Genomic DNA, 57671 nt, shown 5'->3' on the forward strand with positions numbered 1-57671 from the left:
TTTTTACACCGTTTCGGCGATAATTTTTATGCCGCCGGGAATCAGGCGATTGTGGTAGATTTCGGCGTAAACCGAATCAGGAACATAGTGTTTCATTGCTTTGATAAAGCCTTCTTTTTGAAAATCGACCCGATCATGCATAATCCCGATCACAGTGCCGCTGTGGCCGATGACGGTACCCAGTCCGCCAAAATCCCGGGACAGACCAATCAGGCAATCCAGATAATTCTTTTTTAAGCGTTTCTGGTTTAGCAGAGCACTCCTGGTACAGGCGGCGCCAATGTCCTTAAGGCTATTGGTGCGCACTCCTTTTTCAAATTGGGCGACAATTTCGGCAAAGGCGGTTAAATCTTGTGGCGAATAGTCGTCCTGGGTTTCATTAAAGGTCATCGTATCAATGCCGCCGTGAAAATCAACAATCAGGATGTCCGCAGCCACGGTACCCTCAAACTCTTTTAACACCGAACCGCTGATATGATTAAACAAATTCAGTTCTTCAAACATCAGATTATCGGAGGGCTCAATGGTCGTGCACAGGGCACCGATCTCTTTGGGGGTCAGACCCAGATTAAAATATGCCGAAAGTCCGGCGGCCATGCCAGCAATATCGGCGGTACTGCTGGCCATCCCCTTTTCCAGCGGAATATCACTGGTCATCGTAAACTGTAAATGTTCTTTTTCCCGCTGGGGAATCGCAAAGCGGCTAAAAACCGCTTCGACCAGTTTTCGGCTTTTGGGTTTTAACGTTTCCAGATTTCCTGAACCTTCTTCAATGACAATCCGGGAATAACGGTCAATCGGGCTGGATACCAGACAGGGGCTGCCATCATACCAGCCCTGGATGTATTCGCCGCAGGTGCCCGGGGTTTTAACTGTAACCCGCCTCATGCCTGCCCCGCTTGGTACTCAAGAACCACATTTAAGAGACTGGTTAAAAACAGCGGATTGCTGTAAAAATGGATATGAGGATAACCGGCCAGAACGTTTTTCTGGCGGTAGCCGCAGGTCCAGGTTTTGCCCTTTTTACTGATTACATAGGCGGTCGGCAAGGCTTCGGTGGTGGTCACCAGACTGTGATGAAATTCGTGTCCCCGGATCTCGATGGTTTTGCCGCACAGATAGGCGGCGATATTGACATAGCCAAACCGCTGCAGCCGTTTGGTCATCTGGGCATCGGCATCGAAAAAGCCCACCGCCGGATTGGTTTCGCCACTGTTTAGGCTCATTGAGTTGGTTAAATACATCAGCCCACCACACTCGGCATAGCAGGGCAGTCCGGCTTCCAGTTTGTTTTTGATATCGGCGATCATTGCGGTGTTGGCTGCCAGCTCGGCGCCGAAGATTTCCGGAAAGCCCCCGCCGATATATAGGCCGTCGAGTGATTCAGGTAGACTTGCATCATTTAATGGACTGAATTCGACCACTTCCACCCCGGCATGCTTAAGCGCCATAAAATTGTCATCATAGTAAAAATTAAAGGCCCGGTCTTTGGGCACACCAATGCGCAACCCCTGATATTTAACGGCGTAGTCTGCAAAAGGATCGGCATAAGCCCTGACCTCCTGATCGTGCTGGCTGATTTTCCATAAGGTATCGAGATCAATATGGGCTTCGGCCAATGCTCCGGCCATATCCACCTTGTCCCGGAAATCAGCAATCTCTTCCACTGGCACCAGCCCCAGATGACGGCTGTCCATAACAATATCGGGATTGTTGGGGAAATACCCCAGACAGGTCACATCGTTATAGGCTTCTATCATTTCTTTTAATAAGAGATAATGGGATTCGGTTGAGATCCGGTTGATGATGACCCCGGCAATTTTGGTATCGGGATCAAAATCGACATAGCCTTTAACCATTGCCGCCGCACTTTTGGCCATGCCCCGACCATCGATGATCAGAATCACCGGCGCATCAATGGTTTTAGCCAGATAGGCGCTGCTGCCGACATCCGATTCCAGACTATGGCCGTCATAAAGACCCATCACCCCTTCAACGATACCCAGATCGTTTTCTGCCAGACGACGGGAGAATAACCCCCGGATCGTTTCTTCGTCTAACATCCAGGTATCCAGATTAATGGACGGCTCGCCGGTTACAAAGCGGTGAAACATCGGATCAATGTAATCCGGCCCGGTTTTGAAGGGCTTTACCCTCAGTCCCCGTTTCTTGAAGGCCGCCATGATGCCCATGGTGACGGTTGTTTTGCCGACGTTACTGCTGGCTCCGGCCAGCATAAAATAATTCATAATTGTGTCTCCTTTTTCCAATGACATATCTCGTTATTCGCATTCACTGATCGACCGCTAAAAACCGTTTAATACGAAATTATTTATCTTCAATTAGCGTCAAGGCTTTAACTATTTCAATAAATTCCTGATGATCATCAATTTCATTAACCGTCTTGTGCTTTTTGATCGCTTCCAGCCGCTTTTGCAGCTGACCTTCGGTAAAATCATTATTCAGACAATTGCGGTGGAAATATATCTCCCCCGGTAGCTTTTCCAGACCGTTTAGATTTGTAATGTTGCCGTGGCCAAAGGGCAGATCAGAAATCAGAATCAGGTCGCTCTTAGCCATAACGGCCAGGTTTTTAACCTGTTTTTCACTGCTGATGGCCGTAAAGGGGCTTTCTTCAATCATCGGAATCCCCAGTACATCACAGATAGTCCAGTCATCGCTGCCCTGGTTGACCACCCCGGCGGTGAGCTGATGACCCATGGCTTCGAGTTCTTCAAGCACCTGGGACGCCCTGTTGCCGCCGCAGATCACATGAATCCGCAAGCTGCGGTAGTCCTCCGATTCTTTAATCACCCGCAGGGGAATAATTTCCGGTTTTCCAAACAGCTTGTTCTCCTTGATAAACATTTTCATCTCATAGACTTTTTTAAGGTTAGGCTCGGTGATCACATCTTTGGGGATGCCATCGACAATCGCCTTGCCGTCTTTCATTAAAATCAGGCGGTTACAGTAACGGGCCGCCAGATTAATATCATGCAGCACGGCCACCACCGTCATCGATTTTTTCTGATTGAGATCGCGAATCAGCTCCATCACTTCAATCTGGTGGTGGATATCGAGGGCCGAGGTCGGTTCATCCAACAGAATGATGTCCGGTTCCTGGGCAATCGCCCGGGCAATAATCACCCGCTGCTTTTCCCCGCCGCTGAGATTATTGTAAAGCCGTTTTCTAAACGGGAGGGTCTTGGTAGCCCACATCGCCTCCGTCACAATGTGGTAGTCATTCTGACTTTCCCTGGTCCGATAACTTAAGTAGGGGTTTCGTCCCATCAGAACAATATCCTCAACGGTAAAATCATAGTCGATATCAAAGGACTGGGGCACGACTGCAATCATCTGGGCCCGTTCCCGTTGGCTATAGCGGGTATTGTCCTTTTCTTCCAGGGTGATGACCCCGGATTTCACCGGCAACAAACCGGATAAACATTTTAACAGGGTTGACTTCCCGGTGCCGTTAGGACCAATCAGGCCGACAAACTCACCCTGGCAGATGGTGGCGTTAAAGCCCTTAAGAATATCTTTTTCACCATAGCCGGAGACCACATCCTTAAAATCCAGCATGACTTTTGGCATTAATCGTTCCATCTCAGGCACCTCCTTGCTTGCGTTTTCTAAGCAGATAGACAAAGAAAGGCCCGCCAAAGGCGGCGGTGATAATCCCAACGGGAATTTCCTGCCCGGCCACCGTTCGGGCCAGGGTATCGCAAAGAATCAGAAAGGCCCCGCCAAAGAGCAATGAGAATGGAATGAGTACCCGGTGTTTGGGCCCGGTTACCAACCGCACAATATGTGGCACCACCAGTCCCACAAAGCCGATGATCCCAGTTACCGAAACCACCGCCGCCGTCAGCAGGGACGAGGTAATCAGAATTTTCTTTTTTAACCGTTCGGTATCGACGCCCAGCTGGGTGGCGGTTTCCTCGCCCAGGAGCATGATATCGAGCTCCCGCACTGAAGTCAGCATGATCACCCCGCCAATCAGCACATAGGGCAGGACTGTTAAAACCTGATCCCAGCCCTTGCCGTTTAAACTGCCCATGATCCAGAACATAATCTGGGTCATCTCTTCCTGATTAAAAATCATCAGTAGATACATAATCGCACTGATGGTTTGACCAATGGCAATCCCGCTGAGCAGCAATGTCGCCACCGGTACCTTGCGCCCAACCCGGGAAATATTATAAACCACCAGAATCGTGGTAAAGGAACCAACAAAGGCTAAAATCGCCGTACCATTCATTCCGAACAAACTGCTGGAAAAATTCATGACAATACCAATCGTCGCCCCCAGCGCCGCCCCGGAGGACACTCCTAAAATATAGGGGTCGGCCATCGGGTTTTTAAAAATGCCCTGGTAGGCGGCGCCACAGATAGCCAGCACGCCACCGGTAATAAAGGCCAAAATAATCCGGGGCAGACGGACATTCCAGATAATCGCAATGGCCCCGTCACTGATATTTTCCATCCCCAGATCGATATGAAAAATCTGATCCAATAGAATTTTATTGGCATCCCAAAAAGAAATCGATGCCACCCCCAATAAGGTACAGATGTAAATGATGATGATGCACATGGCAATGGACAGGATGATGCCATATTTCTTGACGGTATTCTTCATGTATTCTCCCACTAATCTTTTTGTCTGTTCACCCCCTGAGTCTCTCTCCTTAAGAAAACCAGGGGGCGAACAGCCTTCGCCCCATCAGACAAACTTATTTGGTAAATATTTCCGGATAAATGCTTTCGGCTATTAAGGCCATCCCCTCAATAATCCGGGGACCGGGCCGCTGAATCATATCACTTTCCGGGGTCAGATATTCAAAGTAGATCAGTTGATCATTGATGATCGCATTGATCTTGTCAAAACCAGCGGTGGCTTTAACATCCTCCGGTTTGCTATAAAGCGAAATATAAACATCCGGATTATCAGCAATGATTTCTTCGGTGCTGAGCTGCGGCCATTGTTCTGCTCCATCAGCGGCAATATTGACGGCGTTCAAATCGGTCAGCATCGAATCCAAAGTGGACCCGGGACCAGCGGTATAGAATTTTCCGATATCAAAGAAAACTGACTTTTGAGTTTTGGCAGTCTTTGCCTTTTCGATTAACGCTTCTCGGTCAACTTGCATTTTTTTAACTATTTCAGTCGCTTTGTCGTTGGCATTGGTGACCTCGCCAGCCTGAACAATATTGGCCAGGACGCCGTCAATATTGGCAGCATTAAAGGTAATTACCTTGGCGCCAGTGGCTTCCAACTGTTGTTTGATATCATCGGAGACAAAATCCGAGGCCACCACAATATCCGGTGCCAACTCAATAATTTTTTCCAGGGTTGGTGCGTTAAAACTACCAATATCGGTCACGGCTAAAGCGGCTTCGGGGTAATCACAGTATTTGGTCCGTCCGACGACCTTGTCCCCCTGATCCAGGGCAAACAGGATTTCGGTTGTTGCCGGAGACAATGAGACGATCTTCTGGGGTTCTTTTTCGATGGTCACTGAATTACCGGCATTATCGGTTACCGTGACCGGGTAAGTGGTCGAGCCGCTTTTTGTTTCGACGCCTGATTCATCCGCTGTCGTTTTGCCTGGCTGACAGCCGGTAAAGGATACCATTAAAGCAATCACAGCAAGAATCACCAACCAATTTCGCATGCTTTTCTTTTTCATTTTCGTCCTTCTTTTTCTTTATTTTTTTGCATTTTTTTGCAAAAATAAATCCAGCTTCCTGTGGAGGCTGGATACTAAACAAACGGTTTAATCCTGTTCTTCCCACCGAAGAATATCAATGATTATGAGTGTCCTGACTTATGCGTGTCCTTGGTTCTCCCACTCCATCCATAAGACAGTGGTACAAAAACCGCGTTGGCAATTACAGTAGCGGGGGCTGTAGAGGTCTTCCACCTCTTTCCTCATCACTTCTTTATTTATATTAGTGGCAGTGTATCATAGAATCGGCAACTTTTCAATTGATTATTTTTGCGGTGGTTTTTCATCATTTATGGCCAGACTCTCAAGCACCGCCCGGGCAAAATCAAGCGGTTCCTTTTCCCGCCAGTCTTCATTGGCCAGCACCTCATAGGAAATGGTCGTAATCGTTGGCACGGTCAGAATTTCGGCCATTACCTGATCTAAGGGAATGCTGCCTTCGCCGGGAATCCAGTGGCGGTCAGCCTTAAAATCATTGTCGGACAGGTGCAGGGCCTTAAGCCGGTCTCTATACTTTTTTAGAATCCGGCCACAGTTCTGTTCTTCCAGAAAATCGTGGGAGCTGTCATAGCACATCCCAAAGCGGGGGGCATTAATCTGATCGAGCAGATAACAAAGCAGATGCTGGCGGGAAACATTTTCCACCGCCAGATCGACATCGTATTTTTCGGCGGCATCAGCCAGCTCGGAGAAGAAGGCCAGGCCTTTATCGAGATCCGGCTCAAATTCATCGAGATCATTGGTGTGCATCACCATCGCCGGGATTTCAAAAGCCTGGCAATCTTTGAGATAATCTTTGAACATCTGCAGCTTGGGTTTTATCTCCATCCGGGAGGCGGTCCAGATGTCGCTGTAGCCGATAAAGGGGGCATGGATATTGGTGATCCCCAAACCGTTTTTTCGAACCAACTCCGGGAATTCTTCTTTTTTCAAGGCCCAGGGCTCAAACTCATCCTCCCAGGAAATCATCGCTTCTTCAAAACCGGCATCGGCAATGATTTTGATGCGGTCTTCAAATTTCATAAAATAGCCAAACCAGGAAAACATACTATACTTCATAATGGCCTCTCATTCTCAAATAAATTTAGGTTTTTTGCTGATATTTACCCATGCCCTTCAAATTGCCACTCTGGTCATCTTTTAAAAACTGCGCTATAATATCTCTAATACTAAAATTGGAGCGTATTCATGAAAAAATATTACAAAGGCATTCTGATCGGCATTGGCTTTATCGCCTTATCCGCCATTCTTTACTATTCGCATTTTTTGATTTTCAAGGATTCCCATCATATCTTTTTGTATCTACTGGGCGACATTGCCTTTTTACCGATTGAAGTCTTGCTGGTTTCGGTAATTTTTCATAAGGTCATTGAAGATAAGGACAAAAAAGAACGACTCAAAAAAGTCAACATGGTGCTCAGTGTTTTCTTCTCTGAGGCTGGTGTCGAACTGATGCAGTTCTTTTCCCGGGAAGATCAACACCTCCCAGATTTTCGCGAATTTCTGCTGATCAAACCGCAGTGGGATAACCGGGATTATAAAAACGCCCTGAAGAATCTGAAGGGGGTTCGCCATCATCTGAGTTTTTCCGGGCCCTGCCTTACGAATCTCAGCGAATTTTTAACGTCGCACCGGGAGCTTTTTTTAAAACTGCTGGAAAACCCGTTTCTGGTTGAGCATGAAACCTTTACCGACCTGGTTATGTCGCTTTCCCATGCTGAGCAGGAACTGTCCAGCCGCAAAAACCTGCTAACGCTCAATGACAATGATTACCGCCACCTGATGACCGATATTGAACGGGCCTACCAACTGCTGCTGGTGGAATGGCTGCTGTATATGAACCACCAGCGCAAGTCCTATCCGTTTTTGTACTCTTTTTCGATCCGAACCAATCCTTTTGATCCCCAGGCCGAAGTCGAAATTCAATAACCAACGTTCTTCTCAACCTTTAGGGTTATCGCTCAACTACCGTACCGACCAATTGTTAATCTGTTGTTCGCCGCGCCATGCGAAATCCGCTTTGCTCCTTTCGCATTGGTCGCGGGCAGTCGCCAACTACAAGCAAGCTTGTGATTGGCTCGTTGCCTGCGCGCAGAATCGGACAGGCGATGCCATGTCCGCTCCGATGCGTACAACATGATGTAACAATTGTCGGTACTGGGTTATCTTGAGACAACAAATAGCTTTTTGATCTTACTCGCTGATCGTCTCCACCGACTCGATGGTGTATTTCTGTTTGCTGAAAACCAGCTCCATCAGCATCGACAAGTATTTGATGATCACCGCCAGAATCACAAAGACGCCGAAAAAGCCAAAGACAATCACCAGCATCATCGAGGTATAGCCGGACACCACGTCTTCGGTAACATAGCTGACCAGGGTATAGATGCCAATGCCAAAGGTGGCTACCATCATAAAGACCGCTGCCAGCAGGGTCATCTTATAGGCCACATTGGTAAACAGAATCAGCGAATCGGCGGCCATTTCTTTGCGTTGATAGCGGGTTTCCTTATCGTAGCCCTTGGTGCAGGAGCGGTCATTGTCGTACTCGATGGTGTCGATCTTCAGGCCGCAGTTGGCGTAAACCGCCTTACGGTAGGGAATCGTCTTGCTCATCGAATGGACCCGGTTAATCGCCCGGCGCGACAACACCCGAAAGTTTTCGGTTCGCAGGGGATGGGGGCTGCGGGAATACCGGTTAAAGACCGCATAAAAAAGTCGCGAGGTCTTGCGGCCGCATTTTTTCGGGGCGGCATTGACGATATCAAAACCGGTCAGGCTGTGGTAATAGACATCCATCATCAGCTCGGCATCATAATCCATCACCATGTTATCAAATTCAAAGACGAAATCACCGATGGACAGATCAATCCCGGCATTCATGGCCAGCTCAACCCCCTGATAAAAGCTCATATTGACGACGTTGATGACGGTACCTTTGATGCTTTTGCCAATCTCCCGGATCACTGCCAGGCTGTTGTCATCCGAAGCGTCATTGACGCAGATGATCTGGTAGTTTTCAAAATTGGCACTTAAAACCGCATTGATTTTTTCCAGAAAATCCCGGATTCGCTCTTCATCATTATAAATATAGATCACCGCCGAAACAAAGTTCTTTTCTTTGTCCCGAACGGTCACCTTCTGTTCTTGCTGTCTAGTCATTTTTTAGTACCTCATCCAAATCGTAAACCGTGTTTATTTTTCCCGATAATACCGAGACAAAGGTTGGCTTTTCGCTGACCTTGCGGATCACCGTCGGCCGGGAGTCGTCCACCTCGGAAGCCTTTAAGATCGGCTTCATTGAATAGAGTGAGCCCTCGTAGCTAAAACCGTACTCGGCCTTTAGATATTTCTCAGCCATATTGGACATGTAGGGCCAGGCGGATTGGGGCTTTGCGATACAATCGTTGCAATTGCCCAGCTGTTCGGGACTGCAATATCCCCAGCTCTTTGTTTGACAGTTAAACTGCGGCAGGCTGTCAAAGGACGAAACATGGGGGGTAAAGGTGACTGAAGTCAGGGAATGATAGCCGCTTTTGCCAAAGGGCATTACCGAAAAAAAAGGCCCGTCCATCACCGTAATGCCGACCTCCCGGAGTTTGTCCTGGGGTTTACAGAGAATAATTTCACAGAGCTCGTACTTTATTTTAAAGGGCTCATAACCGGCCAGACTAAGAATCTGATTGGTGGAACCATAGGTGGCGTTAAGCAGGAAGCCCGTTTCGAAAGCGGTACCGCTTTCCAGCGTCAGGACGTAGCTGTCTGGCCCCTTATCAATCTGCTGCAGTCGGACGCCATAGTTGATTTCAACATTTTTCATTCCGACCAGCGCATCGACAAAATACTGCCCCAGAATCCCGGCGTCATAGGTATATTCCTTGGTCAGGTAGGCCCCGTCACAAAGGCCCTTTTTAAAATACTTGTCGGGCATTAATTCTTCACAGGGAATCTCGGCGGCCTGACAGAATTGGACAAACTGTTCCCGGTTGGTCCAGCTGAAGCTGTCGCTGGTGGCGTAAACCTGATCAAAGGCATTGTGAATGCAGAAATCATAATCCTTGATAAAACGGTTGAAATAATGGGCTGATTTGATCGCCGTGGCATAAGACCGGGGGTAATGATAGCCCATATGGACCCGGGCCTGGTTGATGTAGGTGGCCCGCTGAAAGGGGGCTTTTTCCCATTCCAGCACCAGCACCCGCTCGCCCCGCTCGCCACAAGTCTTAGCGGCATAAAGGCCGTAAAGCCCGGCTCCGATAATGATCTTGTCCCATTTGCTTTTGTTTGCGGTCATCTTATTGCTCCAATGCCTTGGGCACAAAAGCATTGATGGCAGCCACTACCGTATCAATCTCAGCGTCGGTCATCCCATAAAAAAGCGGCAGCGATAAAACCTCGTCGGCCAGTTTTTCGGTAATCGGCAGACTGCCCGGGCCGATCTTTAAATACGCATAGGCTTCCGACAGATGGGGTGGGATCGGGTAGTGAATAATACTGCCAATGCCCTGTGTTTCCAGATAATCTTTCAGCTCATCCCGATAGGGCGTGGTCACGACAAACTGATGCCAGACTGTGGTAGCCTGGACCCGCAGCTTTGGCAGCGCAATTACAGGGTTGTTCATTTTGTTAAGATAGGTCATGCAAACCCGGTTGCGGTCGGCATTAAGCGCGTCCAGATAACGAAGCTTAACGTTTAGCAGCCCGGCCTGAAGTTCATCGAGCCGGGAATTGGTGCCGACCACCTTATTATAATAGCGCTTCTCACTGCCGTAAAACCGATACATCCGAAAGGCCTGATCCAGTTCCGGGCTGTTGGTGGTAATCGCCCCACCATCACCAAATGCGCCAAGATTTTTGGATGGATAAAAACTGAAACAGCCGATATCCCCAAAAGAACCGGTCATCTGACCCTGATAGGTGGCGCCATGGCTCTGGGCGCAATCTTCTACCAGATAAAGGTTATGCTTTTTGGCAATCGCCACGATCTTATCCATTTCGCAGCAGGTGCCGTAAAGGTGCACCACCAGAATGGCTTTGGTCTTGTCGGTAATTCTTTCTTCGATTTTGTCCGCATCGATGCTATGAAAGGCGTCCGGCTCGACAAAAACCGGGGTGGCATCGTTAATGGTAATGCCCATGACGCTGGCAATATAGGTATTGGCCTGAACAATGACCTCATCACCGGCGCCAATGCCCAAGACCCGAAACGACAGCCACAGGGCATCTAAACAGTTGCCCAGGCCAACGCAGTAACTGGTGCCGATATAGCTGGCAAAATCTTTTTCAAAGCGGTCCACCTCATCCCCGAGAATGTAGCTGCCGCTTCTTAAGATTTCCAGGGCTTTGTTTTCATATTCTTGCTGATGTTCTTCAAAATGACGTAGTAAATTGTTTGCTGGTACCTTCATCTTAACTCCTTGCTGTCAGCCTTTTGTTCGATCTTCTTTGATAAACTCTGACTTTAAAAATTTGATCTGCTTAAGATAGGATACCACAGTTTTAACAACCTTTACCTTAGTATCGTAATCATCTTTCCAGATTACCGGAATATCATAAACGGCGATGCCCTGGCGCTCAGCCCGCAACAGCAGCTCCACGCAATAAAACCAGCCATTGTCCTGGCTGGAAGCGGCAATTAACTGATCAAAGGTGTCTTTGCGGTAAAAATCAAAACCACAGAGGGCATCGGTAAACTTATTTTTAAACACCACATGCAAGAGGCTATTAAGCCCCCGGGAGGTCAATTCTCTTGATAGCTTGCGGCCCGTCACGGCCGAATTTTTCATCAGCCGCGACCCCTTAATAATTTTTACATCGGGCTGGTTTTCAAAAATATCCTTTACCTGTCTGAGATGTTCGATATCGGTGGACAGGTCAATGTCCATATAGCCGATCACTTCGCAGCTGTTATCTGCCGCACCGGTTCGCAGGGCTACACCGACCCCTTTTTCTGGGGTTTTTAGATATTCGACTTCTTTATACTTTTCACACAAGCGGCGGCTGATGGCTTCGGTGGCATCGGTGGAGCCATTATCGATGATGGTCAGCTGATAATCAAACAGTTTGTTTTTTTTGAGGAATATCAGGGTTTTTAAGATCCCCTTTTCGAGGCGCCGTTCTTCATCGAGAACGGGAAATAATATATTTACTTTCATGCGTCATCCTTTTGCTTTTTATTCTTTCAGCTTGGGAATATTAAGGTCATAAGGCGGATAGACCACCCCTTTTTCGGTGATGATGGCAGTGACGTTCTGGTGGGGGGTGACATCAAAGGCCGGGTTTTCCATATTGACCCCGTCGGGTGCCACCTGAACCCCGCCAATATGGCTGATTTCCCGGCAATCCCGTTGTTCGATGACAATTTCATCGCCGGACTGCATCTCAAAATCAATGGTCGAGGTCGGTGCGGCCACATACATTGGGATGCCATGGGCCTTGGCCAGTACCGACACCGAATAGGTACCGATTTTATTGGCGACATCGCCATTGGCTGCAATCCGATCGGCGCCGACAATGACGCCGTCAATTTTGCCCAGCTTCATCATCCAGCCAGCCATGTTGTCGGTAATCAGGGTCACCGGGATGCCATCAGCCTGCAGCTCATAGACCGTCAGCCGGGCACCCTGTAAAAAGGGCCGGGTCTCATCGGCATAGACAGAAATATTCTTGCCCGCTTCATGGGCGGCCCGGATCACGCCCAGGGCGGTGCCGTAATCGGCGGTGGCCAGAGCGCCGGCGTTGCAATGGGTCAAGAGGGTATCACCTTCGTGGATCAGTTCGGCACCATGCTTGCCCATGTCCCGGCACATCTGAATGTCCTCGGCACAGATCGCATCGGCTTCCTGTTTTAAGATCGCCACCAGCTCGGCCGGTTCTTTATCGGCATTGGCCGCCATCACATCTTCCATCCGCTTAATCGCCCAGAATAAATTCACGGCGGTGGGACGGGTAGACGCCAGTAATTCGCAAACTTCTTTCATTTTAACATAAAAAACATCTTTTGGCTCGTTTTGATATTCCAACGCACCAAAATAAACACCGTAGCCAGCGGTTACCCCGATGGCCGGTGCGCCCCGGACAATCATATCGACAATCGCTTTGGCAATTTCCCGATAATCGGTATAGGAATAAACAATGAACTCCGTGGGAAGCTTGGTCTGATCAATCAGCCTTAGCTTCCCCTCTTCAAAATAAACAGGTTTCAAGCCTACACCTCTAATTTATCGATGAGCTTAAAGATCAGCGCTTTTACTTTTTCGGCATTTTCGTTTAAAACCCGGATCACATCCTCGTTGGTGACTGGCTTAATGTCCGGATGGCCTTCGAGCCCGGCATCGTAATCGGTGGTCAGGGCAATGTTCACCACCGGGATTTCCTGTTCCAGACAGAGATAGCCTTCAGGATACTGGGTCATATTAACCACATCGGCACCCAGCATCGCAAACATCCGGCTTTCAGCCACGGTTGAGAAACGAGGCCCGTTAATAACGATCACTGTCCCGCCAAAATGCGCCGTAATTCCGCATTCTTTAGCCGCTTCCATCGCCAGCACCCGCAGGTTTTTATCGTAGGGATGGGCCGAACTGAGATGATTGACCTTCGGTTTTTCAAAAAAGGTATCTTTTCGGCCAGAGGTCATATTGATAAACTGATCGGTGATCACAAAATCGCCGGGTTTGATATCAAACTTAAGACTGCCCACACAGCAGGGCGAGATAATCGCTTTAACCCCCAGGGTTTTTAAGGCGTAGATATTGGCCCGGTAATTAATCTCTGACGGGTTAAGGGTATGTTCTTTGCCGTGCCGGGGCAAAAAGGCCACGGTTTTTTCGCCTACTTTGACCAGGCTGATATCGTCCGATGGCTTGCCATAAGGGGTGTCCACTTCAATTTTTTTCACATCACTACTGAGCTCATAAAGACCGGAACCGCCAATAACACCAATGTCTGCTGAATAATACATCATTTCTCTCCTTCAAATTGTTTTTTTATCGTTGCAAAAGCGCCGTGATATAAATTAGATTGTGCCCAGGACGGCCAAAGCCCATCCCAAACACAATCTCGATCATTACTACTATTCTATTCGGGAATCACCAGGCTTGCCAGGGTTGACTTGGTGACAATGGTTTCTTCCTCGTCATCAAGGCTGGCTTTAAAACCCAACCACTGATATTTGCTGTCGTCCTCTTCTTCTGCGACTGTCTCTTCACTCACTTCCGAAACCGCTTCTTCAACTGCATCACAGCTGACTGCTGATTCGGTCACTGCTTCTTCAGCTGCCGCTTCTTCGGCCTGGGGTGCAGCCAGATCCGGACACACTTCCCCGGCTGGCTCAGTCGCTTCATTTTCCGCCGGTATTTCTTCGCCGTCGAGAATCAGTTCAGTCATTTTTGGAATCGGCCGTTTAACAATTTCGTCGTCATCAAGGTTGGCCTTAAAGCCCAGCCACTGATATTTGCTGTCGTCTTCTTCCTCAATCACCACTTCGGTAGCTTCCGGTTCCGGTTCGGCCGTTAGGGTAACCACTTCTACCAGCACCTCTTCTGCCTTAACTTCCGGGGCCGTGTCTTCTTCGTAGATTTTTTGTGCTTCCACTTCTTGTGCTGTCATTTCCGGAATCACATCTTCTTCGCCCTGAATGGTGACGGTATAACCCTTTTTCATGACTTCATCTTCAGGGTTCTTATCGGCTTTATAGCCGACCCAGCTTTTCTGGGGCCGATACGCTGGAATTTCATCGTCAATGATTTTGGCTCTGGCGGCAACCGCCGCTCTGCCACCATGGATGGTCTCCTCCGGTTTGATGACTTCCGAAACCTGGAACTCATCCACCGGCGCCCGGTGTTTGTCCCGTTCCCAGCTCTTCTTTTTATCGGGAAAGTATTTTTTGAGGATTTCTTTGGGAATTTCTTCATTGCAGAGGATTGCCGACACCGAGGTCAGCACCTCCGGCAAGCGGTAGGTATCGCCCCACTTGATTGTCATGCCGACCTCATATTTAAGCAGATCGGCCACATTAAAGCCAAGCGACTCCAATGAAAAGCGCATCATGCCGGGATGACGGCATGGTTCATTGGTTTTTCTGGCACAGGCCAGCCCCTGGGTTTCACAGATCGGGCAATTGCCGGGAATCAGACCGATCACCCCATCGACTTCGTTTTCAATTTCCAGTAGGGTTTTCCAAGTCATCACCTTGATCGCCTGGAGTTTGTCGGTACAGTAGTCTTTAACCGCCTGAGGATCACGGATATTTCTTAAATCTTCCCGGGAGACCTCAAACTGTCTGCCGATGATGTGCATGTATTTAAACTGTTTTAGAAAGATTGCTTCATCAAATGCGTAAGTTGGGCAGGACCAGTATTTGGAAAAATTTGGACATGCCTTGCAAAAGCCCAGCGTCTTGTCCCGGTCGAAATACTCATCCATTAAGTACTCCACTCTTTTTGCTCCCAGGCTAAGTTTATTTTTTAATTCCATTCGTTTACATCCCTTCTCAATCAATCCGCAGATCAATCGACCAATTATCTATCGTTTCATTTAATAAATTTTTAAGATAAGTTCCCGAACCAAAGATAAAATTCACCTATTTTAGGTTCTTGCCCTATTCTACATCGATTTCGCCATTTCATCAATTAAACTTTTTGTCCTATTCGGGTATTTTTCCCCGATTCGTAAAAATGACAAAATATTACCTGTTTATTTTGAATTTTTAAGTTTATAATTAAAGGAGTAATTTTTTGAAGGGAGATTAATGAATGGAATATTCTCACGAAATTAAAAGAATGTGTACCGTTGGTAATAACGCCAACCACGGTTGTGCCCCAATCCCAGAGGAGGGAAAATGGGTTCAGGCAAAGGATGTTACCGACATCTCTGGTTTAACTCATGGTATTGGCTGGTGTGCCCCACAACAGGGCGCCTGTAAATTAACCCTTAATGTAAAGGATGGCATCATCGAGGAATGTCTGATTGAAACCATCGGTTGTTCGGGAATGACTCATTCAGCTTCGATGGCCTCTGAAATTATGCCAGGTAAAACAATCTTAGAAGCTCTTAATACAGATTTAGTTTGTGACGCAATTAACACCGCCATGCGGGAATTGTTTTTGCAAATCGTATATGGCCGTACCCAAACGGCTTTCTCTGAGGGCGGCCTGCCGGTTGGCGCCGGACTTGAAGATTTGGGCAAAGGTTTACGAAGCCAGGTCGGGACCACCTATGGTACCCTTGCCAAAGGCCCCCGTTACCTTGAAATTGCCGAAGGTTATATCCAGAAATTGGCCTTAAACAAAAACGATGAAATCGTTGGTTACTCCTTCGTTCATCTTGGAAAAATGATGGAAAGTATCAATAACGGCGTTGAGCCAGCCGTCGCTTTGGAAAAAGCCTCTGGCAAGTACGGACAATTCGACGATGCAGTCAAATACATCGATCCAAGAAAAGAATAGGAGGAAATCACATGGCATTATTTGAAAGTTATGAAAGAAGAATCGCTAAAATTGAAGAAGTTTTAGCTGCCAATGGCATTGCCTCTTTAGAAGAAGCAAAAGCAATTTGTGATGAAAAAGGCATTGATGTGGCTGGCATTGTTAAAGGCATTCAGCCCATCTGTTTTGAAAACGCCTGCTGGGCTTACACCCTGGGTGCGGCTCTGGCCATTAAACGGGGCATTACCAATGCGGCAGACGCCTCTGAAGTCATCGGCGAAGGCTTACAGGCTTTCTGTATTCCCGGTTCGGTGGCTGAACAACGGAAGGTTGGTTTAGGTCATGGGAACCTGGGCGCGATGCTCTTAAGAGAAGAAACCGAATGTTTTGCCTTTTTAGCTGGCCATGAATCCTTTGCGGCGGCTGAAGGTGCCATCGGGATCGCCCGCTCGGCCAACAAGGTTCGTCAAAAACCGCTGCGGGTTATCTTAAACGGACTGGGCAAAGACGCTGCTCTAATTATTTCCCGGGTCAACGGCTTTACCTATGTCAAAACCGACTATGACTACGCCACCGGTGAACTAAACATTGTTTCCCGAACCCCATACTCCGACGGCGAACGGGCTGCCGTTAACTGCTATGGCTGTAATGATGTCCAGGAAGGCGTGGCCATCATGCATTATGAAGGGGTTCACGTTTCCATCACCGGTAACTCCACCAACCCGACCCGTTTCCAACACCCGGTTGCCGGCACCTATAAAAAAGAAGCCCTGGAACAAGGCAAAAAATATTTCTCCGTGGCCTCTGGCGGCGGTACCGGCCGAACCCTGCACCCAGACAATATGGCCGCTGGTCCAGCTTCCTACGGGATGACCGACACCATGGGCCGGATGCATTCAGACGCTCAGTTTGCCGGTTCTTCATCGGTTCCTGCCCATGTTGAAATGATGGGTCTGATCGGAATGGGGAATAACCCAATGGTTGGCGCGACGGTTTCGGTTGCGGTGGCGATTGAGGAAGCGAGCAAGTAGGCTAAGCAGCCATCTTTCCCATTAAAACCCCATTTCAGTTAAGATAGATTTACACCGTTTTTGCTTACAATACTCAAACAATACTCGTGTAATACTCACTAACAATACTCTTTTTTTATAAAACGAACCCAAGCTTAAAACTTGGGTTCGTTTTTCATTTTTTATCGTGAGTGGTCACCCCGATTAAGAGTCGGGTTAAAATAGAGGTATAACTGTACCTTAAATTTATATCGCCATTTCGTCGCCATTTTTATATTTTTAAATATAGTGATCCCGATCGAAATATCTAACCAAATTTCCTTTTTTCTTACTATTTCTAGTTTATAACAATTTTAATTATGGTTCATACCATATTTTTTCGACTCAAACACACCTTTCCAATAATTTTCACGATCAATGATAGTTTCAACTTTTGTCTTTGTGTCGAATATTTCAAGGATACTATATTTGAAATTATCAGCAATATAATTATCACCTTTATCTTTTAATATATTTATGAACTCTTTGTTTCCACCTGTAAGATTTTTAGGATCAGCATAACCTGACCATCGTTGCCAAATTCCATCAGAATTTCCTGATGCTGATCCTATATATAGTTTTCCATTGCTTGTGTCAGTAACTACATAAATTCCCTTAACGTTCGAAAGTGCTTGTTGCCAGCTAGGTTCTTCACTTTTTACAATCAATTGCATGTCTTTATGGTTCAAACTAACATTTTGATATCCAGGGAAATGACCTAATTTGGAGCCTGGAGCTAATTCATAAATCTCTGGATTCAACTGTTCTTGAAGTGATTCATATTTCCTGTTATATAAGTTTCGGCCAATAGGCTTATCAATTTTAATAATTAATCGTTTAATATATTCCTGAAAGTCATCCAATAAGAATAATTTATAACCTATGCCGTCTAAAATTTCTGGCACAATTCTTTCAACTTTATATATTCCACCAAAAACAAAATATTCAGGTCCATATGGATAATACTGTGCAAGAGCAATTAAATAATCTGCATGATTTAGGTTGTGGTTTGGATGAGTTGATCTCCATCCATTTAAAGTAGACCAAAGAGGGTCATCTTCAAGCAATAAGTCCCAGGCCGTTATACTTGAATCACCGGTTTTCATATTGAATTTAACTTTGGTTCTTTCTGGATATGGAACCTTTATAAAATCTTCAAACTTAATCATCTTCGTACCCCTTTTTGTTTTTACAATTCGATTTATTATAATCCAAAAAATAAAAAAACACTACCCCGAAGGGCAATGTCATTAGGTTAACGGCATTAGATGCGTCACAGTTTATTATGAGACATGGGGAGTCATCGGGGTCGTTTTGGATTACTTGTTCTTTTTTCAAATGATAAACCTGCCACCTAAAAGTCGTTTCTTTTAAATCCGGCTCTTCTTCTGAATAGAATTGGTAAAGTTGATTACTTGCAAACGGTTTATCCCCGAATTCTTTAATCAATTTCGCAGTTCTTAATTTATCACTCACTTTATCTCATCTCCGATTTTTCTTTTCCAACAAACGGAGCCTTTTTTGTTTAGGCCCCGTTTGTTGGGTTTGCTTTATTACTGATTTTGCAAGAAAATTATAATGACGATACCTCTGGAGCTATTGCATTTGCAGAAGACATGAGGACGCTTCGTCATATCCACGATGCATGAATGAGCCATTTTTTCATTCTGTCAAATTTATGATAAACCGACGCTTATTCCATCAAAGTAAGCTGGTCCTCTATCAAACCTTTTGAAATACCCATTGCATTTAAAAATTTTCAAAACAGCCGTGTCGAATGGTTCTTTCCGCAAATTTCCCCTACCAGCAAGGCTTCTGCTATATCCGTTTATTTATAGTGAAAACGACATTGCACAACTTCAATTTGACCGCCTTTTATCCGGTATACAATTCGATTGGTGTCATCAATTCGGCGACTCCAAAAACCTTGGAATTCATACCTTAATGGTTCTGGTTTCCCAATTCCTTCATAACCATTCCGGTCAATATCCTGCAACAGTACATTGATTCGCTTTAATGTCTTTTTATCCTGGCTTTGCCAATATAGGTAATCTTCCCAGGCCTCATCCGTCCAGACCTTATTCATCGTCAGCCTCAATTAGCTCATGAATGGTTCCCTTGCCAGCCTCAAGACTTTTGATGGATTTTCTTAATCTTTCCACGTTTGCTTCACTATAGAAAAAATCATCATTGATCGTCAAATCAAAGGGAATTCCATGCTTACGAACCACCGCTCTTGCAAAAACATTGATCGCTGCTGTCATATTTAAGCCCAGTTCTGTACAAATCATATCAAAGTTTTTTTTCAATTCTTCATCCATTCGAATGTTGAGATTTGTTTGTGCCATAATTTGTCACCCCTTATCGAATATTTAAAGATATTATACCCCATTTTATTGACTTTGTCCTTAAATATAATTACAACATACATCTTATTCACCCATTATTCTAATCAAAGGCACCACTTTTATCCATTTGCATGTCTAGGAACGTTACGGGTCCTGTTAAAAAGGCTTTTTTACTGAACTCAAAAAATTAGCAGAATTCGGAGACATTTCGTTCGTCATATCCGTTCCACACTAAGGGGCTGTAAAAATAATCATCTGCTTTAAAAAAAATCGTAGTCATTGAACATACTCTAGGCAAGCAATCGAAACCTGCCAGTTTAATTATTTTAATCCAGTTCTTCAATAAAAGCCGATCGTTCCGCATGAACCCCAAAAAGACTACGGCCATTCAGACGCTTTAGCATTAAATAGTAAATTCGAGTAGTACCGTTTTTCCGCGCTTGCTTTGCCCTTTCCTGGTTCATCTGCTGTTGTTCTAACTTGCCTGACATCGACTGACTGGCATGACAAACAAAACGTCTCACCGTCATATAAACCTATATGACAAGACGAAATCCAAGTGCTTGAAATGAATTGAACCATCGCGTTAAAAGAACCTCTTGACAAAATCAGATCATCGCTTTAAAATAAAACCGACGGTCGGTTTTTTAAAGGAGGAATTTTTATGGCTAAATGGGAAACAAAAGAAAAACGGATGAATGACATCGTCAATGCTGCCGTTGAGGTTTTTCTTGATAAGGGTTATGAAGGAGCCTCCATGGAGAGCATTGCCAAACAAGCGCAAATCAGTAAAGGTGGCTTGTATCATCACTTTGGCAGCAAAGACGAAATTTTATTTTATGCCAGTGAAAAGCTGAATGAACCAATTTATGAGTATGTTCACCTCGCTTTAAAAGAATCTGACCCGGTTGCAGGGCTTCAATTTTACATCCGGAACTATGTCTCATACTGGTTATCACACCAGAAGGAGCTTACTTTTTTCTTTTTAACCATGATTAAAGCCATTGCAACTCCGGAAATGTGGAAAGCGTATGCAGATTACTATACGCATATCAGCGACTTTATCAAAGCACTCTATGACCGAGGCATCAGCAACGGACAATTTGTTGAACACAATACCCGGGCCAGTGCCCTGACCCTGATGTCTGCACTGGATGGTGTCCTATCCTATCTGGTAATGAGTGAAAACATCGATCTTGATGCTGTCATTGGAGATTTTGAAGCTCAGTTTATCAATTCGGTATTAATCTCAAGGATTTAAGGTTTCTACCCAAGGAGGCTATTAGAATGAAAAAAATCGGGATCTTTTATTTTTCAGGTACCGGCAATACAGAAATTATTGCCCGGCTGTTAGTTGAGTCCTACAAACGTAGCCAAGTAGAAGTTGAACTATTTCGGATTGAGGATGTTGTAAATCATAAAAAGACATCAGTCATCAATGATTTTGATCTGATTGGAGTCGGTCATCCCGTTCTGGGATTTGGCGCTTCGGGTATTACTGACCAGTTTGCCCAGATGTTGCCCAGCTGCCCGGGGAAAAAAGCTTTTGTCTTCAAGACCGCCTCTTCTCCACACTACCTTAACCAGGGGGCGTCCGATAGGGTTATCCAGATAATGGAAGCAAAAGGCTATCGGGTCTTCCATAATTCTATCATTGCCATGCCCTGCAACTTGTTTATTAAATATGACGATCAACTAAATAAACAGTTATACCAGGCCGCCGTTAAAAAAGTAGAGCACATCGTCACCGATACCCTCAATGAACAGGAACAACATTTAAAAATAAATGGGATTCTAAGCAAATTGCTTCGGGTTCTTTACTATGGGGAAGAACATTATGGTGCCCAATACTTTGCGAAAGGCCTGGCAGCTTCGGCTAATTGCACGCACTGCAAAAAATGCGTTCGTGACTGCCCGACCAATAATATTTCTGAAGTGGAAGATGGAATCTCTTTTGGCTCCAATTGCATTTGGTGTATGCGCTGTATTTACGCCTGTCCCAATCACGCCATAAAAGCTAAACATCTGTCTGGCTGCGTGTTAGACCCCTACACCGGTGGATTTAATATTGATCAACTATTGAATAACCCTCAGATTGACGGCAACTATGTCACCGAAAAATCAAAGGGTTATTATAAGCATTTTATAAAATATTTTAGCGAAGCTGAGTAATAGTTTAAAAAAAATCCATCATCGTGTAGGACGGCAGCTTGAACAGTTCAAACTCCTCTGGAATCAGATTGGCAGAGACATCCGAGAAACATCCAGGACGTTTCGTTCGTCATATCCCGACTATACAACGAGCCATTTATTCCATCAAAGTAAGCTGCTCCTCAATTAAAGCTTTAGAAATATGCATCCGTTTAATGCCTCCACCATCATCTTGCCCAGCCCCAGAACCGACTCACTTGGCGGTTACTCTCCCCATTTTCTTTTGAATCTTCACGATCCGCTGAGTTCGCTTATCTGCCAACAATTCCTTCAACAACGTTATCCATTTCATTTGGGTCGATTTTTTAAATCCAGAATAAGCTAAGAATCCATGCTGGCGATCTACGGAAGCTGCATCTGTTATGAGCCCAATAGGCAAGCAGGTTATCCCAAATCTTTTTATTTCGTGAAGGCAGATAAAAAAGTTTAAAAGCAAAGTATGTCAGAAATTTTAATTGACTGAATAGTCATTTTGCAGTATAATCAACATCATCAAGATTCAGAAAAAGATTGGTCAGGAGGTATGAATTGGATAAGCGCGACAGACTATTAAGAGCAGCCTTAAAACTTTTTAATTTATATGGTTTTGATAACACCCCGACCGCTCGGATTACAAAAGAGGCTGGGGTGGCAACCGGAACATTGTTCAACTATTTCGGAAGCAAGGAAGAACTGATTAATGTGCTTTATTTGACCTGCAAAGAATCCTTGACCCGGCGATTAACCCTTGGGCTTGAACAAGAATCGACTTTCAGAAGCAAACTCAAACGGATTTATATTAATTACATCGGCTGGAGCCTTGATCATACTGAAGAATTTTTATTTTTTCAACAGTTCTGTAATGCTTCCTGTATCGGGGAAACCACCCGGAAAGAAGGGTTAAGTAAATTTAATAATATCATGGAATTAATTGCCGAAGGAATTGAGCAGGAAATTATCAAAAATGTCAGTCTGGATTATATGAGCAATCTGCTGATGGGTATTCTCAATGCGAACACCTATTATTTTATTGATAACCCCAGTTTGGCAGCCGACGACGGGTTTGTTGAAACATCATTTAATTTTCTATGGGACAGCATTAAAAACTAATTTTTTTGCAAATGAATGACTAATCAGTCATATTGATTGTACGTCATCACAGTTAAGATACAATGAAATCAGAGAATACTGATCAAAAGCGATTATAATGAATTAATGAAGGAGCTACGTATATGAATTATCGAATCAATCCTAAAAATGGCGACAAACTTTCTGCCCTGGGATTTGGGTGTATGCGTTTTGCCAAAGATGAAAATGAGGTTGAGCAACAGATCATCTATGCCATTGAAAATGGCGTTAATTATTTTGACACCGCCTATATTTATCCCAAAAGTGAAGTGATTTTAGGCCGGGTGCTGGCCAAAGGCTATCGTGACCGGGTAAAAATTGCCACCAAAATGCCCCCATATTTAGTAAAGAAATATGAAGATCTGGATAAGATTTTCAATGCCGAACTGGAACGGCTGCAAACTGATCGTATCGACTATTATTTCCTGCACATGCTTACCGATGTCAATATCTGGATGCGACTGGTCAATTTAGGGATTCTCAAATGGATCGCGGAAAAAAAACAGGCCGGGCAGATTATCAATATTGGTTTTTCATACCATGGTGGTCGGGACGAATTCATAAAACTGGTGGATGCCTATGACTGGGAATTTTGTATGATCCAATATAATTTTCTGGATGAAAATAAACAGGCTGGCAAAGGCGGTTTGGAATATGCTGCTGCCAAAGGGTTGCCGGTGATGATCATGGAACCCTTAAGAGGGGGGAAGCTGGTTACCAATCTGCCCAAGGAAGTTTATAAGGTGTGGGACAATGCTTACGTGAAGCGTTCCCCAGCGGAGTGGGCCTTTCGTTGGATTTGGAATCATCCCGAAGTTACGGTTGTTTTATCGGGCATGAATTCACAGGCGATGGTTGAAGAAAACATTAAAGTCGCTTCCCAGGCGAAAGCCAATGCCTTTACTGAGGCTGATTTCGGGTTGTTTAATCAGGTCACCCAAATACTTAGCGAAAAGATAAAAATCCCCTGTACCGGATGTAATTATTGCTTACCGTGTCCGAAAGGTGTTGACATTCCTACGTGCTTCTCAACCTATAATGATCGGGAGATTGAAGGAAAAACAGCGGCGCTTAGCAAGTATATTATGCAAACCAGTGTCAAAAGCCAGACGAGTAATGCATCTCTTTGTTCAAAATGCGGGAAATGTGAAAGCCATTGCCCCCAGAATATAAAAATAAGAGATGAGCTGGCGACTGTTGCCAAAACCATGGAAGGCTTTTATTATAAGCCAACCCGATTTTTAATCAAACGCTTTATGAAATTGTAGCGTCGTTTTTATCAATTCAATCAAAAATATCAAGATAAAATTACGGAAACCTGTTACCAGCGAGTGGCAGGTTTTTTGTCGTTTCAGAATCGCTGAAATTCTCTAAACCCGCAACACTTATCGGAAAGGATTGTAACAACGTTTGTTCTTCCCGCTAAATCTGCCAACGAACCTCCTCCACCTCAGCCTTTTGGCTTCACAATGTTTTGAAACCATTTAACCCCAAACAGAGCTCCCAGTGCTATAAATGGCACCAGCAGCAACAACCCCAACCAATTGCTATTGCCAATAATCAGGATCATCATAATCTGAAATGACACCACTGCCGAACAAGCCAGGGTTGCCATAATATTGGCTTGTCGGGCTCCTTTAGCGGTGCGATACAGGGCTTTAAAAGCTGGCAACGAGTGCAAAATCGCCAACACAAAAAATACCGCTGCCGGTATAACAATGAAGTCCCCAATCTTCGCTTGATAAACAAATTGCAACAGTTTCGAAACTACTGAGAGCAGCACGCCAATGGCAAGAAATAGAATATTTTTTCTGTCTTTCATTATTTCAGATCCCTCCTTTTTCATTTTCAATAAACAGAGCCTTTTTTGTTGTCTTTGCCAATGCCAGTGATCTTCCCATGGCTCGACTATTTTTGTTAAAAAAACTGGTTTGCCACCGCAACATCCCGCAATACTTCCGGATCGTTTCTTAGGTTCGAGACTGGTTTGATATTTGGCATTCTCAACGACTCCTTTCCAGTTGATAAAATCATATCCTTATTTGATGTTTTATTCAACTGCAAATACTTGGCGTCGGTTCATTTGTGGAGTATCTCTCAAATCAGCATAAGTCCCCCTGGCATCAGGGCTTCTGAACTATCCGTTTATTTACTGTGATCTAATCACCGATTTCAAAAAAAGCCTTTGATACAATAAGAGACATTCACCTGATTTATCAATTTTTTCGGAGGTATAAAATGTATACTAAAATAATAGGCTCACTTTTCGGTGGCGCATTGGGGCTTTTTTACTACAAACTGCAAAGCTGTCTCAACGGCAGTTGGCCCATTACTGCCAAACCCCATCGAACTGGTATTTATGGAACCATTCCTGGTTTTATGACCCGTTCTTCGTTTTTAATTACAGGTGCTTTTGTATGAAAAACAATCAATTCTTATTCCTCCTGGTCCTGACTTATTTTGCTTTGGGGTTTGTCAATATTCACTTTGCCATTTTAGGTCTCATCTGTATGATATTACCCTTTATTTTATTATTTAGAAACCGTAAAAAGACCTGGTGCCAAGGCTACTGCCCCCGGGCCAGCCTGCTGAGCACGACCGGTAAACTTACTTCGAAATTATCGTTGAAAACGCCAGCCTTTTTTATCCAGGGTAAGATAAAATGGATTATGCTTATCTATTTTGGTATCAGCCTAACCTTTATCACCATGACCACCATTCGTGTTGGATTAGGCTTTTCACCCGCTTTGGAATACCTGCGTTTTCTGATTGTGATTCCCCTGCCATTTGAAATGCCTCAATTGATCACATTTGAAAGACTCCCAGCCTGGTTGACGCATCTGTCCTACCGTTTTTATTCCATGATGATGACCACCACGTTTATCGGTGTGATCCTGTCACTGGTTTATAAACCACGCACCTGGTGCACCATCTGTCCCATTTCAACCATTTCCGGCGAGTATATAAAATATACACGTTGACCTCTTGTACATTCCACAGAGTATGGTTGTTAAAATCAACACGCATCCGTATTCCACAGTGACGACAAATTCGATAAAACTTGACAATTCGCTACTCCTTGATAACGCAACGCTTGCAGGGTTTATCAAACTCGCCAGACTCCTTACTGATAACCTTCGCTTTTACGAATTTTATTTTAATCAATGGATTTACAATCAAAATAAACTTAGTTATAATAAATAAAAAAATCTGGAGCGTTGTTTATGAAGACATTTAAGTACAGTACGATTGTGACCCTGGTTCTGACGGTTTTATCTGCAATTGCGATTTTTGCGATTGACGATATAATCCCCGATTTAGTTGTCGACCCGTTTAAAAGTCATATTCTTAATAACCTCGATAACTACAATTCGTTTCTTTTTGGCATCTTTACCGGATCGCTCGTCAGTCTGATTGTCGCAATTGTCAGTTATGCCACCGAACGCCGACGGTTGATTGCCGAAATCTGGAATAATGCCAGAAAACTCAATGTCAATTTTAAGTTGCTGCTGCTCGACAACATTGACTATAACGGGCTGACACCTGAAAAACTGATTGAAACCGTTGAAAAACAGGCGTTTAACCGGCAGGTTCGCGAATGGCTGAGTTTTTACAGTGCGTCCTACCTGATCAGTATTACCCAGCTGGATTTTCTGTTCAATCGGGGAAAAACGATCAAACAGATCAAAGCGATTGATAAAAATGTCGACGTCTTAAAGTCCGTCGCCGACAGTCTGATGAATGCGTTTTTGAACAAGCAGCTGAACAACAACTATGGCGTCGTTGAGATTGAGAATGTCTTTAAAGTGATTAGCTATCAGGACGAGGAACAGGTGATTCAAACGATGGAGCGACAGCTGGATGACCTGCTGGCGTCTTTTAATAAAAACAATATCCGCCACCATATGAACATATCCCGGCAAGCGTAACACTACAATTGCTCTCTTCCGGGTATGTGTTCACTTTTTAGCGCCTTCATTTACCGCATTAACTCGGTTTATCCTAAACTGCTTGATAACCTGTTTAATTTTCTCCGTTTTTGAATACCTCCGTTTTGCCACCCGGTTTTTGAAACGTTTTTTTGAAAAATACTGGCGTTTTAAGTGACCAGTGGGGGGTAGAATAATACCATCACATTGATCCCTGATGATGTAAAGAAAGGAGACCCATGAAAAAAGAAATAAAATTGTATACCTGGCCGTTTTGTCCGTATTCCAATGGTGCCAAAAAACTGCTTGATGAACGTGGAATTGCCTACACCGATGTTGATATTTTTAAGAATGACGACCTGCGTTATCAGTTACAGGCAGAAACCCATCACTATAGCGTCCCCTTTATTTTTATCGGGGAAACCTGTATTGGCGGCTTTTCGGACCTGAAAAAACTCGACGAGGAAGGCGAACTGTCTGACTTGATTGACGAGATAAAGGATTAATGCACATAAAACGGCTATCTCACACTAGCCGTTTTTTCTTCGTCTAAAATATCCATAAAGATGGTTTGATGCCTCACGCAGCGGTTGTTTAGCGCATCATAAAGATTTCATTGCGCTGATTGTTTCGGATTGTCGAAGCTTTAATGTCGTTAAAACAATATATCGCCGCTATGGCAGATTGGCTGTGACAGCCTCACATCAAATGTGCCCAACGTTTTTAATCAAAGTGAATCGGCATGGTCTTAATCGCTGCGCCAACAACAGCTGCTGTGATCGCAACAATATCAATCCCCATCGGAAATCGAAAAAGCAAACTGATTGCAAGGTAGACACAGCAAAGCAATGTCATTTTTAAAAACACCTTTAAATGCGCCCCTGCATATGCTTTTCTTTTTTCACTGCCCGCTGCTTTTGCTTCCTCAAAGCTGGGCCCGCCATTAATCCAGTAGACATATTCACCAGCATAAATCATCCACATTAATCCATCAATGGCAAGCACCATGAACATCAGGATCATTTTAACCTCAGCACCCGCCCCCCAAGTAATCTTTAAGTGTTCCTGCATTATTCTGTTGATCCCCATTGGCATCAGGGTGCTTGCTGCCAGAAAGAACAGCAGCCACAAAACCAATGGTTTGTAAGTCTTTTTATATGCTTGCTGATTCATCATTTTTTCTTTTTCTTGGGTTTGGGCATTGGCAGTTCCTGATAGCTGGCCCGCAACAATTCCCCCAGCCACTCCCGGTCATCCAATGATTCAATCAAAAACTGTGGCTTGGCCCCGGGGTATGGCAGCCCCTCCTCAACGGTTGTCAGGTGTTCTTCGATCATGGAACGCCCCACTTCGGTTTTCTTTAAAAAAAACTGATTATCGCAGATCAGACCCACAATTTTTTCGTCAAGATAGATGCCATATTCGCCAAACATTTTTCTGCAGCTGACGTTTCCCGCTGCCATTAGTTGATCACAAACATACTCTGCAAATTCCTTACTGGTTGCCATTGTTATCTCCTTTTATATTCTGGTCAGATACAAGCCGACAAACTACCTTACGCGCCAATTATTTTAACCAGCGCCCGCTTTTCCCGTTTTCCTTCACATAACACAGGCATAACTCGGGGACGTTTCGTTCGTCATATTCCGGTTAGACAAAGGTGCTGTTTTTTTACATTTCATCGACTTGTGTTTATCATAAACTGACCCATATTTGATTAATTATACCATCCATCAGCCTTTTGGTCTCACAATATTTTGAAACCATTTGTAACCAAATAGTGCCCCCATTGCTTTCCCCAGTACCGTCTCAATTGTTGGATACTCCCCTCTGTGATGCAAGATCATTTTTTCTTCGGATTGAGCAATGGTAGTTACTGATAGGCAGACCGCAATTACAAACTTATCTCTGACAATTTCTGTATTAGACAGAATTCACAACCACACAATAACCATCTTCTTGATACTCATTCATTTTTTATCTTTTTCATTTACCTCATTAACCCGGTTCATTTCAAACTGATCCATCACCTGTGACAGATTTTCCGAATTCATTAGCGCTGTTGGGAAATCAGAAATCGAAAGTGAATTGACCCACGAAACCGCTTGATCTTTATTTTGCGGTTTATCGGACAATGGCAAAATACGAATATTGTAGTCAACAATGGGAATGTCGTTTTCAACTAAGATGGTTTCCAAAGCTTTGGCAACTTCAGCAATTTTATCATAGGAAACATCTTCACTAAACAACGTCACATCGATCGTAATAGGCAATGGCGGATTGTGGATATCCACTTGCATGTCGCGCTCAAGTAACAAGAAATTCGCTTCCTTGACAAAACGAAATGCAAGGCTTACTTGTTTCTATATGTGTAGTCCCTTTTGGGGGCATTCCTCAATGCATTTGAATCACAGAATACATTCCGTTCCATTTATCCGTTTTCGAGAATTATTTGTCATCTCAACATTCATCGGACATACCTTTTTACAGCGGCCACAGCCGTTGCACTTTTCTTCATCTATTTTAATCCTAAGCAGTGAGAAATAACTCGCCGGTTTTAAAAAGATTGTAATGGGACAAATATATTTACAAAATGCACGGTTATCCTTGCAATCAAATGCAAGAATTGTTCCAATACCAAAGTACATGATATTTCAAATTATAAGCTATAAAACATGATCTGAGATAAGTTTGACACCTGAAACACAAACAAATCAATGTTGGCAATACTAACAAAATTATAATTATTGCCGATAATAGAAAAGATAATGAATATAAAGACACACCAATTTGCAAAAAGGGGGCAATGTTTCGATGAAAATAAGTTCTGTTGTTAAAAATTTCTATAGCAGCTACAATCAAATGACAGAAAGTCAAAAATCAATAAAAAAAAGCCAATCATCCAGTCAGTCTGTTTCAAAAAAAACGGATACGCTTAGTATTTCAAAAGAAGCCTATGAAACGCCGGGAAGTGACGAGACAATGCGTGCCACATCAGGAAAAGACTCGCTTGGAATAACCAAGGGCGAGAAAGCAAACAGTTTTGTTATCCATTTTTCTGATTCCGCAATGGTTAGCAGGGCTATTTCAAGAGGCTATCTTACCGTTAACGGTGTCGATATCCAGCTTTCTGATGATGTAAAAAAGCAATTAGCGGAAATCGACCAGCAGGCCCAGGCGGATCGGGAAGCGGCCTTTAATCAACGTAATCTGGCCCATAATCTGGCGGTCTCCAAACAACAAAGTGAATCCTGGGCCAATGCCTACAAAGATTTAGCGGAAGCGATTGAAATCGCCGCCAAAATTTCTGCGGGCGGAAAAGTGTCCAGTTCTGACCTGAAAAAATTAATGGAGACAAGTCCGCAGCTGTATGCGATGGCAATGGCTGCAAAGATGATGGCAGAAAGTCAGGAAAGACAGGAAAGACAGACTGAAACAACTGGCAATGAAGAAACAGGTAAAAGTAATGCCACCACTCAAGGCGTTAGCTGGTCCGATTTTGAATGGAAGTCTTATGAAGCACAGATGCATGTCACCTTAGATGGAACGCCATCCGTTACCAGTGTCGAAAAAGGAGAATTTATTCTTGAATAATAAAAATGCGCCCTCAAAACCCAGTGCAATCATTTCAAAAACGACAAATACGATAATTGGCATCTAAATTTTAAGAAATCTCACCCGTTTCCTCTCAACAAATAGATATTTTTATGCTTATTCTTCTTTAATCACTAGCCCGCCCCCTGATTCGTGCTCCCTGTCCGCATTTTCATATAAAGCAGCAATATCCTGGATTCTGCGTTTCATTTCCGCACGGATATGGGGCGGCTCCAAGCACTCGCATTTATCGCCAAAACTTAAAAGAATCGTGAAGTAATAGTCGTTCTCGATGAAGGGAAAATAAGCAATGTAATGGTCATCGCCGTCTGGCAAAATGTGTTCATACGGGCAATAATCAAGAACCCGGTCGAGGATCGATTGATGAATGCGGATTTTAATTTTTGTCTGCATCGTCGCCAGCGTATCCGAAAAATCCAACTCCAGTTTGTGATGTTCTCGTGGTACAAACGTTTTTTCTTCCATTTGCAGGTTTGAGATGCGGGACAGTTTGAATAAGCGAAAATCACTTCGTTTGTGGCAATACCCATGCCAATACCAATGATTACTTTTTAATAACAGCTGATACGGCTCGGCTGTTCGGGCGGTTTTATTGCCATGGCGGTCGGCATAGTCAAAGGATAGCAGCTTGTGTTCCTGTAACGCTGTTTTGACAATTTCCAAATAGGCTTGTATATTCCGGTTGCCCATCCATGGACTTAAATCGATATAAATCTGATTTGCCTTCAGTTCAATGTCTTTGGCGCTGTCGGCGGGAATAAAGCTCTTAACTTTGGCCAGGGCGTTTACCAGTTCATCCCCCCGAATCATTGTTGAAAGATTAGAAAGACCCATCAGGATCGCCGAAAGGTCGGCCGTCGAAAATACTTTTTTATCAACCTTGTACGTATCCATGATGGCAAAGCCACCGCCCACTCCCGGTGTCGAACAAACAGGAATACCCGCCATGTTGATCGCATCGATGTCACGATAAATGGTGCGGGGGGACACTTCAAACAGATCTGCCAACTCCTGTGCGCCGATCCGCTCTTTTTCAAGAAGAATCATAATAATACTAATCAGCCGGTCCACTTTCATCGGATCGCCGCCTTTCAATTTTTTAACTTTCTTTTTTTTCATTGTAAATTATGGCCATACTGTTGTCAACAATTGCAAGGTATAATAAAAGAGCAACCAGGCATTACCTGTTTACATTTTAAAACACAATGAAAATGGAGGAAATTTATGTTTACGATCTATGTTTACGTTCTTGATACCTTGGCCGACTGGGAACTGGGCTATGTTACGGCAGAGCTTAATTCTGGTCGCTTTTTTAAAAAGGGCGCCCCACCGGTCTCGCTCAAAACAGTTTGCGCTACCAAAGCACCGATTACAACCATGGGCGGGATGACAGTCGTACCCGATTGCCTGATTGATGAGCTTGTGATGAGCAAAACAAGCGTCCTGCTCTTGCCGGGTGCCGATACCTGGAACGACCCCAAGCATAGCGCAATCATTAAAAAAGCCAGCGAATTTCTCGCTTCCGGTGCGACAGTAGGGGCCATCTGCGGGGCAACTGCTGCGCTTGCCAACTTTGGGCTATTAGATAATCGTCCGCATACCAGCAATGGCCCGGGATTTCTTGAAATCTTCTGTCCCGCTTATAAAGGCCAGGAATTTTATCTCGACCAGCCATCGGTTTCCGATCACAACCTGATTACGGCAAGTTCCACCGGCGCTTTGTTGTGGGCCAGACAGATCATTGAGCATTTGGATCTTTTTCAGGCAGACACCCTGGCCGCCTGGTATGATTATTTCAGTTCCGGCGAGCCCAAGCATTTTTTTGCCCTCATGGCGACCTTGCCGTCTGGCGATAACAACTGAGCGACTATTGTAATAAATAGCACAGCGCCATCGATCATACGGGATGGCTGTTTTGCACGACTTTCTGAACCTTGAATTTAATTCTTAAAACCTTCTTTACTTCATTCCGAAAGATACCGAATTAACGATGAAAAATAAATATCCGGTTGAGTTTTGGGTAAAAATATTTCACGACCGAAAAAATCAGGCCGAGAAAAGTTTGCGTCTGAGAAATTCCCGGTCAAAAACATGGACTCACGCAAATTGAGTCGCTTAAAAAATCTCGGTAAATTCGAAAATTGCAACATCGCTTTCGGAAAGGTTTGCACATTTGAAGGAGAAGGATTTAATGAACTCGGATCAATCCAAAATCGACCCGACCCTAACACCCGTCATTCAAAATGAGTATTTCGACAACAATACCCTTGATGCGTTTCATGTCATCAACCAGTCAGAAATCGGAAAATATGAGGCGCTGCGTTATCGTTATCTCAAAGAGCATAAGCAACACTTATTCCTGGAGCTGTTTTTCCAGGATAAACTCGGCGAACACCTGCGGACAGTCGAACAGTCGGCCCGCAATCGGCTCGATCAGATCATGGGGTGCCTTCTGGCTAGACATCCGGCGCCTGACCCGAAAACCAGCCCGTTAACCTGGGTATGGCACATGAACCAGCTCAAGGAACAGGCCCATGCCATTGTCGTTTCGGAACTGATTTACAACTAGAAGCAACACAAACACGAAACGAAGCGTTTTTCTTCGTTTGAAACTATCAAAAAGTCAGCTAAACCAGCTGACTTTTTGTTATACTAATGTTTAGTGCCAGATGCTAACTTGCTACTTCATGAATTATTCAAATTATTAAGTTGTCAAACCTTTTTTTTTAATAATCAATGCCATAAAAAACATATAATCCCAAAATGGCCGTAAAAGCGGTTGCCGCAAATACGCTAAACCTTTCAGTAACACCAAAATAATCAATTGTACTAATCCCGTGCCAATTGCTCCGATTAACATACTTGATAGGCTAATTGTCGCAAGCACTGCCATGGACACATATTTTTTCTCTCGATAATCATCGGTTTTATCCGCAAGTGTATCATAGGCTTGATCGTAGCCGCAGATGTCATGACAGCTCAGTATGACTTCGCCCTCGCCTTCATCAATATAGACTATTCTTCCATATGATGTTTCTACTTTATTCTGGTATGTTTCAAATCGTGCCGATGCTTTTTTCTATTCGAGATTAAATTTTATTGCGATCACGCCAATACAACTAAGATTCCGCTAATAATCATAATAACTTTTTTCTTCTTCAAATGATCATACCTGCCTGCTGTAATTTTCCCCAAATACTCTTATATGTTCATTTAAGTAACCCTTAATCTGTTCTTCGTTCTCAGGATTACAGTCGTATTGTTGAAACAGTAAAAGAATCGGGCCATAAAATTGAAGCGCAATGATTTCCGGATTTTCTTCCCTGAACAATTTACCTTCAACGAGCTTGGCAAACGTCTTACTATGTTTATGAACCGCCCCTAATAAATAGGTCTCACCATACTGTCTGGCTGCTTGTTCATTGCCAAACTGTTCTCGCATTAATAATTTTCTATAATTTGATACTAACGGATCTTTCGTAAAAAGAGAAAACAGATTCCAGGATATTTCACATAATTTTTCAAGTGATAATTCCTTATATGCCTGTGCAACGTCTTCTGTAACTACCTCGGGAACTTCATTTTCCTGATAAACCAATTCGATTCGCTCTTTCATGCTCACCATGATACTGTCTAAAATGTCTTGTTTGTTTTTGAAATGCTTATATAGCGCACTCTCACGCACACCTACAGCACTTGCAATATCTCTTACTGATACGCCTGAAAAACCTTTCTGCGCAAATAAATCCAACGAAATATATAATATTCGCTCCTTAGTATCCATAATCGCTCCTTTAATCATGCACCACAAGTGAACAAGTGTTAACCTAATAATAGTTAACACTTGTTCACTTGTCAAGCGCATTAATTAGAAAAATCCCCGCCTCAAGCTGCACACTTAAAGAGGCTGCGGGGACCACTCTGTTGGTTTATAACGGCATAAGCCGAATATCTTGACGTTTTAAATAGTCAGCGGTGGGTAGAATAATACTATCAAAGTGATTCCTGATCACAAAAGAAAGGAGCATTTACATGAAAAAGTTCTTGGTTCTCTTGCTTGTGCTTACCCTCTTTTTGCTCTGCGGATGTACCTCCGGAACAAAAAGCAGTGGTGATTCTTCCTCCCAAACTGATCAGACATCCAACAGCACGTCTTTGAACAGCTTTGAAGTCAGTTCTTTTAAAACAAAAGATGGCAATGACTCCTACATGCGAATGGCCAGTATTGAATCATCTCGACGCTGCCAAATTAGAAAAACTTGACAATCTCTGCAACTGTTTTTCTTTTGGGCATTTTAGGTTCCTGGGTGCCATAACCCAGTGCAATCACCGAAACGATGGTTTCATCTTGGCTGATTGACAGCATTTCCCGAATTTTATCGGCATCTCGAATACCCATGACTAAGGTATCCAAGCCCAGATCGATTGCCTTAAGGATCAAGTTTTCATTGTGTAAACCCAGATCATAAAGTCCCCAGCCGTTTCCCAGTTCATTGGTCGGTTCACCATCCGGGTTGAAGCCAGAATCATTTTTGACAAAGGTGGTCACAATCAACACTGGTGCATCTGCCGAATTCTTTGCATTAAACGGTGGTAGACAGGCTTCTTTAAATCTTGCCAGCGTTTCCTCGCTCTGAATAACATAATACCGGGCTGTTTGCGAATTTTTCCATGATGGCGCCAAAATCGCCGCCTCGAAAATTTGATTTAACGTGGCTTCATCAACCTTTTTATCCGGATCATACTTTCTGACACTTCTTCTTAATTCTACAACTTCCTGAAACTCCATAATTACCTCCCGATTATTTTTGTTTATTATACCGCTTTTGGCCCAGTAAATAACGTAATTATTCTTTTATTTGTTAAGACTAGCTTTGAATCTGTTATAATAATCTTAAGTATGCCAGGTTTTGCGCCCGTTAATTTTGTCCCGTCAAAAGATGCAATGCCGATCATTAAAAAGAGGAGTTATCTATGAAAATCCGCACGGACTACACCTGCCCACTTGAAATTGTCCACGACATTATCAAAGGTAAATGGAAAACCATTATCATTTTTCAAATGCGAGCTGGTGCTGTTACGCTTTCTCAACTGGAGAAAAGCATCGCCGGCATCAGTCAAAAGATGCTCCTGGAGCAGCTTAAAGAACTTCGCCATTTTGGCCTTGTCGCCAAAGAAAATGCCCCCGGTTATCCGCTTCATGTTGATTACTATCTCACCGAACGGGGCAAGCAGATCCTTAAAGCCATTGAAATTATGCAGGACGTTGGTATTGACTATATGGTTGAACATCATCTGACTGCAGTTTTGGATCAAAAAGGAATTTGTTATCCCCGCTAATTGCCCGGGCATTTATCAGCCTACCCACAAAAAAGTGGGTAATTTACCTCCTACCCAAGATGAATTATACTGTCGAAAACAAGGAGGTTTAAGAAATGAAAAAAGCATTGCTCCTAATTGATATCCAAAATGATTATTTTACTGGTGGACGTTTTGAACTCAATCAAACTGATGCCGCTGCCCAAAACGCCCAAAGCGCATTGGCGCTCTTTCGGAAAAAAGGGCTCCCGGTTTTTCATGTTCAACACATCAACCAAAACCCGGAAGCACCCTTTTTTGTCGCTGCTACCGAAGGGGTCAAAATCCATCCCCTGGTATCACCCTTACCTGGTGAAAGGGTGGTTATCAAACATACCCCGGATAGTTTTTTTAATACGGATTTATTACAACTGCTTAAGGAATTGTCGATTGAGCAACTGGTGATCTGTGGCATGATGAGCCATATGTGTATTGACACAACGGTTCGTTCTGCCAAACGACTGGGATTTGCAATAGAATTATTGAGCGATGCCTGTACTACTAGAGATCTGCTCTGGGAAAATACTCCGGTTCCTGCTGCCCTTGTTCACGCCGCTTTTATGGCTGCTTTGCAAAACACCTTTGCTGATGTGAAGGATACCCATACTTTTATCAAATCCAATTCCTAAAGATCGCCTGATCATTATCACCAGCGCTATTGCCGAAGGTAACGTTCTCACATCCAATGGGGCATGACAAACAAAATATCCCAATGTCATGCCCTGATCCAAGACAGAGTCTGCAAATCCTTTACTGGTCGCCATTGTTGTCGCCTCATTTTGGGTTTATTATACCTCAAAAAATTGATTTAAAGAACTGACTATTACCCATTTGCTCTGCGGTTAATAATGCAGATCTGCATGCTGGCCATCACATCCAAAGCTGCCGCATTCAAACAATCATCATTGCTGGCGACACAGCTGGCATCAACAATAATTTCCGCTTCCGGCAAAGCCGCCTTGGCCAGCACAGCATCCGAGATCAGACAAATATTTGACACCACCCCCACCAGCTCGACCTGGTCATAGTGGTTCGCCGCCAGAAACTCAGCCAGCTCCAGCGATCCAAAGGCGATCTTTTCAATACAGGTGTCGGTATCCCACCGCAGCTTTGCCACCTTGCCATAAAGCTCCCAACCGGGGGTTCCTTTGATACAGTGAACAACCGGTAAATTTCTGCCTTCCTGGGTGTTCAGATAATCGGCCGTATGGGTGTCATAGGTAAATAGAATTTCCTGGCCTTTCTGGCGATATGCCATTATTTTTTGGGCAATCGGTTCCTCAAGGAGTACCGCCTGGGGAAAGCCGAGAGCCCCATCCACAAAGTCATGCTGGTAATCAATGACAAGTAGAATGCTCTTCATCTATTTCACGCTCCTTCTTTATGCTGGTTGGATTCAGACTTCTAAATTTTTTACTCGCCAATGATTTTGACCAGCACCCGCTTATCCCGTTTGCCATCAAATTCAAAATAAAAAATCTGTTCCCACTGGCCAAAATCCAGCTTGCCGGCGGTGACGGCTACCACAGTTTCTCTTCCCATAATCGTTCGTTTCAAGTGGGCATCGGCATTATCTTCATAACCATTATGCCGATACTGACTATAGGGCTTTTCCGGCGCTAGTTTTTCAAGCCAGAGCTCATAATCCTGATGCAAGCCACTCTCATCGTCATTAATAAAAACACTGGCCGTAATATTCATCGCATTGACCAAAATCAGCCCTTCCTGAATGCCACTTTCTGCCAGGGCTTTCTCAACATCTCTGGTAATATTGACCAATCCTCTTCGTCTGGGCAAATTAAAATGCAACTCTTTGCGATAAGAAATCATTCTTGACTCTCCTTGTTTTTCTTTATTCTACTACTTTTTATCATAAAATTCAGCAATTTTTCAAAAGATGTTGATGGCATCGAATTTTCCATCGTATCCCCCGGACAAAGTCGGGATAAATTTACATTTAATCCAAACAAACTTTTAAAATCCCAATCATTTCATCGATCTGTTTCTTCTCGATCACCAAGGGCGGTAGGAATCGCAATACATTTGGTCCGGCGGTGATGATAATCAGTCCCAGTTCCTGGGCTTTGGCGATGACATCTGCAACCGGTCGATCCAGTTCAAGGGCTTGCATTAAACCCATCCCGCGTCGTTCTTTGACTCCCGGATAGTCCCTGACCAGTTCATCGAGTTTCGCTTCCAGATAGCTGCTGACTGCTGTGACATGAGTCAGCAAATCCGTCTCCTCATAGATATCCAAAACCACCGAAACGGCAGCTCCCGCCAGGGGATTAAAGCCGTAGGTGGTACCGTGATCCCCCGGTTCTAAAACCGCGGCAGCTTTTCCCCGGGCCGCAAACGCCCCGACAGGAATTCCGCATCCGAGGGCCTTGGCTGAAGTCACCACATCTGGGATGACGCCATATGCCTGGTAAGCGAACATTTCTCCCACCCGTCCCATGCCGCATTGGATTTCATCCAGCATCAACAACAGATCATATTCTTCGCAAAGCTTTTTCACACCGCTTAAAAACTCGGCGGTGGTCGGATACAGGCCCCCTTCGCCCTGAACGGTTTCCATTAATATGGCGCAGGTTTTTTCATTGATCTGCGCTTTGACACTGGCCAGATTATTAAACTGGGCAAACTTGATATTTGGCATCATCGGACCAAAAGCTTCCTGGTATTTTGGCTGTCCGGTAACCGCCAACGCCCCCATGCTGCGGCCATGAAAGGAGTGATCCATGGCAATGATTTCGCCTGCGGGACTGCCAGTCTTATTAAAATAAAATTTACGGGCAATCTTTAGCGCCCCTTCAATGGCTTCTGTTCCGGAATTGGTAAAAAACACCTTCTCCATTCCCGATACCTGAATAAACTTCTCGGCCGCCTCAGCGGATGGCTTGTTATAAAACAAGTTGGAGGTATGAATGAGTTGATCGATCTGGGTTTTCAAGGCTTCATTATATTTTTTGTTTTGATAACCTAAGGCAAACACGCCAATGCCCGCTGCAAAATCAAGATATTTTTTTCCTGCATCGTCAACGAGATAAACCCCTTCCCCGGATTCTAATACAATCGGATAACGATTATATGTTTTTAAGAAATAGTTGTCAGCTTTTTTAATGGTCTGATTCATTATTTTACACGTCCTTTCAAATTTGTTTGTAATTGTAACATACGGCTCTTTTAATTGCAAGTAACAACTATTGCTTTTATCAAATATTGCAAGCGCAAATCAAACATGCTACAATAAACACAGCTTAAAGGAGGTGGCTGTTATGAATCGAGCACAACCAAAACAATTTAGAGAACAAATACGAATCCTGGAGCGAAAACTGGGACTCTTGAAAAAAAATAATGGCAGCTGCTGCGCCGCCGTTCTGACCCTGGCCCAATGCCATGCTGTAGTGGAAATCGGCCGTATTAATAGCATTTCTTTAAAGGACTTAGCCGTCATCCTGGCCATCGATATAAGCACCACCAGCCGCACCGTGGACGGACTTGTAAAAAAGGGATATGTCCAACGCACCCCTTCACTTGAAGATCGGCGCAGTGTTGACATATCCCTGACTGAATCTGGTATGGTTATATTTGAAACGATTGAAAGCAATAACGATACTTTTTTTGCAGATATTTTTGATAACATCCCCAATGAAGAAAAAATGAATGTCCTTCATGCCCTTGACGTCATTCTGGCCGCTTTTGATCAGGAATCTTAAGCCCGGTTGCTATAATTAAGTCCCCCCTGCTACTCGCGTTCTTTTAAAATCTCTACCAGGGAAATCTTTTTCAAATGTCTGCCGACCATAAAATTCACGATGGCGTAAGCACTTAAAATAATCGCCACCATGATCAGATAGGATTGGGGTGACATGGTGGCATTCATGCCAGCTGAAACATTGGATACCATATAAGGGTAAATCTTATTAATTATCATTTTAGAGGCCGGAATGGCAATAAGGGTCGTGAGCGCAACCGTATAAAAGGTGGTGCCCAGGTATAGCTTTTTTATTTCCCGTTCATTATAACCAAACACCTTGATTAACGAAATGCTGAAGGCTGATTTATCAATCATCATTTTTACCAGTAAATACATCACAATCGCAAAAAGTAGTACCGATGCGGCCAGAATGGTAATTACTAACCCATACATCATGGTGAACATTTGTCTGGCCGCAGCGACCATTTTATCGACCGTTATGACCGTAGCGATTCTTCCGGCTTCAATATCCAGTTCCTGATCAGACATCAGGGTATTATAGTAGTCCTCTTCCTGTCCAAACAGCTCACGCATATCTTTAATATCCATGAAAATATAGAGGCCACTGGCAAAATTTACCACCGCTTTAACCCTAAAATTATAATTTCGATCGGTCAGATTATCGAAAAGGGTAATTTCATCTCCGACCCGATAACCGAACTTACTGGCGACCGAGTCAGAAATGACCACCTCATTTTTTTCGCCATCCAGCGAAAAATCAAAATAGGGGTTTTGATCATCAATGCCCTGAACCGTCACGTCCATCTCCCCCCCGGTCAAATAAAGGTCTGCGGTTAAAGACTCGGTATAAGCTTTAGTGGCATCAGTGGGGGCCGTTTCCATCGGATACTTCAGCAAGTAAAGATAATTGTACTCAACGTCGGATGCCACATTATTGACATAGGCACTAATACTCCCATAAATACTAAAGCCAAAAACCATCAGTAGAATAGCAATAGAAAGTCCACAAAACAGGGTGATGTTTCCCCGGATTTCACGTAATAATTGTCGAATCCGATAGCGATTAATAAAACCCATCTCCTTCAGGTCGATACTTGTCAGCTGATGCTGTTTCTTTTCTCGTCTGAGCAATTTAAGCGGCGCTAAGGATAGTTTGCTGTTGATAACTGTATAATTGACAAGCAAAGCAATCAGGATCGGTAGCAAAACACCATAAATCAAAAGATAGGGTGGAAATACCATGGCATATCCGGGATAAGAATAGTAGGCAACATTCTCCTTAATATTTTCGCCAATCAGCATAAACCCTAAGCCGGTCCCCAGCAGTGCTGATGCAGTGACAACCAGCATCGGCAGGATCATAAAATGTTTGAGTAGTTCTTTTTTTACATAACCCATTGAATAGAGCGCCCCGATCACGGCACTTTCCTTATCGATGGTATGAATCACAAATACTGAAATCATATAGGCAATTAGGGTGAGTATAATAACTCCCGCAATTAAAGCGGAGTTTTTATTGATGGCGGCATCGCTTTTACAGCTTGTAATCCGTTGATTATCACCAGCTTCTAAAAAAGTGATTAGATTGACATATTGATAAGCCATATTTTCATTGATAAAATTGGTGACCTGATTTTTTAGTTCTCCCATTCCACTGTTTAACTCGGCCGAGCCATTACTCAAGGTATTGACCCCATTTGCCACAGCCTCACTGCCTTGATGCAGACTATCTGCGCCTGCTGACAATTCCACCGACCCGGAATAGGCCGATTCGACACCATTGGTATAGGCTGTTAGTCCATCTTTAAAGGCTTTGTAGCTATCCAGTTGCGCTTTCATGGTATTTAGCACAATCACAGTATTCGCATCGGAGCCGTCAATGGTTTTGATTAAGCTGTCAATCACGCTGCTGTAATTATCGCCGGTAACCGTGACTGTCATCCCCATATTTGCAAATTCACTATTTACCTGCGCAAGCATCCCCTGAAAAACATCGTCAGCTGCTTGATTTAAAGTAGTATTGGAATTTGTCAATTCTTCTAAACCTGAGCTCAATTGATCGGTGCCACTTACCAGACTGCCTGCTCCTTCTGCCAATTCATTGCTTCCCTGTTTGAGTGAGTTGGCTCCATTTGCCAGTTTTTGCGTCCCATCTGCCAGATCATTAACGCCACCGGATAAATCATTCTTGCCTTTTTCAATGGTATCGATGATTTCTTGCATATATTTATTGGCGACCTTTGTTTTATCAAAATCCAGATCAACTAATTTTTCTTTTAGTTCTGAATCAGTCAGTTTCCCATCCAATTTATAGCTATAATTATATTCAACATTGATATCTTCTGCTAACAGTTGATTAAATTCCGACTCAGATACAAATCCGATGCTGAATTGTTTTAAATCCGCCAACACGTCCGAAACATTTTGGACAACATTGGAATAATCCGGCACTGTTCCGATCCCGGTCACCTGATAATTCTTTTGATCTACCTCAATAGATTGGCCAACCCTTATTCCATGCTTTTCGGCATAGTGTTTCTCCAGAACGATTTCACCCCTATGATCGGCCAGTCGTCCCTCTTCCAGCTCAATAGTATTGATACTATTTCGATTCTTAAAAATCCTGAGAACCGATTTCTCTGGACCGGACAAATCAACATAGAAGGCTGCTTCGGTTCTTGCGCCCATTTTTTCAAGTTCCTGCTGCTGGTTTTCGGTTAGGGGAACATAAACCGAAAATTCTCCGTCTTCCAGTTGATTCTTTTCATTATTTTTATCAATCGTATAATTGACCACATCCGTAGAGCCAGCCATACTCACGACCAACCCCAGCGAAAAGATGATTAAAAATGCCAATGCTCCATATCGTGCCCAGTTTTCTTTTAACTCCCTGATGATTCGCTTATTCAAAATCATTGAAATAACCTACCATTCCAGTTGACTGGCCGGTTTCAATACCGTATTGGCGTAGTCTTGACTGATTTGACCGTCTTTGATTTTGATGACACGATGAACCATCTCTTTAATCGCAGTATTATGGGTAACAATGAACATGGTGGTACCATATTTTTTATTAATCTTCTCAATCAGCATCAAAATCTCCCGAGATGCCTGATAGTCCAGCGCTCCGGTCGGTTCGTCACACAATAACAGTTCGGGGTTCTTGATCAGTGCTCTGGCAATGGCACACCGCTGTTGCTGCCCTCCTGATAATTGGGAGGGAAATTTTTTCTGATGCTCGGTTAACCCCAATACTTCCAGCAGTTCATTGATATCCAGTGGTGTTTTTGTCAGGTATTCGCAAACCTGGATGTTTTCTTTAACCGTAAGATTGGGAACAAGATTATAAAACTGAAAAATAAAACCCAGCAAATTTCGTCGGTATAGTGACAATTCTTTGGGATTCAGTTTAGAAATCTCACTATCACTTATTTTTATGCTGCCACTATCGATGGTATCCAACCCGCCGATGGTATTAAGCAGGGTCGATTTCCCCGATCCGCTTGGCCCCAATATCGCACAGATTTGACCCTTTTGAATGCCTGTGGATACCCCTTTAAGCACTTGGACATAGCTGCCTCCTTCGCCATAACTTTTTTTAATGTCATTCACTTCAATAAACATTTTTGCCCCTTTCATATTTTAAATATCAATGGCTTTTCTGAAACTTATTATTGTAGATTAGCCAAAACAATTTGATGTTTGCGTAGCATAACAGTGTTATGTTTAATCTAAAAAATAAAATTGAATTCCGGATTCGAATTCAATCGTATTTTTCTTTATTTAAAATTTCATCAAATCACTTTTTTAGTATCGCCAGCCAACCTCCGGTCAGGTATTTGGCAATGACCTCGGCTTGAATTAAGGCTTCTTCTAAAGTCAATCCGTGGGTCAGCAATTGAGCAAAGGACGACGTCTCCAGATGCGCCAGCCAATGCATGGTGTAGGGATTGATCTCATTTTCTTTTTCATTTTCAGAACTTATGTGATCTAAAAATTGCAACGTGTTTTTTTCCATTAAGTCGACCAGTTCATCATAGAAATTCTCATATGCTGATCCATTGGCTTTACTGAGAAGTAAAATAAACGCCTCTTTATTGGCATACATATAGGTTACAAACTCTCGCCCCTGCTCTATCCCATCGGCAATTAATGCCTCTGGGGTCGTTTTTGCCTCCACATAAATAGCTTGCTCTTTTTCAGTATGATGGATAATGATCATTTTTATTTCATCAGCAACTTTTTTAACTAATGCCGCAAACAGATCGTTCTTATCTTTAAAAAAGAAATACAAGGCTCCCGTTGTAACCCCGGCTTTTTTGCAAATCTTTCGCATTGACGCTTTTTCGTAGCCCAATTCAAGAAACTCATCCTTGGCAACTTCTAACAATCGTTCTCGTGTTTCTGTTTCATTCCCCATTTTGCACCTTTAGTCTAACTATTTTAGATAACAGTGTTATGTTATCATGATAAACCCCTGCTGTCAATCCTTAGCGGTTTCCTGGAGCCATTTATAATTGGGGCTGTTTCGTCATATTTCTTTTTTCATTTGCCGCAATGGTTTTCGTTGGTGTATACTCATGATGAGTACGTCAAAATCCATTAAAGCAGGTGAATCTTATGCCCGAACTACCAGAAGTCGAAACCGTCCGCCAAACGCTTAAGAATTTTATTATTGGCAAAACAATTAAAGAAATCCAGGTTTATTATGATCCGATTGTCACCGGAGATTCCGATCATTTTGCCAACACCTTAACCGGCCAAACCATCTGCGATATTGATCGGATCGGAAAATATCTGATCTTTATTCTGGATCGTGATGCCTTTATTTCTCATTTGCGAATGGAAGGCAAGTATAATATCGTCGACGCATCAACGCCGCTAAACAAGCATGAACACCTGAGCTTTATCTTTCGTGATGGCTCTGAATTACGTTATCAGGACACCCGTAAATTTGGTCGTCTGGAACTGGTCAACAAAGACACCTATCGTCAGGATCTACCGCTTGCCAAGCTTGGCCCCGAGCCCTGGGATGCCGATCCTGAAACGATCTATGCCAAAATACATAAGAGCAATCTGCCGATTAAAACCTTGCTATTGGATCAAACCATTATGACTGGAATCGGCAATATTTACGCCAATGAAATCTGTTTTACGCTTAAAATCGATCCCCGTACCCCGGGAAAACGTCTCAGTAAAAGGCGGGTGGCCGAGTTAATCACCATATCCCGGGAAATTTTGGAACAGGCCATCGCCCAGGGCGGCACCACCATTCATTCCTTTGATGCCAATGGCATTACCGGTTTGTTTCAGCTGCAGTTAAACGTCCATACCCAAAAAATCTGCCCGGTATGTCAGGGAACCATCACCAAAGAAATGGTTCGTGGCCGGGGAACCTATTATTGTAAAACCTGCCAGAAAAAGAAGGGTTAGCCGCCATCGGCTCCATATGATTACTTATAACTGTTTTGTCATTAAACATTGCCGGAAAATTATGCATCCGCCCGGCCAACAGCCACAAAACCACACCAAGAATTAAAAAACCGTCTCCAGGCGCCCACAAAAGCGCTCCTGGAGACGGTTTTTTCTTGATAACGTGATCTGGTCAATCGAAGGAGCCAACGTTTTTAAATCGTGTCGGTGCTGACGGCTATTTCATCTCCAGCACGCCTGGCTTCAGCAGATCCTGGCTGTATAGGCCATTATTTTCCCAATAATATGCCTCCGCTGCTGGCATCAGATGATAGAATTTATAGTAACCGATCTGTCGGTCGCCATTCCGATCGAGTTTGAGCACCCCACCAAGACCATGAAAGCCAGCTTTGGCAAGATATCCGTTAAGTACCTCAGGACTTACGTTACTGCCTTCCTGAAGATAGGCACAACCCAGTAACCAAATCCCGTCAAAGGAGCTGATCAGACTTTCCTTAAGCGGGCCGTCAACTTCCAGTTCGTCGTTGATAACGTAATAAAGAGGATCAAACTTATCCCCATAGGGACTAAAATCAATTGTTGTGTAATCAAGCTGGGCAGCCGTTTCGGCAGCCTCCGAATCATTTTGCAGGGCCTTTGACGAAGCCGAACTGTCGGTACCGTACCATTTAAGCTGACGTAAGTTACTGTCTTTTGGCAACGCTTTAAAAAGCTCCACCACTTCATTGTACGAAACCGTCAGAACCGCCGTTTTAGCTGGATCACTGGTTACCAGTGCCGCCTCTGCCATCGATACCGGCATGGCCAGATCCGGATTGGTGGCATCGTAACCAAGGGCTACCACCTCACCGGCAAAACCGGCTTTCATCTGATTGACCATCGCCTGGCCATAGCTGTCATCCGCATAAAGGATAATCAGCTCGTCAATCCCCCGCTGGGCTAACAGCGTCGACAGCGCTTTGGTCTCAACCCCGTCATTCAGCACCAGACGATAGAGCCGATCGGTCTGAGCCAGTGCCATACTTGATGAGAGCGGTGAAATGGCAGTAATTCCGGCTGCATCAAACACCGGCTTAACAGCCTCTAACTCAGCACTGTTAATTGGTCCAATAATACTATTTATTCCCTGCGCCGTCAGGGTCTTAGCTGCCGCAACGGCCTGAGCATTGTCACTGCCTGTATCCTCGACCATAAGAGTCAGGCTTAAATCCGTGTTGCGGCTTTTTGCATAATTGTTAAACTGATCCACCGCATATTCAAGGATCATTTTTATTTCTTCACCATTCTCACTCCGGTTTCCCGTTAGCGGCAATAATGCGCCTATTTTGACTTCGCCACCAATTGGCGAAATTTTTTCTTCAATCGTCTGAACAATCGGCTCGCCGGCTCCGAGGCTGACAACATGGCCCATACACTTCCAGCGGTAGGCATCACCCTCTTTGATGCAAACATAGCGCATATACTTTGAGCCCTTGGTATCACCATTTTCGTCCATCGTGTTAAAGGAGCCAAAAGCATTTCGAAAGTTTGCCGCCTGGGTTACCAATCCGGATTTTAAAACCTCATACTCGGGGTTTGCTCCAACCACGCCGTAGGTATCGGCCAACAGCCATAAGGCATCCCAGGTTGTGATTGCATAAGGGGAATCGTCACTGGCACCATCAAGCCGGGCTCGCAGATAAGGCAGGGCATCAAGATCAATGCCCTGATCTCCCAGGGTTAACCCCTCCATTGCTGTTTGTTCCAGAAAAGCCGCCACTTTCTGGTTCTCAACAATTGTCTGATTACCGATAATATCAGCGCTGGCATACCATTTCATTGCCGATAGCTTTTGATCATCTAATAGATTGACAATCAAATCAGCCGCCATCTGGCTGGGCGCCACCACGACCACCGCCGTCGACGTATTGCTCGCTCCGGCTGCCAATGACTTAATTGTCTCAGAAACGGTGGGATTTTTGGCGCTCTCAGCGGTAATCGCCACTGAGCCAAGAACCTCTATGTTCTGGGCAAAAGCCATTTCATTCAGATAATCGTTATAGCCCCGACCATAGGTGTCATCAACAAAGATCGTTATCAGACTGTCGATCTGCTGGCCATTTTTAATGATCCGGGTGAGACCATCAACCTGACTTTTGTCGGTACCAACCATTCGAAAGAAGTGATCCGACAATGACAGTTCTCTGGCCGTTGCCGACGGACTGAGCAGCAGCATTCCATTGGTATTGGCGTAGTCCAGCACCGCCAAGGCTTCCTCACTGATCATCGGACCGATTACCGTTGTGATTCCGGAATTTTTCAGGTTTTCCAGTTCTGCCAGCGCGGTGCCCGGATCACTCTGGGTGTCACGGATTTCAAGCTCAATTTTTAGGCCCTGGTCGGCGAGGTAGCGGTTGACATACGGCAGTGTTGCCTCAAGGGCTTTGTTGGCAGCCGTCCCGGTGGCCTTCCAGGTACCGGTTTCCGGAAGCAGAACTCCAACCTTGATCGTCGCAAGATCCGTCACATCAGCCGTCTTTGGCAGCAACGCCGATGCCCCCATGGCCAACACAAAAACAAGCAATAGCGTAATGACTGATTTTTTCATTGTTCTCCTCTTTTCTTTTATTCAATACGTAATCGATTTTTCATCGTTCAACTTATTAGCCGAAACGAATTTAAAAACAGCGTTTTTGTCTCAATGGGCGATAACTGTCCGGTTTCTTCCCGAGTGCTTGGCCTGATAGAGGGCGTGGTCGGCGTGATTAATCAGGGCATCAAAATCAGTGGTTGTCTGATCACGTTCTGCCACGCCAATACTGACTGTCACCGTGATGCATTTTTCTCCAAATATCGTGGTCTTTTGTGCCACTGCTTTCCGGAAATCCTCAGCTTTTGCATAGGCCTTTTCAGCATCGGTGTTTAACAACACAACCGCAAACTCTTCTCCGCCAATCCGGCCGACAATGTCGGTACCCCGGAAGGCCTCCTTAAGCATCGCTGAAAAATTTCGAAGTACGGCATCGCCGCCATGATGACCATACGAATCGTTGATTTTCTTAAAAAAATCGATATCCATCATCAGCACTGACAACGTTTCCTGGACGGATCGGGCCTGCTGGTCGGCCTTTTCGGCACACTCCCTAAAGCGTCGTCGATTATTGAGACCGGTGAGTTCATCAGTATTGGCGATTTCTGTCAGCCGCTGTTTCAAACTTTCCCGCTCCGTGACATCTTCAAAGGTGATCAGATGACCAACAGTTTCTTTTTTGTTTTGAATACTGCGGGTGTTGATGTTAACATAACGGTCTTCTTTGGCAACACTGAAATGACAAACCTGATCCTCCGAATTCTTGATACGCTCCCACAAATCCGGATGTTTCGCCAACAGAATTTCCAATTGGTCTTCTTTTAGCGACGCATTGAACCAACTAAAAAACGTGATGCTGGCTTCGTTAAAGTCGACAACCCGATAAAAACGATTCATTAAAATCAGACCAGCGCTGCTATCCTCAAAAACTCGTTCCCGGGCGAGATCTTTAATTTCTAAAAAATTGTACCGTGTTAAGGATAAATTGATTAACAATACGCAGGGCGGCAAAATCAATGCCGTATAGTCAATCCCGATGCCGAAAAGATTCACCGTCACCAACAGCAACGCCAGATATGGCAATACCGAAGCCAGCAGCAGTAGTCTGAACTGGATTCTTTCATCACCCGTGCTGTTTCGAAAACGCTGAACATAAAACCAGGTGCATAAAACCAAGGTAATCAGCACATAGGCCGTCTGAATATAATACCATGGGCCCTTGATCAAGAGCATGTAGTTGACCCCCATAAACTGATGAATCCCAATTTGGCTGTAATATAAATGATGCCAGTCGTTGGATAGGCGCAGCAGAAATGTGAAAATCGGAATCGCAAAGACCACCAGACCACCAAATCCCTGGAGGAATTTGCCCTTGCCGGTGTACAACATGCTCACCATTAACCACAACGCCGGAAAAAACGGAATCCCGAAATATTGCACCTGATTCCAGAAATACATATCCTGGAGTGAGCTGGCATTGATTTCCACCAGATACCCCAGCAGATAAATCTGCAAGGTCAGACTGAGTGCTCCAAAGGCTTTAGCATAGCTTGATTTACCCCGGACAAACGAATTGATAAACATAAAGGAAAGCAATAAAACCCCAATATATAGATAAATACTGACAAACTTAATAATCATTTTGCTTTTTAGACCTCCTGATCTGGATCACTTGTCTGATATGGCCTTTATCAAAAGTACGATTATCCCACTTGGATTCGAACCCATAAGCACGCGGAAGATGTCCCTACTATTTAAGATGAATTATACTTTAAATACTAACAAAGCACAAGAAATGAAAAAAACAGCGGTCAACCCAAACCCGCTGTTTTTCTTATCCATTATTGACTCAGTCCTGACTTGGCCGCATCTCTTTGTCTGGAACCATCGCTTCCTCCCGTACCCGGGACTTTTTACCAATCAGCCGCAATAGCGTTAATACCGCGCCAAACAGACAGATCGCTGCCGCTGTCGTATAAACGATTTGCATACCATTAATAAAGGCGCCATTTTGGCCAACCACATAATCGGTGACCCGGTAGCCCAACTCCCCGCTCATGCTGCCATAAAGCAAGGTGGTTGCCAATGCAATCCCACAAACCATCCCCATATTCCTTACCAGGGCATTGATGCTCCCGGCAATCCCCAACTGATGTCTACTTACCGTCGACATGATCAGGGAATTATTTGGCGACTGAAACAAGCCCATCCCCACTGATAAGATGACAATAAAAATAACCATGGTCATCAGGGAAGACTGCTCCGTCAGGGTCGCCATTAAAAATAAACCCAGACTGATCAGCAACAGACCGATGAAGGTTAACAATTCTGAGCCAATTTTATCAGAAACATGACCGCTGAGTGGTGCCAGAACGGTTAAAACCAAAGGGAAAATCATCATAACCAGCCCCGCCTGCTCCGGTGAGTAGATCATCACATCCTGCAGATAGAAGGGCTGAATAATACTGTTGCAGAAAAGCCCCACAAAGGTAATAAACGCACAAAAGATGCTTAGTGAAAATAATTTATTCTTAAAGATAGCCAAAGGAATCAAGGGGTTTTCCCGTTTTTTTTCGACCCTGATAAAGGCAATAAACGACAGGATTGAAACGATAAAGCCCGTTAGGATCAACGGATTTAAAAAGCCCAGACTGGGTACCTGCCCCAGGGCCACAAATAAGGGCACGATACTGAACATGAACAGAACTGCCCCCAGCACATCCAACCGCTCTGTGGTTTTTTTATTACTTCTTGGCAGCAGCTTAAGGGCAAAGAATAGAACCACTACCCCCACTGGAACATTGATCAGAAAGATATATTCCCAACTGGCGGCCCCGACAATGATGCCTCCCAATCCGGGGCCAACCAACGATCCCAGGGCTACGGATGTGCCGGTTAAACCCAGGGCCTTGCCCCGCTCAGTGGCCGGAAAAACCTGGGTGATAATGCCCTGATTATTGGCCATGGTTGCAGCGGCGCCAACCGCCTGAACAATCCGGGCACCAATCAGCACCGGAAAGGAACTGGTAATCCCACAGAGCAGTGACCCCAGGGTAAACATGGCAATACCAAAGGTGAAAATTCTGGTCTTGCCCAGCATGTCTCCCAGTTTTCCAAAGATCAAAATAATTCCGACAATAACAATCAGATAGCTGGTCACCACCAGCTGAATCTGTGCGGTATCGACATCCATTGCCCGGGCCATCTGAGGCAGCGCGACATTGACGATGCTGCTGTCCAGGGTGGCCATAAAGGTCGACATCACTACAATCAGCAGAATCGGCCATTTATTTTTTTCATAACTTTTTTCCATTTATTCCTCCTCGGCCCTGAGCTGCTGGGTTCGCATAAAGATTTTTTTCATCGCTACCAGGGTCACAGCCTTCTCTTCCGGGGTTAAATCGACTGAGATCAAGTCCACGATCTCCTGAATATCCCTGTGCATCTTGGGTAATACGGCTCTGGCTTTTTCGGTCAGATACAATTGATAGGCCCGACAATCCCCATCTTTACCGACTTTATAAACATATTCCAGCTCAATCAGCCGTTTAATCGTGCGGGTGGTCATGGCCTTGTCGTTGCCGATTTTTCGGCTGAGCTGATGAAGACTGACACCCTCATTTTTCTCCAGAATAAAAAGATAGGGCATTGAACCACTGCTTAAGCCATATTTTTTCATTACCTTGTCCAGTTGAATCTGATTATTGCGAAATATTTTATTATTGAGCATAATAAAATGCATGTTTTCAATTTCCAATTGTCCTACTCCTTCTAATATTGACTTGTCAACATTATTATAATTCCTTTGCGTTGAGTTGTCAACTTTTTGCCGACGTTTCCATATCTTGCTCAGCGATTCTTTGAATCTGATCGCTGCTACCGAATCATTCTCATAAAATATGTTACATGCTGTCTATTTTATCCACTTCTGATTATACTTCTCCCCATTGCAATAACGTCACAATGAATTAAATTCATTTAAAACAAAAAATTAAATTGAATTTACTAAAATGATTGGATATAATATTTGAGGTACGTAAGCAGATTCGATTGAATACCCAGGCTGTGAAGAGTAACAGCATCTACAAAACGTAGATCAGCGGTAAAATCATTCAAGGAAAAGTGGTGAAAAATGACCTGAATTATTGTTTAAACACATTTTAATTTATGATCAAAGGAGTATTACATGAAGTATGAAAAAACCTTGGTGTCGAGGATGCTGCTGACAGTTGTTTTGCCTGTTGCTTTTATTTTTCTAGTAACCGTTGGCTTATCACTGTATGTCCTGAGCCTGAACTTCGACCAGTATTTTACAATCCCAAACAGCATAATCCTGATTTATGTACTCGGATTGCTTGTCATCGTTGGCGTGATTTTAGTGGGTTTTAATAAAACCTCGAACCAAATAACTCAGCTAACTAAAATTGCCAATCGCATCGTTGCCGGTGATGTTGACATAAACCTTGAAGCAACGCAGACCCACGACCAGCTGGGTCAATTAGGTTACACCTTAACAGAAATCGCCGGGACTATTAAATCTCAGGCAGATATTACAAGCCGGATCGGTGTTGGTGATCTTTCCGTCACGATAACCCCAAAATCCGAAAAAGATCTGCTGGGGAACAGTTTGCAACGTATGCAAACCGCAATGTTAAATCTCGTCGATTATCTATCAATGCTGCCAGAAAGCATCAAGCCAGGATTTGATTTGGATCAGAAACACACCGATGCTTTGGGGGGTGATTTCAAAAATGCGATCACCCGGACCAATCAGGCCATCGAAATACTGGCCTCTGAAAAAGACTTCTTTGCCGCAATCCTGGATGCGATGCCATACCGTGTTACCGCCGTTGACAATGATTTGAAGATTACCTTTCTCAATAAAGCGCTGGGTGACTTGATGAAAAAAACCGGCACCGCCAAAAAACGGGAAGATATGTATGGCCACGCCTGTTCCGAGTGTAATCTTGAGATCTGCAAGACCGAAAATTGTGGCGTTACCGCCTTTAAAAAAAGCGGTCGAACCGAATACCCCTTTGAATTCAAGGGCCGCTATTATCGCATGGACACGGCTGCTATTCTTGATAAAGATGGCTCTACCATCGGCTATCTGGAAATCTCTCACGATACCACCCCAAATGAAAGCGTCGCCCAGTACACCAAAAAAGAAGTGCTCCGTTTGGAGCAAAATCTGGAACGATTATCACTCGGGAACCTGGATTTTGATCTAGACATTCAGATACCCGATGAATACACCCATGCCACCCACGAACAGTTTATGACCATCGAAAAGAACTTAATCTGTGTGAAAGAATCCATTGGCGATCTCATCACCGATGCCACCCAGCTGACCCGAGCCGCAATCCAGGGTGAACTGGAGATCCGGGCCGATGAAACCCGTTTTAGTGGTTCCTGGCAAAAACTGATAAAGGGCATGAATGGAATCCTAGCAAAAATTTCAAAACCCATTAACGAAGTGGCAGCAGCATTGGATGATATGTCTGAAGGAAATTTAAACGCCACCGTAACTGGCACCTATAAAGGCCGTTTCGATGCCCTGAAAACCGCCGTCAACACCATGGGCAGCCGCTTCAGAACGGTCGTAACTGAAATTTCAGCTGTGACTGAAGAAATCGGCAACGGCAATCTGAGCATCGATGACATGCGTGTCTACCGAGGCGATTTCAATGCCATTTCTATTTCGCTTAATGCGATTATTAAAAAGTTAAATGATCTCCTTGGTGACATCAACAATGCGGCTGAACAAGTTAATACCGGTGCCAACCAGATTGCTGACAGTAGTCAATCCTTGGCCCAGGGCTCCACCGAGCAGGCCAGCTCGATTCAGGAGTTAACCGCATCCATCGCTGAAATCGCCGACCAGACGAAACACAATGCCGTTGATGCCAATAAGGCCCGAGCATTGGCCGCTGACGTCATGGAAAACGCTGATAAGGGTACTACTCAAATGATCAGAATGCAGCAATCGATGATCGACATGAACAAGTCCTCTGATGATATTTCTAAAATTATAAAAGTCATTGATGATATCGCCTTCCAAACTAATATTCTGGCGCTCAATGCGGCGGTTGAAGCGGCCCGGGCCGGACAACACGGCAAAGGTTTTGCCGTCGTCGCCGAAGAAGTCCGGACCTTGGCTGCCCGCAGTGCCGATGCCGCCAAAGAAACTACCGGACTGATCGAAGGGTCCATCCAAAAGGTTCAGGAAGGAACAAAAATTGCCGATGAAACAGCTGCAGCACTTGATGAAATTGTCAGTGGCATCGATCAAGTTACCGGTCTGATTGGCAATATTGCCACCGCCTCCAATGAACAGGCCACAGGCATTGCCCAAATCAACCTGGGAGTCGAACAAGTTGCCCAGGTTGTTCAGCAGAACTCAGCCACCGCCGAACAAAGTGCCGCTGCCAGTGAAGAATTATCCGGCCAATCGGTTTTATTAAAACAGATGATTAATCAATTTCAACTGAGATAATCCACAATAATTTGTCAATTACACTACCAACGCAAGGCCACCACATTAAGTGGTGGTTTTTGCGTTGGTATGTAATACAAATCAGATAATCTGTAAATCTCTCATTCTAATTAAGGTATCTTTCTTCAGATTGCCGTTCATTCTTGACTTTGTTATGAAAAATCGCTAGGATATAGCTTAGACAAAGAATCATCATTCGGACTAAAGTATCATCGGGTCTATCACGACGCCTATTTAGGAAGGTAAATTTATGGAAAAAGAAATCAGTCGCAGAGATCGAAAAAAACGCCAGGTACTCACTACTCTCGTCGATGTGACAATGAAACTGTTTATTGAAAAAGGATTTGCAGAAACAACCATCGCTGAAATTGCATCGGCTGCAGATATTGGCACGGGCACCTTTTATAATTATTTTCATTCAAAAGAAGATGTTCTGAGATATGTTTTGACAAAAAATCTGGATGAAACAAAGGACTCCCTGGAAGAACTGAATCGCTCTTCCATGAGTCCTCCGGAAAAAATCTCTCAAATTCTGTTAACCATCGGTAAAATTTTTAAAGAAAATCAGCAATTATTTAACTTATGCAATCGCCATCTTTCTCTGATGGGGCCACCCCATGGAACTGAATTTAAAGATATCTTGGTAGCCATAATCCAGGAAGGGCGAATAAATGGCGATTTCAGAAATGATGTACCCATTGAAATGATCACCGAACTGTTTATGGGTTTAATCAAATCTGCCCTTACCAGTCATGCAAAAATTTCTTTTGAGGAAAACCTCAACTATAAATTGAAGCTGTTTATGGATGGACTTTTAACAAAATAAGACTGCAATAAAACATGAGCTTGGACTCTCTTTATGATCCTTACTTTAACTATATTAATCTTTTTAACCCGGCCGCACTGAACAGCCGATTCACCAGATCACCGCCAATACCGATGACGGTTTCCTCATGCGTGAAATCGGTGATTTTTTCATCAAAAAGAATGGTGGCCTGAGCTGGCAGTTCCTCATCGCCATCCCAAAATAAAAATCGAATTGGCATACAGACAAAGGCCATGGCCTGAAATCCGGCGTCTGAATTTGGCAACCGTTCAAACCCCAGTTTTTCTGCCACCTCAATCAATTGCTCTGTTTTCCCTTCAAAGGTTTTGGCAAAAGGCATCAGGGTTGATTTTTTAAAGGCCGGACTAAATGGTGCTGCACCCCGGAGTTCATGAAGAGGAATAAAATTACCAGAATTTCTTGGTGCTTCTTTCGAAAAATAAAACAAATGATAAATAGCTGACTGAGTATAAAAATCCACCTCTTCCTGGGGATTTTCAAGATTATGAATTCTGGCATCCACTCGGTTAATCTCGTAATTGACACCAAAATAAGTAATCGGTAAATTATTTTCATTGTATCCGGGCAGTCCTAAGGCCGCATAACGTTCTTCATAGTCAAACTCCAGCGCCTTTAGTCGCCAATATTCACATACATTTTTATAATTATCTTGTTCCATCTTCAGTCTCCTCCATTTTATTTATGCTTAGCATTTACAAAGTAGCAGGAGCTTAACCCGCTGTTTCGCAATTTATTATTCTTTAATCAGCAATTAACAATTATCTTGAATATATTCATTTATGAATTTATTCATAAATATATTATCTTCATTTCTTTATTTTGTCAACAACAATCCATTCAATCACTATCTTTTTCTCATCTCAAAAAACATGCTCCACCGCCGTCACTTGGATGTTTTTTCTTCTTAAAATCATACAACGAGTATAACGTTTAGCTATTGATTCTAAATTAATCTTGTCAGATCGGACAAATATTTGCAAAAAGAAAAAACAGCCGACTGATATAAAGTCCGCTGTTTTTTCTTTGGGTGAGGTGGATGTTATTACCTTAATAATTTAATCCGTGAACCTTGAAATAAAGTTGAAAAAAGATTTAAATCTTTAACATTTGCTCCTACAACCTTTTCCATCAAGGAAAAATACCTTTAATTTCTTCGGCATAGATCAACCGTTTCAGAGCGATGATATAGGCGGCCATCCGCAGTGAACACCGGGATTGCTGACTTTCTTCGAGAATCTCAATAAAAGCGGCTGACATAATTTTCTCCAGGGTTTTATTGACCTGCTCCCGGTTCCAGGTTAAGATCTGAATATTCTGAACCCACTCAAAATAAGAAACAATCACCCCACCGCTGTTAGCAAAAATATCCGGCACCAGTACGATGCCCCGTTCTTCCAATAGCGCATCGGCGGCCACACTGGTCGGTCCGTTGGCGCCCTCAATGATATAGGAACATTGCAGCTGCTCGGCATTGTCGGCATTGATCTGGTTCTCCAGCGCTGCCGGAATTAGCACATCACATTTGCAGGTCAATACCTCTTCGTGGGAAATATGACGGACCCCCGCTTTCTGATAATCTTTTAACTGCTTACCGGTAAGCTCTAAAAACTCCGATATTTCATCAGCATCCAAACCGTTTTCGCAGTAAATTCCTCCCGAAACATCACTTAAGGCCACAATTTTACTGCCCCGATGAAAAAGAATCCGGGCGGCATTGCCACCGACATTGCCCATCCCTGAAATCGCCACGGAGACATCCGCAAGCTTCTTGCCATCCCGCTCCAGAATCAGTTTGGTACTGATGGCGACGCCCCGGCCAGTGGCCGAATTCCGTCCTTTGGAACCACCCAGCTCCAAGGGTTTTCCGGTGACCACCCCAGGGCAGGGCTTACCTTTTAGCATGCTGTAGGTATCCAGAATCCAGGCCATGGTTTGGGAGTTGGTGTTAACGTCTGGTGCTGGAATATCCATATCCGCACCAATTAGCGGTTCGATGGCAAAGGCGTAACGTCTGGTCAGTTTGCGCAGTTCCCGTTGAGAAAGCGTATTGGGATCAACCCGCACCCCACCTTTAGCCCCACCGTAGGGAATATTAACGACTGCACATTTTAACGACATCCAGGTGGCCAGGGCCTTGACTTCATTTAAATTACAGTCCTGATGAAAGCGGATCCCGCCTTTAAACGGCCCCCGGATATTGGAATGCTGAACCCGATAGCCTTCAAAAACCTGGACTCTTCCATCATCCATTTCTACCGGCAAATAGACCTTTGTTTCCCTTTGGGGGTTTTTGATGATATCAAACATATACTGATTCATCCCGCCAATTTCCATTGCCTCTGTCATTACATCTACCACGTTCGAATAGGGATCATAGAATTCGCTCATACACTTGTCTCCTGCTTATAATTTGTTGCGGCACATCAACTGAAAACAATCATAAACTTAAAGCATTTACATTGTCAATCACTCAACACAAAACGATGATACCTAATTATTTTAAGTGTATTCACCTAATTTAAAAAGTTTATTCACTTCTTTACTTAATTTAATTATGTTACAATATTGTAACAAACATCGACTATTTTACACCAATAATCCATTTTCAATTATTTTCAATAATTCAGGAGGCTAAATAATGAAAAACAAACAATTGGACGCCATCGATCTGCAGATATTAAATCTGCTCCAGAAAAACGGCCGGATCTCAATCAAAGAACTGGCCGCTCAGGTCTATCTCTCCTCACCGGCGGTTTCTTCCCGGATCGAACAACTGGAAAAGAATAATTATATTAGCGGCTATCAGGCGGTAGTGAATCCCATCAAAATGGG

60 protein-coding genes and 1 riboswitch (1 of these 61 only partly in view) are annotated in these 57671 nt (G+C 44.0%); of the genes, 22 read left to right on the forward strand and 38 right to left on the reverse strand.

The window, feature by feature from the left end:
• Window positions 1–3: 3 nt before the first annotated feature.
• The 6 genes from ACWI_RS01030 to ACWI_RS01055 form a co-directional block, all read right to left on the reverse strand.
• On the reverse strand, window positions 4–888 hold the full coding sequence (locus tag ACWI_RS01030) for a GHMP family kinase ATP-binding protein (RefSeq protein WP_070369571.1): 885 nt from the start codon (window positions 886–888) through the stop codon (window positions 4–6).
• The gene (locus ACWI_RS01035) at window positions 885–2249 is read right to left on the reverse strand and encodes a cobyrinic acid a,c-diamide synthase CobB (RefSeq protein ID WP_070369572.1); all 1365 of its coding nucleotides are present in this window, start codon (window positions 2247–2249) and stop codon (window positions 885–887) included. Before ACWI_RS01035 ends, ACWI_RS01030 begins: the two co-directional genes overlap by 4 nt.
• Before the next feature lie 79 nt (window positions 2250–2328).
• The gene (locus ACWI_RS01040; protein ID WP_070369573.1) at window positions 2329–3606 is read right to left on the reverse strand and encodes a heme ABC transporter ATP-binding protein; all 1278 of its coding nucleotides are present in this window, start codon (window positions 3604–3606) and stop codon (window positions 2329–2331) included.
• Window position 3607: 1 nt separating this feature from the next.
• A complete protein-coding gene (locus ACWI_RS01045) occupies window positions 3608–4639 on the reverse strand; it encodes a FecCD family ABC transporter permease (RefSeq protein WP_070369574.1) in 1032 nt (343 codons plus the stop codon).
• 94 nt (window positions 4640–4733) lie between these two features.
• On the reverse strand, window positions 4734–5690 hold the full coding sequence (locus tag ACWI_RS01050; RefSeq protein ID WP_242871554.1) for an ABC transporter substrate-binding protein: 957 nt from the start codon (window positions 5688–5690) through the stop codon (window positions 4734–4736).
• A 106-nt stretch (window positions 5691–5796) separates the two neighbouring features.
• Window positions 5797–5988: riboswitch (cobalamin riboswitch) on the reverse strand.
• Between the two features lie 5 nt (window positions 5989–5993).
• Window positions 5994–6788, reverse strand: a complete 795-nt coding sequence (locus ACWI_RS01055) for a sugar phosphate isomerase/epimerase family protein (protein WP_242871555.1) — start codon at window positions 6786–6788, stop codon at window positions 5994–5996.
• A 129-nt stretch (window positions 6789–6917) separates the two neighbouring features.
• Here ACWI_RS01055 and ACWI_RS01060 point away from each other — a divergent pair, with 129 nt between their 5' ends.
• Window positions 6918–7658, forward strand: coding sequence for a hypothetical protein (locus tag ACWI_RS01060; RefSeq protein ID WP_070369576.1), 741 nt, complete (start codon window positions 6918–6920; stop codon window positions 7656–7658).
• A 264-nt stretch (window positions 7659–7922) separates the two neighbouring features.
• On the opposite strand, the gene ACWI_RS01065 is transcribed toward ACWI_RS01060, so the two are convergent.
• The 7 genes from ACWI_RS01065 to ACWI_RS01095 all read right to left on the reverse strand — a co-directional run bounded on the left by ACWI_RS01065 (window position 7923) and on the right by ACWI_RS01095 (window position 15206).
• Window positions 7923–8891, reverse strand: coding sequence for a glycosyltransferase (locus ACWI_RS01065; RefSeq protein ID WP_070369577.1), 969 nt, complete (start codon window positions 8889–8891; stop codon window positions 7923–7925).
• Complete coding sequence (locus ACWI_RS01070; protein ID WP_070369578.1) at window positions 8884–10023, reverse strand: FAD-dependent oxidoreductase; 1140 nt, start codon at window positions 10021–10023, stop codon at window positions 8884–8886. The genes ACWI_RS01065 and ACWI_RS01070 overlap by 8 nt, the downstream gene beginning before the upstream one ends.
• A gap of 1 nt (window position 10024) precedes the next feature.
• Window positions 10025–11137 (reverse strand): DegT/DnrJ/EryC1/StrS family aminotransferase, encoded by a 1113-nt coding sequence (locus ACWI_RS01075; protein ID WP_070369579.1) that lies wholly within the window; start codon window positions 11135–11137, stop codon window positions 10025–10027.
• 15 nt (window positions 11138–11152) lie between these two features.
• Window positions 11153–11884 (reverse strand): glycosyltransferase, encoded by a 732-nt coding sequence (locus ACWI_RS01080; RefSeq protein ID WP_070369580.1) that lies wholly within the window; start codon window positions 11882–11884, stop codon window positions 11153–11155.
• Window positions 11885–11902: 18 nt separating this feature from the next.
• The gene (gene mtnA, locus ACWI_RS01085; protein ID WP_070369581.1) at window positions 11903–12934 is read right to left on the reverse strand and encodes an S-methyl-5-thioribose-1-phosphate isomerase; all 1032 of its coding nucleotides are present in this window, start codon (window positions 12932–12934) and stop codon (window positions 11903–11905) included.
• Between the two features lie 2 nt (window positions 12935–12936).
• Window positions 12937–13695, reverse strand: coding sequence for an MTAP family purine nucleoside phosphorylase (locus tag ACWI_RS01090; protein ID WP_458795888.1), 759 nt, complete (start codon window positions 13693–13695; stop codon window positions 12937–12939).
• A 113-nt stretch (window positions 13696–13808) separates the two neighbouring features.
• Entirely contained in the window at window positions 13809–15206 is a 1398-nt protein-coding gene (locus ACWI_RS01095) for a DUF2284 domain-containing protein (protein WP_070369583.1), read from the reverse strand.
• 278 nt (window positions 15207–15484) lie between these two features.
• Between ACWI_RS01095 and ACWI_RS01100 the strand changes: the two genes are divergently transcribed.
• Window positions 15485–16177 (forward strand): iron-sulfur cluster assembly scaffold protein, encoded by a 693-nt coding sequence (locus tag ACWI_RS01100; RefSeq protein WP_070369584.1) that lies wholly within the window; start codon window positions 15485–15487, stop codon window positions 16175–16177.
• An 11-nt stretch (window positions 16178–16188) separates the two neighbouring features.
• A complete protein-coding gene (locus tag ACWI_RS01105; RefSeq protein WP_070369585.1) occupies window positions 16189–17187 on the forward strand; it encodes a GGGtGRT protein in 999 nt (332 codons plus the stop codon).
• Between the two features lie 332 nt (window positions 17188–17519).
• On the opposite strand, the gene ACWI_RS01110 is transcribed toward ACWI_RS01105, so the two are convergent.
• The 5 genes from ACWI_RS01110 to ACWI_RS18725 form a co-directional block, all read right to left on the reverse strand.
• On the reverse strand, window positions 17520–18374 hold the full coding sequence (locus tag ACWI_RS01110; protein WP_070369586.1) for a GIY-YIG nuclease family protein: 855 nt from the start codon (window positions 18372–18374) through the stop codon (window positions 17520–17522).
• Entirely contained in the window at window positions 18367–18681 is a 315-nt protein-coding gene (locus ACWI_RS01115; RefSeq protein ID WP_070369587.1) for a hypothetical protein, read from the reverse strand. Before ACWI_RS01115 ends, ACWI_RS01110 begins: the two co-directional genes overlap by 8 nt.
• A gap of 352 nt (window positions 18682–19033) precedes the next feature.
• Window positions 19034–19291 (reverse strand): Txe/YoeB family addiction module toxin, encoded by a 258-nt coding sequence (locus tag ACWI_RS01120; protein WP_070369588.1) that lies wholly within the window; start codon window positions 19289–19291, stop codon window positions 19034–19036.
• The gene (locus tag ACWI_RS01125; RefSeq protein WP_070369589.1) at window positions 19284–19553 is read right to left on the reverse strand and encodes a type II toxin-antitoxin system RelB/DinJ family antitoxin; all 270 of its coding nucleotides are present in this window, start codon (window positions 19551–19553) and stop codon (window positions 19284–19286) included. Before ACWI_RS01125 ends, ACWI_RS01120 begins: the two co-directional genes overlap by 8 nt.
• 326 nt (window positions 19554–19879) lie before the next feature.
• The gene (locus tag ACWI_RS18725; RefSeq protein ID WP_139142301.1) at window positions 19880–20077 is read right to left on the reverse strand and encodes a hypothetical protein; all 198 of its coding nucleotides are present in this window, start codon (window positions 20075–20077) and stop codon (window positions 19880–19882) included.
• Window positions 20078–20217: 140 nt separating this feature from the next.
• Between ACWI_RS18725 and ACWI_RS01130 the strand changes: the two genes are divergently transcribed.
• The 4 genes from ACWI_RS01130 (at window position 20218) to ACWI_RS01150 (ending at window position 24139) form a co-directional block, all read left to right on the forward strand.
• A complete protein-coding gene (locus ACWI_RS01130) occupies window positions 20218–20814 on the forward strand; it encodes a TetR/AcrR family transcriptional regulator (protein WP_070369590.1) in 597 nt (198 codons plus the stop codon).
• A 26-nt stretch (window positions 20815–20840) separates the two neighbouring features.
• Window positions 20841–21725 carry an EFR1 family ferrodoxin gene (locus tag ACWI_RS01135; protein WP_070369591.1) on the forward strand — a complete coding sequence of 295 codons (885 nt, stop codon included), beginning with the start codon at window positions 20841–20843 and terminating at the stop codon, window positions 21723–21725.
• Window positions 21726–22292: 567 nt separating this feature from the next.
• Window positions 22293–22853 carry a TetR/AcrR family transcriptional regulator gene (locus ACWI_RS01145; protein ID WP_070369593.1) on the forward strand — a complete coding sequence of 187 codons (561 nt, stop codon included), beginning with the start codon at window positions 22293–22295 and terminating at the stop codon, window positions 22851–22853.
• A 122-nt stretch (window positions 22854–22975) separates the two neighbouring features.
• A complete protein-coding gene (locus ACWI_RS01150; RefSeq protein ID WP_070369594.1) occupies window positions 22976–24139 on the forward strand; it encodes an aldo/keto reductase in 1164 nt (387 codons plus the stop codon).
• Between the two features lie 182 nt (window positions 24140–24321).
• On the opposite strand, the gene ACWI_RS18890 is transcribed toward ACWI_RS01150, so the two are convergent.
• Window positions 24322–24693 (reverse strand): hypothetical protein, encoded by a 372-nt coding sequence (locus ACWI_RS18890; RefSeq protein ID WP_070369595.1) that lies wholly within the window; start codon window positions 24691–24693, stop codon window positions 24322–24324.
• 416 nt (window positions 24694–25109) lie between these two features.
• On the opposite strand from ACWI_RS18890, the gene ACWI_RS01160 reads away from it, so the two are divergent.
• From ACWI_RS01160 to ACWI_RS01175, 4 genes are all read left to right on the forward strand, one after another.
• Window positions 25110–25292 carry a hypothetical protein gene (locus ACWI_RS01160; RefSeq protein WP_070369596.1) on the forward strand — a complete coding sequence of 61 codons (183 nt, stop codon included), beginning with the start codon at window positions 25110–25112 and terminating at the stop codon, window positions 25290–25292.
• Window positions 25289–25852 (forward strand): hypothetical protein, encoded by a 564-nt coding sequence (locus tag ACWI_RS01165; protein WP_070369597.1) that lies wholly within the window; start codon window positions 25289–25291, stop codon window positions 25850–25852. Before ACWI_RS01160 ends, ACWI_RS01165 begins: the two co-directional genes overlap by 4 nt.
• 243 nt (window positions 25853–26095) lie before the next feature.
• Window positions 26096–26800 carry a hypothetical protein gene (locus ACWI_RS01170; protein WP_070369598.1) on the forward strand — a complete coding sequence of 235 codons (705 nt, stop codon included), beginning with the start codon at window positions 26096–26098 and terminating at the stop codon, window positions 26798–26800.
• A gap of 239 nt (window positions 26801–27039) precedes the next feature.
• Window positions 27040–27306, forward strand: coding sequence for a glutaredoxin domain-containing protein (locus ACWI_RS01175; protein WP_070369599.1), 267 nt, complete (start codon window positions 27040–27042; stop codon window positions 27304–27306).
• A gap of 217 nt (window positions 27307–27523) precedes the next feature.
• Here ACWI_RS01175 and ACWI_RS01180 read toward each other — a convergent pair whose 3' ends face one another.
• The 4 genes from ACWI_RS01180 to ACWI_RS18360 form a co-directional block, all read right to left on the reverse strand.
• Window positions 27524–28045, reverse strand: a complete 522-nt coding sequence (locus ACWI_RS01180; protein ID WP_175440868.1) for a hypothetical protein — start codon at window positions 28043–28045, stop codon at window positions 27524–27526.
• Window positions 27973–28308: a TfoX/Sxy family protein gene (locus ACWI_RS01185; RefSeq protein ID WP_070369601.1), complete on the reverse strand. Its 336-nt coding sequence runs from the start codon at window positions 28306–28308 to the stop codon at window positions 27973–27975. Before ACWI_RS01185 ends, ACWI_RS01180 begins: the two co-directional genes overlap by 73 nt.
• A 462-nt stretch (window positions 28309–28770) precedes the next feature.
• Window positions 28771–29118 carry a hypothetical protein gene (locus tag ACWI_RS01190; RefSeq protein ID WP_228878932.1) on the reverse strand — a complete coding sequence of 116 codons (348 nt, stop codon included), beginning with the start codon at window positions 29116–29118 and terminating at the stop codon, window positions 28771–28773.
• A 90-nt stretch (window positions 29119–29208) separates the two neighbouring features.
• The gene (locus ACWI_RS18360) at window positions 29209–29448 is read right to left on the reverse strand and encodes a 4Fe-4S dicluster domain-containing protein (protein ID WP_338076077.1); all 240 of its coding nucleotides are present in this window, start codon (window positions 29446–29448) and stop codon (window positions 29209–29211) included.
• A 166-nt stretch (window positions 29449–29614) separates the two neighbouring features.
• Between ACWI_RS18360 and ACWI_RS01195 the strand changes: the two genes are divergently transcribed.
• Window positions 29615–30394 (forward strand): hypothetical protein, encoded by a 780-nt coding sequence (locus ACWI_RS01195; RefSeq protein WP_070369602.1) that lies wholly within the window; start codon window positions 29615–29617, stop codon window positions 30392–30394.
• Between the two features lie 117 nt (window positions 30395–30511).
• On the opposite strand, the gene ACWI_RS01200 is transcribed toward ACWI_RS01195, so the two are convergent.
• Entirely contained in the window at window positions 30512–31492 is a 981-nt protein-coding gene (locus ACWI_RS01200) for a helix-turn-helix transcriptional regulator (protein WP_070369695.1), read from the reverse strand.
• A 147-nt stretch (window positions 31493–31639) separates the two neighbouring features.
• Here ACWI_RS01200 and ACWI_RS01205 point away from each other — a divergent pair, with 147 nt between their 5' ends.
• Both ACWI_RS01205 and ACWI_RS01210 read left to right on the forward strand, forming a co-directional pair.
• Window positions 31640–32278 (forward strand): type 1 glutamine amidotransferase family protein, encoded by a 639-nt coding sequence (locus ACWI_RS01205; protein ID WP_070369603.1) that lies wholly within the window; start codon window positions 31640–31642, stop codon window positions 32276–32278.
• Between the two features lie 328 nt (window positions 32279–32606).
• Window positions 32607–32984 (forward strand): TnpV protein, encoded by a 378-nt coding sequence (locus tag ACWI_RS01210; RefSeq protein ID WP_070369604.1) that lies wholly within the window; start codon window positions 32607–32609, stop codon window positions 32982–32984.
• A 597-nt stretch (window positions 32985–33581) separates the two neighbouring features.
• Here ACWI_RS01210 and ACWI_RS01215 read toward each other — a convergent pair.
• Window positions 33582–34199, reverse strand: a complete 618-nt coding sequence (locus ACWI_RS01215) for a TetR/AcrR family transcriptional regulator (RefSeq protein ID WP_070369605.1) — start codon at window positions 34197–34199, stop codon at window positions 33582–33584.
• A gap of 248 nt (window positions 34200–34447) precedes the next feature.
• Here ACWI_RS01215 and ACWI_RS01220 point away from each other — a divergent pair, with 248 nt between their 5' ends.
• On the forward strand, window positions 34448–34678 hold the full coding sequence (locus tag ACWI_RS01220; protein WP_070369606.1) for a hypothetical protein: 231 nt from the start codon (window positions 34448–34450) through the stop codon (window positions 34676–34678).
• Here the strand turns inward: ACWI_RS01220 and ACWI_RS01225 are convergent.
• On the reverse strand, window positions 34665–35204 hold the full coding sequence (locus ACWI_RS01225) for a nitroreductase family protein (RefSeq protein ID WP_070369607.1): 540 nt from the start codon (window positions 35202–35204) through the stop codon (window positions 34665–34667). The two genes, ACWI_RS01220 and ACWI_RS01225, sit on opposite strands and share 14 nt — an antisense overlap.
• Before the next feature lie 185 nt (window positions 35205–35389).
• Between ACWI_RS01225 and ACWI_RS01230 the strand changes: the two genes are divergently transcribed.
• Window positions 35390–35755 (forward strand): winged helix-turn-helix transcriptional regulator, encoded by a 366-nt coding sequence (locus ACWI_RS01230; protein ID WP_070369608.1) that lies wholly within the window; start codon window positions 35390–35392, stop codon window positions 35753–35755.
• A gap of 95 nt (window positions 35756–35850) precedes the next feature.
• Window positions 35851–36402, forward strand: a complete 552-nt coding sequence (locus ACWI_RS01235) for a cysteine hydrolase family protein (protein ID WP_070369609.1) — start codon at window positions 35851–35853, stop codon at window positions 36400–36402.
• Between the two features lie 194 nt (window positions 36403–36596).
• Here ACWI_RS01235 and ACWI_RS01240 read toward each other — a convergent pair whose 3' ends face one another.
• From ACWI_RS01240 to ACWI_RS01250, 3 genes are all read right to left on the reverse strand, one after another.
• On the reverse strand, window positions 36597–37136 hold the full coding sequence (locus tag ACWI_RS01240) for a cysteine hydrolase family protein (protein WP_070369610.1): 540 nt from the start codon (window positions 37134–37136) through the stop codon (window positions 36597–36599).
• 50 nt (window positions 37137–37186) lie between these two features.
• Complete coding sequence (locus ACWI_RS01245; protein ID WP_070369611.1) at window positions 37187–37603, reverse strand: secondary thiamine-phosphate synthase enzyme YjbQ; 417 nt, start codon at window positions 37601–37603, stop codon at window positions 37187–37189.
• Window positions 37604–37730: 127 nt separating this feature from the next.
• The gene (locus ACWI_RS01250; protein WP_070369612.1) at window positions 37731–38909 is read right to left on the reverse strand and encodes an aspartate aminotransferase family protein; all 1179 of its coding nucleotides are present in this window, start codon (window positions 38907–38909) and stop codon (window positions 37731–37733) included.
• 142 nt (window positions 38910–39051) lie between these two features.
• Here ACWI_RS01250 and ACWI_RS01255 point away from each other — a divergent pair, with 142 nt between their 5' ends.
• Window positions 39052–39492, forward strand: coding sequence for a MarR family winged helix-turn-helix transcriptional regulator (locus ACWI_RS01255; RefSeq protein WP_070369613.1), 441 nt, complete (start codon window positions 39052–39054; stop codon window positions 39490–39492).
• 29 nt (window positions 39493–39521) lie between these two features.
• On the opposite strand, the gene ACWI_RS01260 is transcribed toward ACWI_RS01255, so the two are convergent.
• The 3 genes from ACWI_RS01260 to ACWI_RS01270 all read right to left on the reverse strand — a co-directional run bounded on the left by ACWI_RS01260 (window position 39522) and on the right by ACWI_RS01270 (window position 43914).
• On the reverse strand, window positions 39522–42410 hold the full coding sequence (locus ACWI_RS01260) for an ABC transporter permease (protein WP_070369614.1): 2889 nt from the start codon (window positions 42408–42410) through the stop codon (window positions 39522–39524).
• A gap of 9 nt (window positions 42411–42419) precedes the next feature.
• Window positions 42420–43118: an ABC transporter ATP-binding protein gene (locus tag ACWI_RS01265; RefSeq protein ID WP_070369615.1), complete on the reverse strand. Its 699-nt coding sequence runs from the start codon at window positions 43116–43118 to the stop codon at window positions 42420–42422.
• A gap of 175 nt (window positions 43119–43293) precedes the next feature.
• On the reverse strand, window positions 43294–43914 hold the full coding sequence (locus ACWI_RS01270) for a TetR/AcrR family transcriptional regulator (protein ID WP_070369616.1): 621 nt from the start codon (window positions 43912–43914) through the stop codon (window positions 43294–43296).
• A 200-nt stretch (window positions 43915–44114) separates the two neighbouring features.
• On the opposite strand from ACWI_RS01270, the gene mutM reads away from it, so the two are divergent.
• A complete protein-coding gene (gene mutM / locus ACWI_RS01275; protein WP_070369617.1) occupies window positions 44115–44927 on the forward strand; it encodes a DNA-formamidopyrimidine glycosylase in 813 nt (270 codons plus the stop codon).
• Between the two features lie 217 nt (window positions 44928–45144).
• Here the strand turns inward: mutM and ACWI_RS01280 are convergent, their stop codons facing one another.
• The 4 genes from ACWI_RS01280 to ACWI_RS01295 form a co-directional block, all read right to left on the reverse strand.
• Window positions 45145–47514: an ABC transporter substrate-binding protein gene (locus tag ACWI_RS01280; protein ID WP_070369618.1), complete on the reverse strand. Its 2370-nt coding sequence runs from the start codon at window positions 47512–47514 to the stop codon at window positions 45145–45147.
• A gap of 90 nt (window positions 47515–47604) precedes the next feature.
• Window positions 47605–49137 (reverse strand): histidine kinase N-terminal 7TM domain-containing diguanylate cyclase, encoded by a 1533-nt coding sequence (locus ACWI_RS01285; protein ID WP_070369619.1) that lies wholly within the window; start codon window positions 49135–49137, stop codon window positions 47605–47607.
• Between the two features lie 208 nt (window positions 49138–49345).
• Window positions 49346–50809: an MFS transporter gene (locus ACWI_RS01290; RefSeq protein ID WP_070369620.1), complete on the reverse strand. Its 1464-nt coding sequence runs from the start codon at window positions 50807–50809 to the stop codon at window positions 49346–49348.
• Window positions 50810–51253 carry a MarR family winged helix-turn-helix transcriptional regulator gene (locus ACWI_RS01295; RefSeq protein WP_070369621.1) on the reverse strand — a complete coding sequence of 148 codons (444 nt, stop codon included), beginning with the start codon at window positions 51251–51253 and terminating at the stop codon, window positions 50810–50812.
• Between the two features lie 429 nt (window positions 51254–51682).
• On the opposite strand from ACWI_RS01295, the gene ACWI_RS01300 reads away from it, so the two are divergent.
• Together ACWI_RS01300 and ACWI_RS01305 are read left to right on the forward strand one after the other, a co-directional pair.
• Window positions 51683–53992, forward strand: a complete 2310-nt coding sequence (locus tag ACWI_RS01300; protein ID WP_070369622.1) for a methyl-accepting chemotaxis protein — start codon at window positions 51683–51685, stop codon at window positions 53990–53992.
• Between the two features lie 250 nt (window positions 53993–54242).
• On the forward strand, window positions 54243–54818 hold the full coding sequence (locus tag ACWI_RS01305; RefSeq protein ID WP_070369623.1) for a TetR/AcrR family transcriptional regulator: 576 nt from the start codon (window positions 54243–54245) through the stop codon (window positions 54816–54818).
• Between the two features lie 49 nt (window positions 54819–54867).
• On the opposite strand, the gene ACWI_RS01310 is transcribed toward ACWI_RS01305, so the two are convergent.
• A complete protein-coding gene (locus ACWI_RS01310; protein WP_070369624.1) occupies window positions 54868–55497 on the reverse strand; it encodes a DUF3786 domain-containing protein in 630 nt (209 codons plus the stop codon).
• Between the two features lie 470 nt (window positions 55498–55967).
• Window positions 55968–57227: a Glu/Leu/Phe/Val family dehydrogenase gene (locus tag ACWI_RS01315; RefSeq protein ID WP_070369625.1), complete on the reverse strand. Its 1260-nt coding sequence runs from the start codon at window positions 57225–57227 to the stop codon at window positions 55968–55970.
• A 265-nt stretch (window positions 57228–57492) separates the two neighbouring features.
• Between ACWI_RS01315 and ACWI_RS01320 the strand changes: the two genes are divergently transcribed.
• Window positions 57493–57671: the 5' portion of an Lrp/AsnC family transcriptional regulator gene (locus ACWI_RS01320; RefSeq protein WP_070369696.1), read on the forward strand. 262 nt of this gene lie beyond the right edge of the window; only the first 179 of its 441 coding nucleotides appear in the window; it begins with the start codon at window positions 57493–57495; its stop codon lies beyond the right edge, outside the window.

The organism is Acetobacterium wieringae, assembly GCF_001766835.1.
Taxonomy (GTDB): Bacteria; Bacillota; Clostridia; order Eubacteriales; family Eubacteriaceae; genus Acetobacterium; species Acetobacterium wieringae.

Coding starts and splice junctions, on each gene's coding strand:
- ACWI_RS01030 (WP_070369571.1), bottom strand. CDS start 888: ATGAGGCGGGTTACAGTTAAAACCCCGGGCACCTGCGGCGAATACATC.
- ACWI_RS01035 (WP_070369572.1), bottom strand. CDS start 2,249: ATGAATTATTTTATGCTGGCCGGAGCCAGCAGTAACGTCGGCAAAACA.
- ACWI_RS01040 (WP_070369573.1), bottom strand. CDS start 3,606: ATGGAACGATTAATGCCAAAAGTCATGCTGGATTTTAAGGATGTGGTC.
- ACWI_RS01045 (WP_070369574.1), bottom strand. CDS start 4,639: ATGAAGAATACCGTCAAGAAATATGGCATCATCCTGTCCATTGCCATG.
- ACWI_RS01050 (WP_242871554.1), bottom strand. CDS start 5,690: ATGAAAAAGAAAAGCATGCGAAATTGGTTGGTGATTCTTGCTGTGATT.
- ACWI_RS01055 (WP_242871555.1), bottom strand. CDS start 6,788: ATGAAGTATAGTATGTTTTCCTGGTTTGGCTATTTTATGAAATTTGAA.
- ACWI_RS01060 (WP_070369576.1), top strand. CDS start 6,918: ATGAAAAAATATTACAAAGGCATTCTGATCGGCATTGGCTTTATCGCC.
- ACWI_RS01065 (WP_070369577.1), bottom strand. CDS start 8,891: ATGACTAGACAGCAAGAACAGAAGGTGACCGTTCGGGACAAAGAAAAG.
- ACWI_RS01070 (WP_070369578.1), bottom strand. CDS start 10,023: ATGACCGCAAACAAAAGCAAATGGGACAAGATCATTATCGGAGCCGGG.
- ACWI_RS01075 (WP_070369579.1), bottom strand. CDS start 11,137: ATGAAGGTACCAGCAAACAATTTACTACGTCATTTTGAAGAACATCAG.
- ACWI_RS01080 (WP_070369580.1), bottom strand. CDS start 11,884: ATGAAAGTAAATATATTATTTCCCGTTCTCGATGAAGAACGGCGCCTC.
- ACWI_RS01090 (WP_458795888.1), bottom strand. CDS start 13,695: ATGATGTATTATTCAGCAGACATTGGTGTTATTGGCGGTTCCGGTCTT.
- ACWI_RS01095 (WP_070369583.1), bottom strand. CDS start 15,206: ATGGAATTAAAAAATAAACTTAGCCTGGGAGCAAAAAGAGTGGAGTAC.
- ACWI_RS01100 (WP_070369584.1), top strand. CDS start 15,485: ATGGAATATTCTCACGAAATTAAAAGAATGTGTACCGTTGGTAATAAC.
- ACWI_RS01105 (WP_070369585.1), top strand. CDS start 16,189: ATGGCATTATTTGAAAGTTATGAAAGAAGAATCGCTAAAATTGAAGAA.
- ACWI_RS01110 (WP_070369586.1), bottom strand. CDS start 18,374: ATGATTAAGTTTGAAGATTTTATAAAGGTTCCATATCCAGAAAGAACC.
- ACWI_RS01120 (WP_070369588.1), bottom strand. CDS start 19,291: ATGAATAAGGTCTGGACGGATGAGGCCTGGGAAGATTACCTATATTGG.
- ACWI_RS01125 (WP_070369589.1), bottom strand. CDS start 19,553: ATGGCACAAACAAATCTCAACATTCGAATGGATGAAGAATTGAAAAAA.
- ACWI_RS01130 (WP_070369590.1), top strand. CDS start 20,218: ATGGCTAAATGGGAAACAAAAGAAAAACGGATGAATGACATCGTCAAT.
- ACWI_RS01135 (WP_070369591.1), top strand. CDS start 20,841: ATGAAAAAAATCGGGATCTTTTATTTTTCAGGTACCGGCAATACAGAA.
- ACWI_RS01150 (WP_070369594.1), top strand. CDS start 22,976: ATGAATTATCGAATCAATCCTAAAAATGGCGACAAACTTTCTGCCCTG.
- ACWI_RS18890 (WP_070369595.1), bottom strand. CDS start 24,693: ATGAAAGACAGAAAAAATATTCTATTTCTTGCCATTGGCGTGCTGCTC.
- ACWI_RS01160 (WP_070369596.1), top strand. CDS start 25,110: ATGTATACTAAAATAATAGGCTCACTTTTCGGTGGCGCATTGGGGCTT.
- ACWI_RS01165 (WP_070369597.1), top strand. CDS start 25,289: ATGAAAAACAATCAATTCTTATTCCTCCTGGTCCTGACTTATTTTGCT.
- ACWI_RS01170 (WP_070369598.1), top strand. CDS start 26,096: ATGAAGACATTTAAGTACAGTACGATTGTGACCCTGGTTCTGACGGTT.
- ACWI_RS01175 (WP_070369599.1), top strand. CDS start 27,040: ATGAAAAAAGAAATAAAATTGTATACCTGGCCGTTTTGTCCGTATTCC.
- ACWI_RS01185 (WP_070369601.1), bottom strand. CDS start 28,308: ATGGCAACCAGTAAGGAATTTGCAGAGTATGTTTGTGATCAACTAATG.
- ACWI_RS18360 (WP_338076077.1), bottom strand. CDS start 29,448: ATGTACTTTGGTATTGGAACAATTCTTGCATTTGATTGCAAGGATAAC.
- ACWI_RS01195 (WP_070369602.1), top strand. CDS start 29,615: ATGAAAATAAGTTCTGTTGTTAAAAATTTCTATAGCAGCTACAATCAA.
- ACWI_RS01200 (WP_070369695.1), bottom strand. CDS start 31,492: ATGAAAGTGGACCGGCTGATTAGTATTATTATGATTCTTCTTGAAAAA.
- ACWI_RS01205 (WP_070369603.1), top strand. CDS start 31,640: ATGTTTACGATCTATGTTTACGTTCTTGATACCTTGGCCGACTGGGAA.
- ACWI_RS01210 (WP_070369604.1), top strand. CDS start 32,607: ATGAACTCGGATCAATCCAAAATCGACCCGACCCTAACACCCGTCATT.
- ACWI_RS01215 (WP_070369605.1), bottom strand. CDS start 34,199: ATGGATACTAAGGAGCGAATATTATATATTTCGTTGGATTTATTTGCG.
- ACWI_RS01220 (WP_070369606.1), top strand. CDS start 34,448: ATGAAAAAGTTCTTGGTTCTCTTGCTTGTGCTTACCCTCTTTTTGCTC.
- ACWI_RS01225 (WP_070369607.1), bottom strand. CDS start 35,204: ATGGAGTTTCAGGAAGTTGTAGAATTAAGAAGAAGTGTCAGAAAGTAT.
- ACWI_RS01230 (WP_070369608.1), top strand. CDS start 35,390: ATGAAAATCCGCACGGACTACACCTGCCCACTTGAAATTGTCCACGAC.
- ACWI_RS01235 (WP_070369609.1), top strand. CDS start 35,851: ATGAAAAAAGCATTGCTCCTAATTGATATCCAAAATGATTATTTTACT.
- ACWI_RS01240 (WP_070369610.1), bottom strand. CDS start 37,136: ATGAAGAGCATTCTACTTGTCATTGATTACCAGCATGACTTTGTGGAT.
- ACWI_RS01245 (WP_070369611.1), bottom strand. CDS start 37,603: ATGATTTCTTATCGCAAAGAGTTGCATTTTAATTTGCCCAGACGAAGA.
- ACWI_RS01250 (WP_070369612.1), bottom strand. CDS start 38,909: ATGAATCAGACCATTAAAAAAGCTGACAACTATTTCTTAAAAACATAT.
- ACWI_RS01255 (WP_070369613.1), top strand. CDS start 39,052: ATGAATCGAGCACAACCAAAACAATTTAGAGAACAAATACGAATCCTG.
- ACWI_RS01260 (WP_070369614.1), bottom strand. CDS start 42,410: ATGATTTTGAATAAGCGAATCATCAGGGAGTTAAAAGAAAACTGGGCA.
- ACWI_RS01265 (WP_070369615.1), bottom strand. CDS start 43,118: ATGTTTATTGAAGTGAATGACATTAAAAAAAGTTATGGCGAAGGAGGC.
- ACWI_RS01270 (WP_070369616.1), bottom strand. CDS start 43,914: ATGGGGAATGAAACAGAAACACGAGAACGATTGTTAGAAGTTGCCAAG.
- mutM (WP_070369617.1), top strand. CDS start 44,115: ATGCCCGAACTACCAGAAGTCGAAACCGTCCGCCAAACGCTTAAGAAT.
- ACWI_RS01280 (WP_070369618.1), bottom strand. CDS start 47,514: ATGAAAAAATCAGTCATTACGCTATTGCTTGTTTTTGTGTTGGCCATG.
- ACWI_RS01285 (WP_070369619.1), bottom strand. CDS start 49,137: ATGATTATTAAGTTTGTCAGTATTTATCTATATATTGGGGTTTTATTG.
- ACWI_RS01290 (WP_070369620.1), bottom strand. CDS start 50,809: ATGGAAAAAAGTTATGAAAAAAATAAATGGCCGATTCTGCTGATTGTA.
- ACWI_RS01300 (WP_070369622.1), top strand. CDS start 51,683: ATGAAGTATGAAAAAACCTTGGTGTCGAGGATGCTGCTGACAGTTGTT.
- ACWI_RS01305 (WP_070369623.1), top strand. CDS start 54,243: ATGGAAAAAGAAATCAGTCGCAGAGATCGAAAAAAACGCCAGGTACTC.
- ACWI_RS01310 (WP_070369624.1), bottom strand. CDS start 55,497: ATGGAACAAGATAATTATAAAAATGTATGTGAATATTGGCGACTAAAG.
- ACWI_RS01315 (WP_070369625.1), bottom strand. CDS start 57,227: ATGAGCGAATTCTATGATCCCTATTCGAACGTGGTAGATGTAATGACA.